At 70.4% G+C, this 57671-nt stretch carries 50 protein-coding genes, 2 tRNA genes and 1 pseudogene (2 of these 53 cut by a window edge); 20 read left to right on the top strand and 33 right to left on the bottom strand.

Features of this window, described 5'->3' with window-relative positions:
• From mrdA to QMK24_RS00930, 8 genes are all read right to left on the bottom strand, one after another.
• A protein-coding gene (gene mrdA / locus QMK24_RS00965) for a penicillin-binding protein 2 (protein WP_283463071.1) crosses the window boundary here: on the bottom strand, positions 1-745 show its 5' portion. Its footprint begins 1469 nt before the window's first position; 745 of the gene's 2214 nt are visible here — the first part of the coding sequence; its start codon is at positions 743-745; its stop codon lies beyond the left edge, outside the window.
• Between the two features lie 51 nt (positions 746-796).
• Positions 797-1426 carry a rod shape-determining protein MreD gene (mreD, locus tag QMK24_RS00960; protein WP_283463070.1) on the bottom strand — a complete coding sequence of 210 codons (630 nt, stop codon included), beginning with the start codon at positions 1424-1426 and terminating at the stop codon, positions 797-799.
• A 2-nt stretch (positions 1427-1428) separates the two neighbouring features.
• Positions 1429-2379: a rod shape-determining protein MreC gene (gene mreC, locus QMK24_RS00955; RefSeq protein WP_283463069.1), complete on the bottom strand. Its 951-nt coding sequence runs from the start codon at positions 2377-2379 to the stop codon at positions 1429-1431.
• Between the two features lie 130 nt (positions 2380-2509).
• Positions 2510-3535, bottom strand: a complete 1026-nt coding sequence (locus QMK24_RS00950) for a rod shape-determining protein (RefSeq protein ID WP_138357776.1) — start codon at positions 3533-3535, stop codon at positions 2510-2512.
• 340 nt (positions 3536-3875) lie between these two features.
• Positions 3876-4289 (bottom strand): nucleoside-diphosphate kinase, encoded by a 414-nt coding sequence (gene ndk, locus QMK24_RS00945; RefSeq protein ID WP_283463068.1) that lies wholly within the window; start codon positions 4287-4289, stop codon positions 3876-3878.
• A gap of 50 nt (positions 4290-4339) precedes the next feature.
• A complete protein-coding gene (locus QMK24_RS00940) occupies positions 4340-4675 on the bottom strand; it encodes a DUF4233 domain-containing protein (protein WP_283463067.1) in 336 nt (111 codons plus the stop codon).
• Between the two features lie 9 nt (positions 4676-4684).
• Complete coding sequence (gene folC / locus QMK24_RS00935; RefSeq protein ID WP_502962464.1) at positions 4685-6208, bottom strand: bifunctional tetrahydrofolate synthase/dihydrofolate synthase; 1524 nt, start codon at positions 6206-6208, stop codon at positions 4685-4687.
• A 94-nt stretch (positions 6209-6302) separates the two neighbouring features.
• Positions 6303-8933 (bottom strand): valine--tRNA ligase, encoded by a 2631-nt coding sequence (locus QMK24_RS00930; RefSeq protein ID WP_283463066.1) that lies wholly within the window; start codon positions 8931-8933, stop codon positions 6303-6305.
• A 120-nt stretch (positions 8934-9053) separates the two neighbouring features.
• On the opposite strand from QMK24_RS00930, the gene QMK24_RS00925 reads away from it, so the two are divergent.
• A complete protein-coding gene (locus QMK24_RS00925; protein WP_283463065.1) occupies positions 9054-9962 on the top strand; it encodes a hypothetical protein in 909 nt (302 codons plus the stop codon).
• A 15-nt stretch (positions 9963-9977) separates the two neighbouring features.
• A complete protein-coding gene (locus tag QMK24_RS00920) occupies positions 9978-10763 on the top strand; it encodes a hypothetical protein (RefSeq protein WP_283463064.1) in 786 nt (261 codons plus the stop codon).
• Positions 10764-10853: 90 nt separating this feature from the next.
• On the opposite strand, the gene clpX is transcribed toward QMK24_RS00920, so the two are convergent.
• The 5 genes from clpX to QMK24_RS00895 all read right to left on the bottom strand — a co-directional run bounded on the left by clpX (position 10854) and on the right by QMK24_RS00895 (position 15657).
• Positions 10854-12137 carry an ATP-dependent Clp protease ATP-binding subunit ClpX gene (clpX, locus tag QMK24_RS00915; RefSeq protein WP_283463063.1) on the bottom strand — a complete coding sequence of 428 codons (1284 nt, stop codon included), beginning with the start codon at positions 12135-12137 and terminating at the stop codon, positions 10854-10856.
• Between the two features lie 175 nt (positions 12138-12312).
• The gene (locus QMK24_RS00910; RefSeq protein WP_283463130.1) at positions 12313-12972 is read right to left on the bottom strand and encodes an ATP-dependent Clp protease proteolytic subunit; all 660 of its coding nucleotides are present in this window, start codon (positions 12970-12972) and stop codon (positions 12313-12315) included.
• Between the two features lie 106 nt (positions 12973-13078).
• The gene (locus QMK24_RS00905) at positions 13079-13684 is read right to left on the bottom strand and encodes an ATP-dependent Clp protease proteolytic subunit (RefSeq protein WP_283463129.1); all 606 of its coding nucleotides are present in this window, start codon (positions 13682-13684) and stop codon (positions 13079-13081) included.
• 279 nt (positions 13685-13963) lie between these two features.
• Positions 13964-15391 (bottom strand): trigger factor, encoded by a 1428-nt coding sequence (gene tig / locus QMK24_RS00900; RefSeq protein ID WP_283463062.1) that lies wholly within the window; start codon positions 15389-15391, stop codon positions 13964-13966.
• A gap of 189 nt (positions 15392-15580) precedes the next feature.
• Positions 15581-15657 (bottom strand) — tRNA-Pro (locus QMK24_RS00895).
• Positions 15658-15791: 134 nt separating this feature from the next.
• Between QMK24_RS00895 and QMK24_RS00890 the strand changes: the two genes are divergently transcribed.
• Together QMK24_RS00890 and QMK24_RS00885 are read left to right on the top strand one after the other, a co-directional pair.
• Positions 15792-15862 (top strand) — tRNA-Gly (locus QMK24_RS00890).
• 71 nt (positions 15863-15933) lie between these two features.
• Positions 15934-16323 (top strand): ArsC/Spx/MgsR family protein, encoded by a 390-nt coding sequence (locus QMK24_RS00885; RefSeq protein ID WP_283463061.1) that lies wholly within the window; start codon positions 15934-15936, stop codon positions 16321-16323.
• Here the strand turns inward: QMK24_RS00885 and QMK24_RS00880 are convergent.
• Positions 16292-16744, bottom strand: a complete 453-nt coding sequence (locus tag QMK24_RS00880; protein ID WP_283463060.1) for an Lrp/AsnC family transcriptional regulator — start codon at positions 16742-16744, stop codon at positions 16292-16294. The genes QMK24_RS00885 and QMK24_RS00880 overlap by 32 nt on opposite strands.
• Positions 16745-16862: 118 nt before the next feature.
• Between QMK24_RS00880 and QMK24_RS00875 the strand changes: the two genes are divergently transcribed.
• Positions 16863-17876 carry an asparaginase gene (locus QMK24_RS00875; RefSeq protein ID WP_283463059.1) on the top strand — a complete coding sequence of 338 codons (1014 nt, stop codon included), beginning with the start codon at positions 16863-16865 and terminating at the stop codon, positions 17874-17876.
• Here QMK24_RS00875 and QMK24_RS00870 read toward each other — a convergent pair.
• Together QMK24_RS00870 and QMK24_RS00865 are read right to left on the bottom strand one after the other, a co-directional pair.
• A complete protein-coding gene (locus QMK24_RS00870) occupies positions 17841-18035 on the bottom strand; it encodes a hypothetical protein (RefSeq protein WP_283463058.1) in 195 nt (64 codons plus the stop codon). The genes QMK24_RS00875 and QMK24_RS00870 overlap by 36 nt on opposite strands.
• 205 nt (positions 18036-18240) lie before the next feature.
• Positions 18241-19383: a PP2C family protein-serine/threonine phosphatase gene (locus QMK24_RS00865; RefSeq protein WP_283463057.1), complete on the bottom strand. Its 1143-nt coding sequence runs from the start codon at positions 19381-19383 to the stop codon at positions 18241-18243.
• Positions 19384-19495: 112 nt separating this feature from the next.
• Here QMK24_RS00865 and QMK24_RS00860 point away from each other — a divergent pair, with 112 nt between their 5' ends.
• Complete coding sequence (locus QMK24_RS00860) at positions 19496-20725, top strand: GNAT family N-acetyltransferase (RefSeq protein WP_283463056.1); 1230 nt, start codon at positions 19496-19498, stop codon at positions 20723-20725.
• On the opposite strand, the gene QMK24_RS00855 is transcribed toward QMK24_RS00860, so the two are convergent.
• Together QMK24_RS00855 and QMK24_RS00850 are read right to left on the bottom strand one after the other, a co-directional pair.
• A complete protein-coding gene (locus QMK24_RS00855; RefSeq protein WP_283463055.1) occupies positions 20722-21531 on the bottom strand; it encodes an Fpg/Nei family DNA glycosylase in 810 nt (269 codons plus the stop codon). The genes QMK24_RS00860 and QMK24_RS00855 overlap by 4 nt on opposite strands.
• Before the next feature lie 7 nt (positions 21532-21538).
• A complete protein-coding gene (locus QMK24_RS00850) occupies positions 21539-22027 on the bottom strand; it encodes a ribose-5-phosphate isomerase (RefSeq protein ID WP_283463054.1) in 489 nt (162 codons plus the stop codon).
• Between the two features lie 136 nt (positions 22028-22163).
• On the opposite strand from QMK24_RS00850, the gene QMK24_RS00845 reads away from it, so the two are divergent.
• Entirely contained in the window at positions 22164-23606 is a 1443-nt protein-coding gene (locus QMK24_RS00845; protein ID WP_283463053.1) for an amino acid permease, read from the top strand.
• Positions 23607-23653: 47 nt separating this feature from the next.
• On the opposite strand, the gene QMK24_RS00840 is transcribed toward QMK24_RS00845, so the two are convergent.
• On the bottom strand, positions 23654-24256 hold the full coding sequence (locus QMK24_RS00840) for a biotin transporter BioY (RefSeq protein WP_283463052.1): 603 nt from the start codon (positions 24254-24256) through the stop codon (positions 23654-23656).
• A 470-nt stretch (positions 24257-24726) separates the two neighbouring features.
• Here QMK24_RS00840 and QMK24_RS00835 point away from each other — a divergent pair, with 470 nt between their 5' ends.
• A complete protein-coding gene (locus QMK24_RS00835) occupies positions 24727-25368 on the top strand; it encodes a superoxide dismutase (RefSeq protein ID WP_283463051.1) in 642 nt (213 codons plus the stop codon).
• Between the two features lie 106 nt (positions 25369-25474).
• On the opposite strand, the gene QMK24_RS00830 is transcribed toward QMK24_RS00835, so the two are convergent.
• Complete coding sequence (locus QMK24_RS00830; RefSeq protein WP_283463050.1) at positions 25475-25861, bottom strand: VOC family protein; 387 nt, start codon at positions 25859-25861, stop codon at positions 25475-25477.
• The gene (locus tag QMK24_RS00825) at positions 25861-26496 is read right to left on the bottom strand and encodes a DsbA family oxidoreductase (RefSeq protein WP_283463049.1); all 636 of its coding nucleotides are present in this window, start codon (positions 26494-26496) and stop codon (positions 25861-25863) included. Before QMK24_RS00825 ends, QMK24_RS00830 begins: the two co-directional genes overlap by 1 nt.
• Positions 26497-26669: 173 nt before the next feature.
• On the opposite strand from QMK24_RS00825, the gene pepN (QMK24_RS00820) reads away from it, so the two are divergent.
• From pepN (QMK24_RS00820) to QMK24_RS00800, 5 genes are all read left to right on the top strand, one after another.
• A complete protein-coding gene (gene pepN / locus QMK24_RS00820; RefSeq protein WP_283463048.1) occupies positions 26670-29246 on the top strand; it encodes an aminopeptidase N in 2577 nt (858 codons plus the stop codon).
• Positions 29247-29472: 226 nt separating this feature from the next.
• A complete protein-coding gene (locus QMK24_RS00815; RefSeq protein ID WP_283463047.1) occupies positions 29473-30471 on the top strand; it encodes a hypothetical protein in 999 nt (332 codons plus the stop codon).
• 155 nt (positions 30472-30626) lie between these two features.
• Positions 30627-33941 carry a S8 family serine peptidase gene (locus tag QMK24_RS00810; protein ID WP_283463046.1) on the top strand — a complete coding sequence of 1105 codons (3315 nt, stop codon included), beginning with the start codon at positions 30627-30629 and terminating at the stop codon, positions 33939-33941.
• A 474-nt stretch (positions 33942-34415) separates the two neighbouring features.
• Positions 34416-35138 carry a tRNA-dependent cyclodipeptide synthase gene (locus QMK24_RS00805; RefSeq protein WP_283463045.1) on the top strand — a complete coding sequence of 241 codons (723 nt, stop codon included), beginning with the start codon at positions 34416-34418 and terminating at the stop codon, positions 35136-35138.
• Positions 35135-36331, top strand: coding sequence for a cytochrome P450 (locus QMK24_RS00800; protein WP_283463044.1), 1197 nt, complete (start codon positions 35135-35137; stop codon positions 36329-36331). Before QMK24_RS00805 ends, QMK24_RS00800 begins: the two co-directional genes overlap by 4 nt.
• A gap of 91 nt (positions 36332-36422) precedes the next feature.
• Here QMK24_RS00800 and QMK24_RS00795 read toward each other — a convergent pair whose 3' ends face one another.
• Together QMK24_RS00795 and QMK24_RS00790 are read right to left on the bottom strand one after the other, a co-directional pair.
• Entirely contained in the window at positions 36423-39107 is a 2685-nt protein-coding gene (locus QMK24_RS00795) for an FtsX-like permease family protein (RefSeq protein WP_283463043.1), read from the bottom strand.
• Positions 39104-39961 carry an ABC transporter ATP-binding protein gene (locus QMK24_RS00790; protein ID WP_283463042.1) on the bottom strand — a complete coding sequence of 286 codons (858 nt, stop codon included), beginning with the start codon at positions 39959-39961 and terminating at the stop codon, positions 39104-39106. The genes QMK24_RS00795 and QMK24_RS00790 overlap by 4 nt, the downstream gene beginning before the upstream one ends.
• Before the next feature lie 184 nt (positions 39962-40145).
• Here QMK24_RS00790 and pepN (QMK24_RS00785) point away from each other — a divergent pair, with 184 nt between their 5' ends.
• Positions 40146-42716 (top strand): aminopeptidase N, encoded by a 2571-nt coding sequence (gene pepN / locus QMK24_RS00785; RefSeq protein ID WP_283463041.1) that lies wholly within the window; start codon positions 40146-40148, stop codon positions 42714-42716.
• Positions 42717-42866: 150 nt separating this feature from the next.
• On the top strand, positions 42867-44288 hold the full coding sequence (locus QMK24_RS00780) for an ATP-binding protein (RefSeq protein WP_283463128.1): 1422 nt from the start codon (positions 42867-42869) through the stop codon (positions 44286-44288).
• Here QMK24_RS00780 and QMK24_RS00775 read toward each other — a convergent pair.
• The 4 genes and pseudogenes from QMK24_RS00775 to QMK24_RS00760 form a co-directional block, all read right to left on the bottom strand.
• Positions 44272-45213: a DMT family transporter gene (locus QMK24_RS00775; protein WP_502962465.1), complete on the bottom strand. Its 942-nt coding sequence runs from the start codon at positions 45211-45213 to the stop codon at positions 44272-44274. The two genes, QMK24_RS00780 and QMK24_RS00775, sit on opposite strands and share 17 nt — an antisense overlap.
• A 259-nt stretch (positions 45214-45472) precedes the next feature.
• Positions 45473-45673: a DUF397 domain-containing protein gene (locus QMK24_RS00770; protein WP_283463040.1), complete on the bottom strand. Its 201-nt coding sequence runs from the start codon at positions 45671-45673 to the stop codon at positions 45473-45475.
• A gap of 11 nt (positions 45674-45684) precedes the next feature.
• Positions 45685-46149 (bottom strand): annotated as a pseudogene (locus QMK24_RS00765) (Scr1 family TA system antitoxin-like transcriptional regulator); the annotation flags it as partial.
• A 12-nt stretch (positions 46150-46161) separates the two neighbouring features.
• Positions 46162-46347: a hypothetical protein gene (locus tag QMK24_RS00760; protein ID WP_283463039.1), complete on the bottom strand. Its 186-nt coding sequence runs from the start codon at positions 46345-46347 to the stop codon at positions 46162-46164.
• A gap of 13 nt (positions 46348-46360) precedes the next feature.
• On the opposite strand from QMK24_RS00760, the gene QMK24_RS00755 reads away from it, so the two are divergent.
• The gene (locus QMK24_RS00755; protein WP_283463038.1) at positions 46361-47149 is read left to right on the top strand and encodes a hypothetical protein; all 789 of its coding nucleotides are present in this window, start codon (positions 46361-46363) and stop codon (positions 47147-47149) included.
• Between the two features lie 27 nt (positions 47150-47176).
• On the opposite strand, the gene QMK24_RS00750 is transcribed toward QMK24_RS00755, so the two are convergent.
• Positions 47177-48103, bottom strand: coding sequence for an EamA family transporter (locus tag QMK24_RS00750; RefSeq protein WP_283463037.1), 927 nt, complete (start codon positions 48101-48103; stop codon positions 47177-47179).
• Between the two features lie 87 nt (positions 48104-48190).
• Complete coding sequence (locus tag QMK24_RS00745) at positions 48191-49471, bottom strand: MFS transporter (RefSeq protein ID WP_283463036.1); 1281 nt, start codon at positions 49469-49471, stop codon at positions 48191-48193.
• Positions 49472-49586: 115 nt separating this feature from the next.
• Here QMK24_RS00745 and QMK24_RS00740 point away from each other — a divergent pair, with 115 nt between their 5' ends.
• Positions 49587-50108: a MarR family winged helix-turn-helix transcriptional regulator gene (locus tag QMK24_RS00740; protein WP_283463035.1), complete on the top strand. Its 522-nt coding sequence runs from the start codon at positions 49587-49589 to the stop codon at positions 50106-50108.
• Between the two features lie 39 nt (positions 50109-50147).
• On the opposite strand, the gene QMK24_RS00735 is transcribed toward QMK24_RS00740, so the two are convergent.
• The 4 genes from QMK24_RS00735 to QMK24_RS00720 form a co-directional block, all read right to left on the bottom strand.
• A complete protein-coding gene (locus QMK24_RS00735) occupies positions 50148-50327 on the bottom strand; it encodes a hypothetical protein (protein WP_502962470.1) in 180 nt (59 codons plus the stop codon).
• Positions 50328-50478: 151 nt separating this feature from the next.
• Positions 50479-52575 carry a 4-alpha-glucanotransferase gene (gene malQ, locus QMK24_RS00730; protein ID WP_283463033.1) on the bottom strand — a complete coding sequence of 699 codons (2097 nt, stop codon included), beginning with the start codon at positions 52573-52575 and terminating at the stop codon, positions 50479-50481.
• Between the two features lie 93 nt (positions 52576-52668).
• Complete coding sequence (locus tag QMK24_RS00725; protein ID WP_283463032.1) at positions 52669-54078, bottom strand: amidase; 1410 nt, start codon at positions 54076-54078, stop codon at positions 52669-52671.
• A 202-nt stretch (positions 54079-54280) separates the two neighbouring features.
• Positions 54281-54817, bottom strand: a complete 537-nt coding sequence (locus QMK24_RS00720; protein ID WP_283463031.1) for an HNH endonuclease — start codon at positions 54815-54817, stop codon at positions 54281-54283.
• A 232-nt stretch (positions 54818-55049) separates the two neighbouring features.
• On the opposite strand from QMK24_RS00720, the gene QMK24_RS00715 reads away from it, so the two are divergent.
• The 3 genes from QMK24_RS00715 to QMK24_RS00705 form a co-directional block, all read left to right on the top strand.
• On the top strand, positions 55050-56117 hold the full coding sequence (locus QMK24_RS00715) for a mechanosensitive ion channel family protein (RefSeq protein ID WP_283463030.1): 1068 nt from the start codon (positions 55050-55052) through the stop codon (positions 56115-56117).
• 212 nt (positions 56118-56329) lie between these two features.
• Positions 56330-57550, top strand: a complete 1221-nt coding sequence (locus QMK24_RS00710) for an ROK family transcriptional regulator (RefSeq protein WP_283463029.1) — start codon at positions 56330-56332, stop codon at positions 57548-57550.
• A 104-nt stretch (positions 57551-57654) separates the two neighbouring features.
• Positions 57655-57671, top strand: the start of a protein-coding gene (locus QMK24_RS00705; RefSeq protein ID WP_283463028.1) for an extracellular solute-binding protein. The gene runs 1312 nt beyond the window's last position; the window shows 17 of its 1329 coding nt (coding positions 1-17); the start codon lies at positions 57655-57657; the stop codon falls past the right edge of the window.

Raw genomic sequence — 57671 nt, 5'->3', positions numbered from 1 at the left:
CGCCGGCCTTGCCGATCACCCGGCCGAGGTTGTCCACCTCGTAACGGGTCACGCCCGCCTTGCCGCGCAGCGCCGCGTCGTACTGGCGCTCCAGGCCGGAGCGGCCGACCTGGTCGGAGCGCAGCAGCGGCGTGCCGTTCTTCTGCGAGGCGGTGATCTCGTCATCGGTGACGGGCGAGAGGTAGCCGAGCACCTGGGCGGCGTTGGCCTTGCTCGGCGCCGCGTAACGCCGGACGGCGGTCGGCTCGGCGGTCACGCCGGGGAAGTCCTCGCGGCGCTCCATGATCTGCAGCGCCTGCTGGGTGGTGGCCCCGGCGGTGATCGGGATCGGCTGGTAGGGCGATCCGTTCCAGCAGGGCTGGGGGGTCTTGGCATCGCAGAGCCGGACCTTGTCGGTGACGTCCTTGGGCTTCATGCCGAGCACCGCGGCGAGCCGGGAGAGGACGGCCTTGCCGCCGTTCTTCTGCTTGAGCAGCTCGGTGCGGCTGGCGGAGACGACCAGCCGGGTCTCGTTGTCGGCGATGGGGACACCGCGCGCGTCCAGGATCGAGCCGCGCACCGCGGGGGTGACGACCTGCTGGATGTGGTTGCTGGCGGCCTTCTGGGTGTACTCGTCACCGTTGCGGATCTGCAGGTACCACAGCCGTCCGCCGAGGGTGAGCAGCAGCGAGACGACCAGGATCTGGAGGATGACGAGGCGGATGGTGACGCGGGACGTACGGCCCGTCTCGGGAATGTTAGACATGGGCGCGCCGTGACTTCCTCGGAAGGGTGGTGATGGGAGACGGGCGGGGGCTCACAGCCGCCGTCCTCCCCTGGCGATGGAACCGGCCCGGCCGGCCCGGCCGACCCGGCTCAGCAGGCCACCGCGCTGGCTGCCGATCCGGCCGCCGTAGCCGCCCGTCGCGTCCTCGGCGAGCGGATCGTGGTCGAAGCGTCTGGCCAGCGCCATCACCAGCGGGACGATGAACGGCGCGAGCAGCAGGTCGTAGACGGCCGCGGTGAACAGCAGTTTGGCCAGTCCCACATGGGCCCCTGCGGTGTCGCCGACCAGGGAGCCGACGCCCGCGTAGAGCAGGGTGCCGCCGATCGCCGCGGCGACGACGACGAGCATCGGCATGGCGGCGGTGCGCAGTTGCCCGGTCTCGGGCTTGGCGAGGCCGGCGAGGTAGCCGATGACGCACAGCACGAGCGCGTACCGGCCCACGGCGTGGTCGGCGGGCGGGGCCAGGTCGGCGAGCATCCCGGCGCCGAAGCCGACCAGGGAGCCGCCGACGTGGCCGTAGGTCAGTGCGAGGCCGAGGACGGTGAGCAGCAGCAGGTCCGGCACCGCGCCGGGCAGGTGCAGCCGGGCCAGCACGCTGACCTGGACGACCATGGCGACGACGACCAGCACGGTGGAGAGCAGGATCCGGTTGAGTCGCATGGTCAGCTCCTGGTGGTACCGGGGGCACCGGAGGGGGTGTTGCCCGGCTTCACGGCCGGCGTGGTCGCCTTCGCCGCGGCGGGCGAGGGGGTGGGCTTGGGCGGCAGCACCCTGTCGCGCGGGTCCGTGCGCGGGCCCTCGACGACGATGCCGACGATGTCGAGCCGGGTGAAGCCGACGAACGGCTCGACCTCGATCGTACGGGTGAGGCTTCCGGCGGACGGGTCGATCGCGACGACCCTGCCGACCGGAACTCCGGGTACGAACGGCTTGCCGGCCTGGGATCCGAAGGTGACCAGCCGGTCGCCCTTGTTCACCTTGGCCTTGCCGTTGAGCAGTTGGACGCGCATCGGCCGGTCGCCCTGGCCGGTCGCGAAGCCCAGCTCCATGGAGCCCTCCATACGGGTCCCGACGGTGAAGTCCGGATCGTTGGCGAGCAGCACCGTGGAGGTGGAGGGGGCGACGGTGGTGACCCGTCCGACCAGGCCGTCGCCGTTGATGACGGTCTGGTCGCGCTGGATGCCGTCAGCGCTTCCGGCGTCGATGGTGACCGTCCAGGAGAATCCCTGGGCGGCTCCTATGGCGATGATCTGGGCGCCCTTGACCGCGTACTGGCCGGCTCCCGCGGTCTTCAGGAGCTGGTCCAGTTCATGGGCCTTGTTGCGGGTGATGTCCTTGCTGCCGAGCTGCTGTTTGAGCTCGGCGTTCTCGCGTTCCAGGCGGCTGATCGTGCTGTGCCGGCCCCCGGAGTCGCGCACCGCGGCGATGGCGTTGCCGACCGGGTCGACAGCGGACGCCACGCCCTTCTCGACAGGGCCGAAGGCGGAGGCCGCCGCCTGTCGGGGACCGTCCATCGGCGACTGTTCCCCGCCGCGGATGTCCACGGTGATCAGTGCGAACGCGATGGCGATCAACAGCACCAGCAGAAGCCGGCTCTCTCGTGTGTCCCTCACGGGCGCCAGTCCGTGCCTTCCTCGAACGGACCGGTCGGCTGCGGGCCCCGGCCGGTCGACGTGTGTGTGACGCAGTGAGAACGATCCTGCGCGCCGGCGGGCAGTCACCCACGCGCAGGACTTTGTGAACTCATCTGCGCGGCTGGGCGTCCAGAACCTGCTGCAACGCCTCGAACTCCTCGACGCACTTGCCGGCGCCGAGCGCCACGCAGTCCAGCGGGGATTCAGCGATGTGGATCGGCATTCCGGTCTCGTACCGCAGCCGCTCGTCCAGTCCGCGGAGCATCGCTCCGCCGCCGGCCAGCACGATGCCGCGGTCCATGATGTCGCCGGAGAGCTCGGGCGGGCACTTGTCGAGAGTCGTCTTGACCGCGTCGACGATCGCGTTGACCGGCTCCTCGATGGCCTTGCGGACCTCGGCGGCCGAGATCACCACCGTCTTCGGCAGGCCACTGACCAGGTCGCGGCCCCGGATCTCGGTGTGCTCGTCCTTCTCCAGCTTCGGGTCGAAGGCCGACCCGATGGTGAGTTTGATCTGCTCCGCGCTGCGTTCGCCGAGCAGGAGGCTGTACTCCTTCTTGATGTGCTGGATGATCGAGCTGTCCAGCTCGTCGCCCGCGACCCTGATGGACTGCGCGGTGACGATGCCGCCGAGTGAGATCACGGCGACCTCGGTGGTGCCGCCGCCGATGTCGACCACCATGTTGCCGGTGGCCTCGTGGACCGGGAGTCCGGCGCCGATCGCGGCGGCCATGGGCTCCTCGATGATGTGCACCTGGCGGGCGCCGGCCTGGGTGGTGGCCTCGATGACGGCGCGTCGCTCGACCCCGGTGATGCCGGAGGGCACACAGACGACGACCCGGGGACGGGCCAGGTAGCGGCGCTTGTGGATCTTGAGGATGAAGTAGCGCAGCATCCGCTCGGTGATCTCGAAGTCGGCGATCACGCCGTCCTTCAGCGGGCGGACCGCGACGATGTTTCCCGGGGTGCGGCCGATCATCTTCTTGGCCTCGGCGCCGACCGCCAGGATGCCGCCGGTGTTCGTGTTGATGGCGACGACCGAGGGCTCGTTGAGGACGATCCCGCGACCCCTGACGTACACCAGCGTGTTGGCAGTCCCGAGGTCGACAGCCATGTCACGGCCGATGAACGACATGTTGTTCGCCATGTGGATACGTCTGGCCTTCCCGAGCTTGAGCGGAGATTCCATCGTAGTCGCGCCCCACGGGGCACGGGGTCGGGGTTCCGACGTCATTGTCATCAGAACACACAGCGTCCGCTGGTAATTGTGACGCCGTGTCGGGGAGATTGGTTCCCGAAAATCGATTGCATATGCCAGAGGCGACCGGAATTGTCCGGCCGCCTCTGAGCTGATCGAGTGTCGGTCAGCTGACCATCACCGCAGGCCAGGCGGGGTTCCGCGGTCCGGAAGATACACCCGGACGCGCTAGGGCCTGTCCGGCCGTTCACGAACGGCCCCTTCCCCGGCTGCTGGTTCAGACCGTCCCGGGGAAGAAGAGCTTGATCTCCCGCTCGGCCGACTCCGGGGAGTCCGAGGCGTGAATGAGGTTCTCGCGCACGATGGTGCCGAAGTCACCGCGAATGGAACCGGGGGCGGCGGCGATCGGGTCGGTCGGGCCGGCCAGCGCCCGTACGCCCTCGACGACGCGCTCACCCTCGACGACCAGCACGACCGCGGGACCCGAGGCCATGAACTCCATCAGCGGCTCGTAGAACGGGCGGCCGATGTGCTCGGCGTAGTGCTGCTCAAGAGTGCCGGGATCGAGCGTGCGCAGTTCGAGGGCGCCGATCGTCCAGCCCGCCTTGCGCTCGATCCGGCCGATGATCTCGCCGATCAGGCCGCGGCGGACGGCGTCCGGCTTGAGAAGGACAAGGGTGCGCTGGCTCACGGTACTGCTCCTACTGACGGTGACGGGTATGACGACATTACAAGGCGTGGTCAGGCCACCTGCGCCGAGTGTCCCGCCCTCGCCGCGTCGATCTTCCGGCCGAAGTGGATGGAGGCCCACCACAGGGCCGCGAAGACCACACCCAGGAAGTACATCGTCCCGACCCAGTAGCCGCTGACGACCAGCACGATCTGCAGCGCCCAGCCGACCGCGAGCGCGCCGGGGCGGCCGAGCATGCCGCACAGCAGCACGCACAGCGCCATGCCGACGCCGCACACCACCCATACCGTGCCGGCCGTCAGGCCGTCCTGCTTCATCGCGACGAGACCGGCGAAGCCGATCACGAAGAACTCACCGATCAGAGTGCTCGCGCACAAGGTCCGCATCGTGCCGCCTCACTTCCGGCCCAGCAGCAGCCGGGCCTCTCCCACGGTGAACACCGATCCGGTGACCAGCACGCCCGCCCCGGAGTACGCGCCCTCTTCCTCGGCGAGGGTGATCGCGGCCTCGATGGCGTCGTCGAGCCGCGGCTCGACCTGGACGCGGTCGTCGCCGAACACCTCGACCGCCAGCGCGGCCAGCGCGTCGACGTCCATCGCCCGGCTGGTCGAGTTCCGCGTCACCACGATCTCGGAGAACACCGGCTCGAAGGCCTCCAGCAGCCCGCGTACGTCCTTCTCTGCGCTCGGGCCGACCACGCCCACCAGATGGGTGAAGTCGAAGACCTCACTGACCGCGGCAGCCGCTGCCTGGGCGCCCGCCGGGTTGTGCGCGGCGTCCAGGACGACGGTGGGGCTGCGGCGGATGACCTCCAGCCGACCCGGCGAGGTGACGGACGCGAAGGCGCCACGGATGGTGTCGATGTCCAGGGAGCCGACCTGAGTGGTGCCGATGCCGAAGAACGCCTCGACGGCTGCCAGCGCGACCACCGCGTTGCGCGCCTGGTGCTCGCCGTGCAGCGGCAGGAAGATCTGCTCGTAGTCGCCGCCGAGTCCGCGCAGGTTCAGCATCTGCCCGCCGACCGCAATCTCGCGCTGGGTGACACCGAACTCCATGCCCTCGCGGGCCACCGTCGCGTCGACCTCGACCGCGTGCTTGAGCAGCACCGTCGCCGCGTCGGCCGGCTGCTGGGACAGAACGACGGTCGCGTCCTTCTTGATGATCCCGGACTTCTCCACGGCGATCTCGCCGGGCGTCGCGCCGAGCCGGTCGGTGTGGTCGAGGGCGACCGGGGTGACGATGGCGACCGCGCCGTCGATCACATTCGTGGCGTCCCAGCTGCCGCCCATGCCGACCTCGACGACCGCGACATCGACCGGGGCATCGGCGAAGGCCGCGTAGGCCATCGCGGTGAGCACCTCGAAGAACGACAGCCGGTGCGGCTGCGAGCTGTCCGTCAGATCGACGTACGGCTGGATGTCACGGTAGGTCTCGATGAACTTCTCGGCGCTGATCGGCTGCCCGTCCAGGCTGATCCGCTCGGTCATCGCCTGCACATGCGGGCTGGTGTAGCGGCCGGTGCGCAGGTGGAAGCCGAGCAGCAGCTGCTCGACCATGCGGGCGGTGCTGGTCTTGCCGTTGGTCCCGGTGATGTGGATCGCCGGGTAGGTGCGCTGCGGCTCGCCCAGGATGTCCATGAGCGCCGTCATCCGGTCGAGTGACGGGTCCAGCTTCGTCTCCGGCCAGCGGCCGGTCAGCGCCTCCTCGATCTCCCGCAGCTCGCGGTCGGTCTCGGGGTTCTTGGGCCGGGCCGGCACGCCGTCGTCCGGCGTGAGCGGGACCGGCGTCCGCAGGGTACGGCTGCCTGCCTCGATCACCGCCATGTCGGCTTCCCGGACGGGCCCGCCGTCGGGGGCGTCGTCCGGGGTCTCGTCGAACAGGTCTGCTGCCGCGTCGTCGTTCTGGGGGTGCTCGCTCACGCCGCCCAGTCTACGGAGCCGACGGGGGTTCAAACGCTCGGGCGCCCGGCGGCCGGGCGAAAGCCGGCCACCGGGCTGCCCGCCGGGGTGCCGGTCAGGCCTGGGGCAGTGCGTCCAGCTGGGCGGTGATCCGGGCGATGTCCGCCTCGGCCGCCGCCAGCCGGACGCGGATCTTGTCCACGACGGGCTCGGGCGCCTTGGCGAGGAACGCCTCGTTGCCGAGCTTGCCCAGCGCCTGCGCCTGCTCCTTCTCGGCCAGCCCGATGTCCTTGGCCAGCCGCTTGCGTTCGGCCGCGACGTCGATCGTGCCGGACAGGTCCAGCGCGACGGTGCCGCCCGCGACCGGGAGGGTCGCCGTGGCCGCGAAGCCGTCCTCGGCGGGCAGCAGGCGCAGCAGCTGGCGGATGGCCGCCTCGTGCGCCGCCAGCGCGCCGTTCAGGGCGAGCTGCGCGGGAACCTTCTGGCCGGGCTGCAGACCCTGGTCGGCGCGGAACCTGCGGACCTCGGTGATCACCTGCTGGACGCCGGCGATCTCCTTCTCGGCCGCCGCGTCGCGGAAGCCGCTGTCCTTCGGCCATGCGGCGATGACGACCGACTCGGCACCGGTGAGCGTGGTCCACAGCGTCTCGGTGACGAACGGGACCACCGGGTGCAGCAGCCGCAGCAGGACGTCCAGCACCTCGCCGAGCACCCGGCCCGAGACCTCGGCGCCGCGGCCGCCCGCGAAGAACGTGGTCTTGGAGAGCTCGACGTACCAGTCGAAGACCTCGTCCCACGCGAAGTGGTAGAGCGCCTCGGAGAGCTTGGAGAACTGGTAGTCCTCGTAGAGGGCGTCCACATCCGCGACGATCGTGTTGAGCCGGGACAGCACCCACCGGTCGGTGGCCGACATCTCCTCGACGGGCGGGAGTTCGCCCTCGACGGTCGCGCCGTTCATGAGCGCGAAGCGCGTGGCGTTCCAGATCTTGTTGGTGAAGTTGCGGGACGCCTGGACCCAGTCCTCACCGATCGGCACGTCCACACCGGGGTTGGCGCCGCGGGCCAGGGTGAAGCGGACGGCGTCGGAGCCGTACTTGTCCATCCAGTCCAGCGGGTTGACGGCGTTGCCGAAGGACTTCGACATCTTCTTGCCGCGCTCGTCGCGGACCATGCCGTGCAGGGCGATGGTGTGGAACGGCGGAGTGCCGTCCATCGCGTAGAGGCCGAACATCATCATCCGGGCGACCCAGAAGAAGAGGATGTCGTAGCCGGTGACCAGCACCGAGTTCGGATAGAACCGCTCCAGCGACTCGGTCTGCTCCGGCCAGCCCAGCGTGGAGAACGGCCACAGGCCCGAGGAGAACCACGTGTCGAGCACATCGGTGTCCTGCGTCCAGCCCTCGCCGGCCGGCGGCTCCTCGTCGGGCCCGACGCAGACGACCTCGCCCGCCGGTCCGTACCAGACCGGGATGCGGTGGCCCCACCAGAGCTGGCGCGAGATGCACCAGTCGTGGAGGTTGTCGACCCAGCTGAAGTAGCGGGACTCCATCTCCTTGGGGTGGATCTTCACCCGGCCGTCGCGGACCGCGTCACCGGCCGCCTTGGCCAGCGGGCCGACCTTGACCCACCACTGGAGCGACAGCCGCGGCTCGATGGTCGTCTTGCAGCGCGAGCAGTGCCCGACGGAGTGGGTGTACGGGCGCTTCTCGGCGACGATCCGGCTGTCGGCGCGCAGTGCGGCGACGATGGCGCTCCGTGCTTCGAGGCGGTCCAGGCCCTCGAAGGGACCGGGGACGGTGATGATCGCCCGCTCATCCATGACGCTGAGGTTCGGCAGGTCGTGGCGGCGGCCGATCTCGAAGTCGTTCGGGTCGTGCGCCGGGGTCACCTTGACCGCGCCGGTGCCGAACTCCGGGTCCACGTGCTCGTCCGCGACGACCGGGATACGGCGGCCGGTGAGCGGCAGCTCGATCTCGGTGCCGACCAGGTGCGCATAGCGCTCGTCGTCCGGGTGAACGGCGACGGCGGTGTCGCCGAGCATCGTCTCGGCGCGGGTCGTGGCGACGACGATCGCGGTGTCGCCCTCGCCGTAACGGATCGAGACGAGCTCGCCCTCGTCCTCCTGGTACTCCACCTCGATGTCCGAGATGGCGGTCAGGCAGCGCGGGCACCAGTTGATGATGCGCTCGGCGCGGTAGATCAGCTCGTCGTCGTAGAGCTTCTTGAAGATGGTCTGGACGGCCTGCGACAGGCCCTCGTCCATGGTGAAGCGCTCACGCGACCAGTCGACGCCGTCGCCGAGACGGCGCATCTGGCCGGAGATCTGGCCGCCGGACTCTTCCTTCCACTGCCAGACCTTCTCGACGAACGCCTCACGGCCCAGGTCGTGGCGGGACTTGCCCTCCTTGGCCAGCTCGCGCTCGACGACGTTCTGCGTGGCGATGCCCGCGTGGTCCATGCCGGGCTGCCACAGCGTCTCGTACCCCTGCATCCGCTTGCGGCGGGTGAGGGAGTCGATGATCGTGTGCTCGAAGGCGTGGCCCAGGTGGAGGCTGCCCGTGACGTTCGGCGGCGGGATGACGATCGTGTACGGCGGCTTGGCGCTCTTGGCGTCGGCCTCGAAGTAACCGCGTTCTACCCAGCGCTCGTACAGTTTCCCCTCCACCTCGGCCGGCACGTACTGAGTCGGCAGTTCGGGGGTGCTGTTCGGCCCGCCATGGGGGCTGCGCTGAGAGTTGTCGGTCACGGAGTCATTCTACGGGCGCCCCGCACCCCTCGTTACGAAGCCGTTGCGGGCCCGGCGTAAGCGGCGGATAAGACATCCGGAAGGATAGGCGGACGGTCGTTTACGGAGGGGACGAGTCACATGAGCTACAACCAACCGCCGCCGGATCCCGGTTACGGCGGGCAGCCGAACCCTTACGGGCAGCAGCCCGGTGGGTACGGGCAGCCCCAGCCGCAGCCCGGCGGGTACGGCCAGCACCCTCCCCAGCAGGCCGGATACGGCCAGCAGCCCCCGCAGCAGCCGGGGTACGGCTACCCGGCGCAGCCCATGCAGCCCGGCTCCTACGGACAGCAGCCGCAGCCGGGCTACGGCTATCCGCCGCAGCCGCCGGCCGGCAAGAAGAACACCACGTGGATCGTCATCGCCGTGGTGGTCGTGGTCCTCGCGCTCGGCGGTGGCGCCTTCGCGCTCCTCGGGGGCGGCGGGAAGGGCAGTAGCAGTGGCAGCGACGACGGCAAGAAGTACAAGCTGACCACCCCGCAGACGGTCGCCGCTGACTTCCAGCTCAAGGACCAGCTCTCGGACAGCGACAAGAAGGACGTCAAGGACCTCCCCGGAGTCGCCAACCCGGAGGCAGCGGGCGGAAGTTACGAGACCAGCACCAAGAAGAAGATGTTGTTCAGGGGCGTATGGGGCACGGTGGCCGACCCCGAGAAGGAAGTGGACGCGCTCTTCGTCGCCGGTACGAAGGACATCACCAAGGGCGGCGACGCCGAACTCGTCGGAAGTCCGCAGAAGGCCACGCCCGACGGGCTGGACGGCGGAGCCGTCATGAAGTGCCAGATGGTCAAGTTCAAGGCGCCCGCCACGAGCACCTCCCCGATCAAGTCGGCGAACGTGCCGCTGTGCATCTGGGCCGACCACAGCACCGTGGCCATGGTCATGGTCGTGGACCCGGTCGCCGCGCTCACCGGCGGGGGCCCCAGCATCGACGACACCGCGGCCACCACCGCCAAGGTGCGCAAAGACGCCCGCGTAGAGATCAAGTAGAGGAACCGATCACGTATGAGTTACAACCAGCAGCCGCCGCAGCAGCCGGGTTACGGCGGCCAGCCGGGCTACGGCCAGCAGCCCCCGCAGCAGCCGGGCTACGGCCAGCAGCAGCCCGGCTACGGCTTCCCGCAGCAACAGGCGCCGCAGCAGGGCGTTCCGTACGGCCAGCCGCAGCAGCCCGGCTTCACCGGCTACCCGCCGCCGCCCCCGAAGAAGAACACCGGAAAGATCATCGGCATCGTGGTCGGTGTCCTGGCGGTGCTCGTCGTCGGCGGCGTTGTGCTCGCCGCGGTGAACAAGCCGGGCAGCGGTGCCGCGTACAAGCTGACGACGCCGCAGACCATTCTGAGCGGCAGCTACACCCGGGACGACAGCCAGAAGCCCGAGGGCGGTGACAAGACCGGTAACGACAAGGGCATCAAGAATGCCAAGTCCGTCTCCGCCGCCTACAAGAACGCGCAGAAGCAGTCGCTGACGCTCTTCGGTGTGTACGGCACGATCACCGACCCGAACGCGGCGGTCGACAATCTGCTCAACGAGTTCAACAAGGGCGCCAAGGGCCAGGGGGGAACGGCGACCGAGCAGCACCCCGCCGGGTTCGACGGCACGGTCATGAAGTGCGCGACCCTGGGCGCGGGCACCGTCACCATCCCGTACTGCTCATGGGGCGACGACAGCACCGTCGCCGTGCTGATGTTCTCGCCGTCCCTCGAGAGCGGCGACACCAAGTCCCCCTCGGTGACCGAGTTCGCGGAGACGACCGCCAAGGTCCGCAACGAGGTCCGCGTCAAGAACTGACGCGGCGCACCGACGCGAAGGGGCCCGCACCGGTCATCCGGTGCGGGCCCCTCGCGTTGTCCACTCGCGCGCCAGGCGCGCTTCCGCTCGCTATGCGCTCTTCTGCTCGCCCTTGGCGATGATGCGCGGCTCGCGCGGCACCAGGGTCGGGTTGACGTTGGAGTGCACGACCTCGGCGGTGATGACCACGCGCGCGACGTCCTTGCGGGACGGCACCTCGTACATCACGGACATCAGCACCTCCTCCATGATGGCGCGCAGCCCGCGCGCACCGGTCTGGCGGAGGATCGCCTGGTCGGCGATGGCTTCCAGTGCGCTGTGCTCGAACTCCAGCTCCACACCGTCGAGTTCGAAGAGCTTCTGGTACTGCTTCACCAGCGCGTTGCGCGGCTCGACGAGAATCTGCAGCAGTGCCTCGCGGTCCAGATTGTGGACGGAGGTGATGACGGGCAGTCGGCCGATGAACTCCGGGATCATCCCGAACTTCACCAGGTCCTCCGGCATGATCTCCTGGAACTGGTTCGCGGCCTGGATCTCCCGCTTGGAGCGGATCGTGGCCCCGAAGCCGATGCCCTTGGCGCCGGCCCGCGACTCGATGATCTTCTCCAGGCCCGCGAAGGCCCCACCGACGATGAAGAGCACATTCGTCGTGTCGATCTGGATGAACTCCTGGTGCGGGTGCTTGCGCCCGCCCTGCGGCGGCACCGAGGCCGTCGTGCCTTCCAGGATCTTCAGCAGCGCCTGCTGGACGCCCTCGCCGGACACATCCCGGGTGATCGAAGGATTCTCACTCTTGCGAGCGACCTTGTCGATCTCGTCGATGTAGATGATCCCGGTCTCGGCCTTCTTGACGTCGTAGTCGGCCGCCTGGATCAGCTTGAGCAGGATGTTCTCGACGTCCTCGCCGACATAACCGGCCTCGGTCAGCGCGGTGGCGTCGGCGATGGCGAAGGGCACATTCAGCATCCGGGCGAGCGTCTGCGCGAGCAGGGTCTTGCCGGAGCCGGTGGGACCGAGGAGCAGGATGTTGGACTTGGCGAGCTCGATGGCGTCGTCGTGGCCCCGGCCGTTGTTCTCGCCGGCCTGCACCCGCTTGTAATGGTTGTAGACCGCGACCGAGAGAGCCTTTTTCGCCGGTTCCTGGCCGACGACGTAGCTCTCCAGGAACTCATAGATCTCTCGCGGCTTGGGCAGGTCCTCCCACCGCACTTCGGAGGACTCCGCCAGCTCCTCCTCGATGATCTCGTTGCAGAGATCGATGCACTCATCGCAGATGTACACACCAGGACCTGCGATGAGCTTCTTCACCTGCTTCTGGCTCTTGCCGCAGAACGAGCACTTGAGCAGGTCGCCGCCGTCACCGATGCGTGCCACGAGGTGTTTCCCCTTCGCCTGGGATCCGCCTAGTCCAACGGAACCTGGTGCTTCTCTCATCGACGGTACCTTGCCGCGCCCCCCGTGCGGGCCCCCCTTGGACCTACTCAGTCCAAGGAGGGCGGTAACGCTGCCGCGCCGCGGGACCCCCGCAGGGCCCCCGCGGGTACCTCCGTCAGACCTTCTCGGCGGCCGTGGACGTCTTACGGGTCGAGACGATCTGGTCGACCAGACCGTACGCGAGGGCTTCCTCGGCGGTCAGGATCTTGTCCCGCTCGATGTCCTCGCGGATCTGCTCGATCGGGGTGGTGGAGTGCTTGGACAGCATCTCCTCCAGCTGCGCCCGCATCCGGATGATCTCGTTGGCCGCGATCTCCAGGTCTGAGACCTGACCCCGGCCGGTCTCGCTGTACGGCTGGTGGATCAGGATCCGGGCGTTCGGCAGCGCCATCCGCTTGCCGGGGCTACCGGCCGCGAGCAGCACGGCCGCGGCGGAGGCCGCCTGGCCCATGCAGACCGTCTGGATGTCCGGCTTCACGAACTGCATGGTGTCGTAGATGGCCGTGAGGGCCGTGAACGAGCCACCGGGCGAGTTGATGTAGACGGAGATGTCGCGGTCCGGGTCCATCGACTCCAGGCACAGAAGCTGCGCCATGACGTCGTTGGCCGAAGCGTCGTCGATCTGCACCCCGAGGAAGATCACGCGCTCCTCGAAGAGCTTCGCGTACGGGTCGTACTCGCGGACGCCCTGCGATGTGCGCTCGACGAAGCGCGGAATGATGTAACGGGCCTCGGCGCCGAGCACACCGGCCACCGGGCTGGGGCGCTCGGCCATGGTGCGCTCGTAGAGGCCGCTACCGGGGAAATTCAGGGAGTTCACTTTCACCGTCCTGGTGATGAGCAGTGGGCTGGGCGGGTTCGGCTGAAGGGGCCTGAGGTGCTCAGGCAGCCCCGGTGCCGCCGCCGCCCGGAACGCCGGAGGCGGTGAGCATGACCTCGTCCAGCAGGCCGTACGCGGTGGCCTCCTCGGCCGAGAACCAGCGGTCGCGGTCGGAGTCCTTGGTGATCTGCTCGACGCTCTGACCGCTGTGCTGCGCGATGAGCTCGGCCATCCGCCGCTTGGTGTGCAGCAGCTGCTCGGCCTGGATCTTGATGTCCGTGGCGGAACCGCCGAGGCCCGCGGAGGGCTGGTGCATCAGGATGCGGGTGTTCGGCAGCGCGAAGCGCTTGCCGGGCGTGCCCGCGGTGAGCAGGAACTGGCCCATGGAGGCGGCGAGGCCCATGGCGATCGTCACGACGTCGTTGTTGATGTACTGCATCGTGTCGTAGATCGCCATGCCGGCCGTCACGGAGCCGCCGGGCGAGTTGATGTAGAGGAAGATGTCCTTTTCCGGGTCAGCGGCGAGGAGGAGCAGCTGCGCGGTGATCTTGTTGGCGATATCGTCGTCGACCGCCTGGCCGAGGAAGATGATCCGCTCGTTGAGCAGTCGGTTGTAGACCTGGTCGCCGAGTCCGCCGATGGTCGGCTCGCCGGCGGCGGAAGGCATCGGAGTCGTCACGTATCCACCTGCTCGTTGTCGGACGGCCCGTGGCCGTCTCAGCGTCTTCGCGTCTTCGCGTGTTCGCGTCTTCTCGGATGGGGGCTCGGGTGTCGGTCCCCAGCCTTCTTACTTGGACCCTAACGCGCAGGTGGGGCCCAGCAATCCCCTACGCGAAACTGTTCGCTGTGAGCGCAGGCTCGGCACCCGGGTAAGCCAAAACGGGCCCGGACGCGACTTCGCGTCCGGGCCCGTCGGGCGAACTGGTCAGACCTTCGTGCGAACTGGTCAGACCTTGTCGGACGTCGCCTCGGCAGCGTCCTCGACGGACGTGGCGGCCTCGTCGGTCGCCGCGGGCTCCTCGTCGGAACCGGCCTCGACCGTCACGGCGCTCTCGTCCTCGACCTCGTCGTCCAGGTCGACCGTCTCACCGTTGGTGTCGGTGACCTTGGCGGCCTCGACGACCACCGCGAGCGCCTTGCCGCGGGCGACCTCTCCGACGAGCATCGGCACCTGGCCGCCCTCGACGACGGCCTGGGCGAACTGGTCCGGACTCATGCCCGAGGAGGCGGCGCGGCGCATGAGGTGCTCGGTGAGCTCCTCCTGGTTGACCGACAGCTGCTCCTTGGAGACCAGTTCATCGAGGATGAACTGGGTCTTGATGCCCTTGGTGGCCTGCGCGCCGAGCTCCGCGTCGTGCTCCTCGGCGGTCTTGCCCTCACGCTCCAGGAAGGTGTCCCAGTCCAGGCCCATGGCCGGGAACTGGTGGTGCTCCAGGTTGTGCTTGCGGGTCTGGATCTCGTCCGCCAGCAGCTTCTCCGGCATCGGGACCTCGACCAGCTCCAGGAGGGCGTCGAGCACCTTCTCCTGCGCCTGGGTGGCCTGGTCGTAGCGCTTCATGTTCTCGAGGCGCTTGACGCTGTCCGCGCGCAGCTCCTCGAGGGTGTCGAACTCGCTCGCCAGCTGGGCGAAGTCGTCGTCCAGCTCGGGCAGCTCACGGGCCTGGACGGACGTCACGTCCACCTTGACCGACGAGGTCTTGCCGGCGGCGGAGCCGCCCTTGAGCTCGGAGTCGAAGGTGGCGGTGCCACCGGCCTCGAGGCCGGTGACGGCCTCGTCGATGCCTTCGAGGAGCTGGCCGGAGCCGATGGTGTAGCTGATGCCCTTGGCCACGCCGTCCTCGAGGACCTCGCCCCCGACGGACGCCTCGAGGTCCAGGACCACGACATCGCCTTCGGCGGCGGCGCGCTCGACCGTGGAGGTCGAGGCGAAGCGCTCACGGAGCTGCTCCAGCGACTTGTCGATGTCCTCGTCCGACACCTCGAGGGCGTCGACGGTGACCTCGATGCCGGAGTAGTCCGGGATCACGATCTCCGGACGGATGTCGACCTCGGCGGTGAACTTGAGGTCCTGCCCGTCGTTGAACTCGGTGATGTCGACGTCGGGCTGGCCGAGAACGTTCAGCTCACCCTCGCTGACCGCTTCCGTGTAGAACTTCGGCAGGGCGTCGTTGATCGCCTCTTCGAGGACCGAGCCACGGCCGAACCGCTGGTCGATGACGCGCGCAGGGATCTTGCCCTTGCGGAAGCCCGGCACCGTGACCTGCTGGTTGATCTTCTTGTACGCCGCGTCGAGGCTGGGCTTGAGCTCCTCGAAGGGCACCTCGACAGTGAGTCGAACCCGAGTCGGGTTCAGAGTCTCGACGGCGCTCTTCACGGTTGGGTCTCCTTGGGCTGACATCAGGGGCTTTGAAACGCGCCAACAGCCGGTTCCCACAAAGTGAGCGGCACCGGCGGCCGACGAGACGTACTACTCGGGGACTGCGCCCCTACGTCGCCCCGTATACGGGCGCCATTGCATAGTACCGGTACGACGGGCACGACTCTCCCGCTCGGACTTTTCCTGTGGTCGGGGTGGCCGGATTCGAACCGACGGCCTTCCGCTCCCAAAGCGGACGCGCTACCAAGCTGCGCCACACCCCGCTGGTGCGACACGTAGAGTACATGCCCTGGTACGCGCGGGCAGCCAATATTCCACGCCGACCCGCACGGGTTTACCGGTGTGCGACGAGGGCGCGTGAGCCGCTACGATGCGGTGTGCCAGAATCTGTGGCGCTGCGGGCGTAGCTCAATGGTAGAGCCCTAGTCTTCCAAACTAGCTACGCGGGTTCGATTCCCGTCGCCCGCTCTGTACGGCTCCGGCCGGTGACCGAGGACTCGTCCCCGGTCACCGGCCGGACTCGTTCTAGGCTTCCTACCATGGAGATCTGGATCAATCCGGCCTGCTCGAAGTGCCGCTCGGCCATCAGCGCGCTGGACGCCGAGGGCGCCGAGTACACCGTCCGCCGCTATCTGGACGACCCGCCGGATCAGGACGAGTTGCGCGCGGTTCTGGACCGGCTGGGGCTGGAGCCCTGGGACATCACCCGCACCCAGGAACCCGCCGCCGCCGAGCTGGGCCTGACGGGCTGGGGCCGCGAGGCCGCGGACCGGGGCCGCTGGATCGAGGCGCTCGCCGCCCGTCCCGAGCTCATCCAGCGCCCGATCATCACCTCGGACGACGGCACCGCCCAGGTCGCCCGCAGCGAGGACGCGGTCAAGGACGCGCTGTCGCGGGTCAGTCGACGGGGACACCCTGGGGGGCCTTGATGCGCTTCATGATCATCTGGGAGTTGACGTCGCTCACGCCCGGGAGGGCGATCAGTTTCTCGGTCCAGAAGCGCTCGTAGGCCTCGCTGTCGGCGACGGCGATGCGCAGGAGGCAGCCGGGGGCGCCGTAGAGGCGGTAGGCCTCCACCACGTCGGGGGTGGACTGGAGCTGGGCCTCGAAGGCGGCGACGGCGTCGCGGTCGCGGCGGACCTCGACGGAGGCGAAGACCTCGAAGCCGCGCCCGACGGCGGCCGGCTCGACGACGGCGCGGTAGCTGCGGATCACTCCGTCGTCCTCGAGCTGGCGCACCCGGCGCAGGCACGGGGAGGGGGTGAGGCCGACGCGCTGGGCCAGTTCCTGATTGGTCAGCCGGCCATCGGCCTGCAGCTCGCGCAAGATTCGTCTGTCGATAGCGTCCATGGTGACATTTTCTAGCACTGTCTCCGCAGTTTCGCGCCTCAATCAGCAATCAAATGCCGCCTATCTCCGCATATCCTTGCGGTGGACTTATCCGACAACACGAGGAAGCAGGGGCACTGTGCGGCACATCGTCGTCATCAGCACCGGGGGCACGATAGCCAGCAGGTGGCAGGGGTCCGGCTACGCGGCGGAGGCCGCGGGCCTGGAGGTGCTGGCCGCGGGGGCGATCCCCGAGGACGTCGAGGTGCGGGTCGTGGACCTCTTCACGGTCAACAGCTCCCGGCTGACCACCGCCCACCAGCTGGAACTGCTCCGAACGGTGCACGAGGTGCTCGCCGACCCGGCCGTCGACGGCGTGGTCGTCACCCATGGCACGGACACCCTGGAGGAGTCCGCCTTCCTGCTGGACCTGCACCACGGCGACCGCAGGCCGGTCGTGCTCACCGGTGCACAGAAGCCGCTCGACGCGACCGACGGGGACGCCGCGGGCAATCTCTACGACGCGCTGCTGACGGCCGCCACGGGCCGGGACATCGGCGCGGTCATCACCTTCGGCGGGCTGGTGCACGCGGCCCGGGGAACGGTGAAGAGGCACACCGTGGACGTCCAGGCGTTCGCCGACCCGACGGGGCTGCCGCTGGGCCGGGTGCAGTTCGGACGGGTGATCTGGGGGCGGCACCGGCCGCGGCCCGAACCGCTGCCGCTCCCCGCCGCGGGCGTGCGGCCACCGCGGGTGGACATCGTGATGCACCACAGCGACGCCGATCCGGTGCTGTTCGACGCCGCGCTGGCCGCCGGCGCCGAGGGCATCGTGCTGGTCGGCACCGGCGCGGGCAACGCCACTCCGGACTTCGCGGCGGCGGTCGGCCGGGCGGTGGCGCAAGGAGTCCTCGTCGCGGTCAGCACCCGGGTCGCGGCCGGCTCGGTGGCGCCGATCTACACCGGCGGCGGAGCGGTGGACCTCGCGGAGGCCGGCGCGGTGCTGGCCGGCTCGCTGCGCGCGGGGCAGGCCCGTATCGCGGTGCTGGCCGCGCTGCTGTCCACGCCGGAACGCCCGGAACGCCCCGCCGCGCTGCGCCGGATCGTGGAGACGACCTCAGAGCTTTATCTGGTTGATGGTGTCGGCAAGTGAGGTCAGGAATCGGTTGACCGAGGGCGCCATGTTGGTCGACGCGATGAAGAAGCCGAACAGAGCGGCCACTATCGCGGGACCGAGCTTGATCGACTTCCCCCTGATCATGACCACCAGGATGACGCCCAACAAGAGCACTACGGATAGGGAGATGGCCACAGCGGATCACTTCCTCATTCGGTACGCCGCAACAGTCCGGGGAGTCGCCGCGCCCCCGCCACGTCCATCGTGCCACCAAGCACCGACACCTTGGACCCGGGAAACACATCGTTCCACGACATCCCGCACCCACGACAGGCCGTCTTCGGAGCGATGGGGCGAACCGGCGTGCGATGCGCGGGTGTTGGAGCGCGGTGCTGTGACGTCAGTCGCGGCAGACGATGAGCAGCGCGCGGTCGTCGTTGACGTCCTTGGCGACCGCCTCGATCAACCGCCAGGCGGCGCCGCGAAAGCCGGTGGCCACGAACCGGTCGGCCTCGCCGATGAGCCGGTCGATGCCCTCGGTGATGTCCCGGTCCGCGGCCTCGACCAGGCCGTCGGTGAACAGCAGCAGCACGTCGCCTGAGCGCAACGTGCCCTTGACGCCGTGGAATTCGGCGCCGTCGTACACGCCGAGCAGCGGGCCCTCGGCCGCCTTCTCCTCCCAGCGCCCCGAGCCCGCGCTGAGCTGGACGCCGGGCAGGTGGCCCGCCGAGAGCAGCTCGTAGTCGCCGGTCTCCAGGTCGAGGACCAGATGGATGGAGGTCGCGAAACCCTCGTCCCAGTTCTGGCGCAGCAGATAGCCGTTGGCGGCCGTGAGGAAGGCGTGCGGCGGCAGCGAGCCGAGCAGTCCGCCGAAGGCGCCGGACAGCAGCAGCGAACGGGACGCGGCGTCCATGCCCTTGCCGGACACGTCGGTCAGCACGGCCTCCAGCACCCGGCCGCCCAGCGTGCGGGTGGCGACGACGAAGTCGCCGGAGAAGGACTGGCCGCCGGCCGGCCGCAGCGCCATCTCGGCGTGCCAGCCGGCCGGGAGTCTCGGCAGCCGGCTCTGGACCCGGATCCGTTCCCGCAGGTCGAAGAGCATGGTGTGGCCGCGGCGCCACGGCACGCCGACCCGGCTGCGGAACTGGGCGATCAGCAGCCCGGCGAAGGCGACCGCGGAGACCACCAGGACGGTGCCAGGAGTCACCCCGGCCGGGCCGTCGCGGTACGGGCCGAGGACGGCGGACTCGACGACCAGGGCGACCGCGGAGGCCGTGTAGAGCAGCAGGAGGCTGGAGGGCCGCAGCAGCAGGCCGCCGGTGAGGATCGGCAGGACGAGGGCGCTGGGCGGGCACCAGACGGGCATGGAGACGGTGGTGTAGGCGAGGGCCGGGACCGTGAGCACGAGCACGGCCAGCGCCAGCCAGTCGGAGGCGTCCCCGCGGAAGTAGTCGACGGCGGACTTGCGCAGGCCGAGGCGGACCCTGTGCAGCGACCTGCGCCACCGGGTTCCGAGACTGTCTCGTGCCGCGTCCTTACCCATGTTCCGGCGACCCTACCCACCCTTTCGGCGGCACGTCGATTCCCCGGGCGGTGGGTCGTCGTCCCCCGGAAATACGGTCGCATCCCGGCAAGAGGGCTGGTAGGCAGGGTGTATGACGATGGAATTGCGGGTGCTCGACGCCGGTCAGTGGGACGGCTGGTACGGAAAGTTCGAGCGCGCCTTCGGAGGTGTGGAAGATGCCTCCGAGGAACGGGCGCTGTGGCGGGAGCTCACCGAGTGCGAACGGTCGCTCGCCGCGATGGACGCGGACGACATCGTCGGGACCGCGGGCGCGTTCTCGTTCCGGCTGTCCCTGCCGGGTGGCGCGCTGGTACCGGCGGCCGGGGTGACGATGGTCAGCGTGCAGCCGACCCACCGGCGGCGTGGGGTGCTGACCGCGATGATGCGCAGACAGCTGGACGATGTGCGGGCCCTGGGCGAGCCGTTGGCGGTGCTGACCGCCTCCGAACCGGCGATCTACGGCCGGTTCGGGTACGGGAACGCGACGGAGCAGATGCGTCTGGAGATCGACACCACGCGGGTACGGCTGCGGCTGCCCGCCGGCACCGAACGCGTGCGGCTGCGGATCGTGCCGCCCGAGGCGGGACGGGAGGCCTGCGAGGCGGTGTACGCCCAACGGGTCGCGGGACGGCCGGGGATGATCGCCCGGCAGCCCGGCTGGGACCGGCAGCCGCTCCTCGACCCGGAGTCGCAGCGACACGGCGCCGGCCCGCTGCTGTGCGTGCTGGCCGAGGTGGACGGGGAGGTGCGCGGCTACGCGCGGTACGCGGTCACGGCGCGGTGGAGCCCGGCCGGGCCCGATGGCTCGGTGGCGCTGCGCGACGTCGAGGCGCTCGACCCGGTGACGTACGCGGCGCTGTGGAGCTACCTGTTCGACCTCGACCTGACGTCCAGGCTGACGACCTACAACCGGCCGGCCGACGACCCGTTGCTGCATCTGGTGTCGGACGTACGGCGCTGCGGCATCGGGATGCGGGACTCGCTGCACGTGCGGCTGGTGGAACTCGGCGCCGCCCTTGAGGCGCGCACCTATGCGACACCGGTGGATGTGGTGTTCGACGTCGAGGACGCCTTCTGCCCCTGGAACGAGGGCCGCTGGCGACTGACCGGGGACCACAAGGGCGCGTCCTGTGTGCGGACCGGGGACGCGGCGGATCTGGCGCTCTCGGTGCGGGAGCTGGGCTCGGTGTACCTGGGCGGCTTCTCGCTGAGCGCGCTGGCCGGGGCCGGCCGGGTCACAGAACTGCGCCCGGGCGCACTGGCGGAGGCATCACCGGCCTTCGGATCCGACGTCAAACCGTGGCTGCCGCACGGCTTCTAGGGCCGCTGGCAGACCGGGCACCAGAAGAGGTTGCGGGTGGCGAGGCCGGCGGTGCGGACCTCGCCTCCGCAGACCAGGCAGGACTGCCCGGTGCGGCGGTAGACGTAGACCTCGCCGCCGTGGTCGTCCTGGCGGGGCGGGCGGCCCATCGCCTCGGGGGTGTGCTCCGGGCGCACGGTGTCGATGCGGTTGTTGCGCACGCCCTCGCGCATCAGGGCGCCCAGGTCGGTCCAGACGGCGTCCCATTCAGCGCGGGTCAGGTCGCGGCCGGCGCGGTAGGGGTCGATGCCGTGCCGGAAGAGGACCTCGGCCCGGTAGACGTTGCCGACGCCCGCGATCACCTTCTGGTCCATCAGAAGCGCCGCGATGGTCGTGCGGCTGCGGGAGATCCGGTGCCACGCCCTGCCCGGGTCGTCAGCGGAGCGCAGCGGGTCGGGGCCGAGGCGGTGGTGTATCGCCTGTTTCTCGCCGTCGGCGATCAGCGCGCAGGTGGTGGGGCCGCGCAGGTCGGCGTACGAGCCGGGGTTGGCGAGCCGCAGCCGGACGGTGTCGGTGGGGGGTGGGGCCTTGCCGTCGCCGAAGCCGAGTCTGCCGAACAGGCCCAGGTGGATGTGGACCCAGCCCGTCGCGCCGAAGCCGAGGAACAGATGCTTGCCGTGGGCGTCGACGCGGTCGAGGACCACGCCGTCCAGCAGCGCCGCGCTGTCGGAGAACTTGCCCTGCGGGCTGCTCGCCCGCACAGGACGGCCGCCGAACCTCTCGAAGTGGTCGGCGGCCAGCCGGTGGATCGTGTGCCCTTCGGGCATCGTGCGGTCAGCCCTGCTGCGGGTGATGGGCCGGGATCGGGGGGAGCTCGCCGGTGGTCTCGTAGGCGGTGAGCATGTCGATGCGGCGGGTGTGCCGCTCCTCACCGGAGTACGGGGTGGCGAGGAAGATCTCGACGAACTTGGTCGCCTCGTCCTCGGTGTGCATCCGGCCGCCGATGCTGATGACGTTGGCGTCGTTGTGCTCACGGCCGAGCGCGGCGGTCTGCTCGCTCCAGGCCAGTGCGGCGCGGACGCCCTTGACCTTGTTGGCGGCGATCTGCTCGCCGTTGCCGGAGCCGCCGATGACGATGCCGAGGCTGCCGGGATCGGCGGCGGTCCGCTCCGCCGCCCGCAGGCAGAACGGCGGGTAGTCGTCCTGGGCGTCATAGATGTGCGGGCCGCAGTCGACGACCTCATGGCTATTGGCCTTGAGCCATTCGACGAGGTGGTTCTTGAGTTCGAAGCCGGCATGGTCGGAGCCGAGATACACGCGCATGGGAACGAGTGTGGCACGGCCGGACCCGGGAATACCCCGGGGGGCACCGGACGCGCTTGAGGGTTATTTGAGGTTAAAGCAACGAATTGGCCTCAGCTGTTCCGTAACTCGCCGGTCTGGGATTGGATGCGACCCCATGAGCTCACATCCCCCCTCAGTTGTGACCGAGTCCCGCCCCCAGGACAACCAGGCTCCACAGGAGTCGTCCGGTCTTCAGGCCGGGCTGAAAAACCGCCACCTGTCGATGATCGCCATCGGCGGCGTCATCGGCGCCGGCCTGTTCGTCGGCTCCGGCTCCGGCATCGCGGCAGCGGGCCCCGGCATCCTGCTCTCGTACGCCCTCGTCGGCACGATGGTCGTCTTCGTCATGCGGATGCTCGGCGAGATGGCGGTCGCCAACCCGACATCGGGTTCCTTCTCCGCCTACGCGGACCGCGCCCTCGGCCGCTGGGCCGGATTCTCCATCGGCTGGCTGTACTGGTTCTTCTGGGTCGTGGTGCTGGCGGTCGAGGCGACGGCCGGGGCCACGATCCTGCACGGATGGGTGTCGGCCGTCCCGCAGTGGGCCTGGGCGCTCATCGTGATGGCCGTGCTGACCGCGACCAACCTGGTCTCCGTCGGCTCGTACGGCGAATTCGAGTTCTGGTTCGCCGGGATCAAGGTCGTCGCGATCGCCGCCTTCATCGTCCTCGGCGGCCTCGCCGCCTTCGGCATCCTGCCCGGCTCCGACCACAAGGCGGTCGGCATGGCCAATCTCACCGGGCACGGCGGGTTCCTGCCGAACGGGCCCGGCGCGATCCTCACCGGTGTGCTGATGGTCGTCTTCTCCTTCATGGGCAGCGAGATCGTCACCCTCGCGGCGGGCGAGTCCCAGAACCCGCGCAAGGCCATCACCAAGGCCACCAACAGCGTGATCTGGCGGGTCGGCGTCTTCTACCTCGGCTCGATCCTCATCGTGGTGTCCCTGCTGAAGTGGGACGACCCGGCGATCGCCAAGAAGGGCTCGTACGTCGCGGCGCTGGACTCGATAGGCATCGCGCACGCCGGGGAGATCATGAATGTGATCGTCCTGACCGCCGTTCTGTCCTGTCTCAACTCCGGCCTGTACACCGCCTCCCGGATGGCGTTCTCGCTCGGGCAGCGCGGCGACGCGCCGAAGGGGTTCGCGCTCACCAGCCGGAACGGGGTGCCGCGGAACGCGATCCTGGGCTCGGTCGCCTTCGGCTTCATCGCCGTCTTCTTCAACTACGAGTGGCCGGACACCGTCTTCAAGTTCCTGCTGAACTCGTCCGGTGCCGTCGCGCTGTTCGTCTGGCTGGTCATCTGCTTCTCGCAGCTGCGTATGCGCAGGATCATCGAGCGCGAGTCGCCGGAGAAGCTGATCGTCAAGATGTGGCTCTTCCCGTACCTGACGTGGGCGACCATCGCGATGATCTCGTTCGTGCTCGTCTACATGCTCACCGACAAGGACGGCCGGCCCCAGGTGCTGCTGTCACTGCTGGTGGCCGCGCTGGTGGTCACGGTCTCGCTGGTCCGCGAGCGGTTTCAGAGCGGCAAGAAGGACGCTGTGACCCGGTAGCCGGGGGCTGACATTCAGCCCGCGCGGCTGACCGGGGGCGGCTCCGGTCAGCCGCGGCGCCCGATGAACTGCCAGGCGGCGGGCAGGGCGCCCATCGCGAGGGCGGCCTTGAGGGCGTCACCGAGGAGGTACGGAGTCAGGCCGAGCGAGACGGCCTTGCCGAAGGAGAGGTGGGCGGCCAGCGCCAGGTACGGCACGCCGATCGCGTAGATGATCACGCTGCCGAGCACCATGGCACCGGCCGTCCGCAGCACGGTGCGGTCCGCCCCGCGGCGGGCCAGCGCACCCACGACCGTCGAGGCGAGCAGCATCCCGAGGATGTAGCCGAAGCTGGGCATGGACGAGCCGGAGGAACCGTCGGCGAACCACGGCATGCCGGCGACGCCCGCCACCGCGTACAAGGCCAGCGCCGCGAAGCCGCGGCGGGCGCCGAGCGCCGTGCCGACGAGCAGTGCGGCGAAGGTCTGACCGGTGACCGGCACCGGGGAGCCGGGGACGGGGACCGAGAGCTGCGCGGCCAGGCCGGTGAGCGCGGCGCCGCCGAGCACCAGGGCCACGTCGCGCACCCGGGCGCGGGCGGCGGAGGAGGCGGGGAGCAGATCGGCGAGGACCGTGCCGGTCCGGGTGGCAGAGACAGCAGCGGTGCTCATCGGTACTCCGGGGTGAGAGATCGGCTGGGCTGGTTCGTACAGGTGACGCCGTGACGCTAGCGCAGTGGGCAACCCATGATCACCGTCGATTGACGACAACGGCATGCCCGGCGTCTTGGAGAGTTCACTGCACGGCCCAGCCTCCGCCGCGGCGCTTGCGTTTCGCTTGTTTCAGCAGGTCACGTGATGCTCGTCACGGCCGCCGCGCGGCGCCGCACGATTCGGTGACGCGTTGTGCGGAGTGCGGCCGGCCGCGGGGACACTGTGGGATCCCCCCAAAGCCCTCCCTTGCCCCGACCCCTCCCCGACCCGGTGAGAGTACGAGCGCCATGCACGATGTACCGCCCCCGACGAGCCGTTATCGGCCGGGCTGAAGCAGCGCGGGACCGTAGACCGGGCGGAAACCCTTCTGCTGCTAGCGTGCACTTGCATAAGACTTGCAATAAGCTAGCGGCCGGAGGAACTCGCGCATGCCCACCTACACGCTTCCTGAACTGCCCTACGACTACGCCTCGCTGGAGCCCGTGATCAGCGGCGAGATCATCGAGCTGCACCACGACAAGCACCACGCGGCGTATGTGAAGGGCGCGAACGACACCCTCGACCAGCTCGCCGAGGCTCGTGACAAGGAGCAGTGGGGCGGCATCAACGGGCTGGAGAAGAGCCTCGCCTTCCACCTCTCCGGGCACATCCTGCACAGCATCTACTGGTCGAACATGTCCGGCGACGGTGGCGGCGAGCCCCTGGACAAGGACGGCACCGGGCAGCTCGCGGACGCCCTCGCCGAGAACTTCGGCGGCTTCGACCGCTTCAAGGCCCAGCTCTCCAAGGCCGCGGCCACCACACAGGGCTCCGGCTGGGGCGTATTGGCGTACGAGCCGCTGAGCGAGCGGCTGATCGTCGAGCAGATCTACGACCACCAGGGGAATGTCGGCCAGGGCAGCGTTCCGCTGCTTGTCTTCGACGCCTGGGAGCACGCCTTCTATCTGCAGTACCGCAACCAGAAGGTCGACTTCGTCGAGGCGATGTGGCGCGTCGTCAACTGGCAGGACGTCCAGGCCAGGTTCGCTGCCGCGAAGGAGCGGACGAGCGGGCTGCTGCTGGTGCCGTAGGCGCCCCCACAGGCCGAAGGCCCCCGCGCGGTGGTGTCGTGCGGGGGCCTTCTTCCCGTTGTGCGGCCGTTCCTCCGCCACAGACCAAGGGGACGTCGGCGGAACCTCAGCCGGGCTCGATGAGGTCCCAGCGGTTCCCGTACAGGTCCTGGAAGACCACGACCGAGCCGTAGGGCTCGTGCCGGGGCTCCTCCTCGAAGGTGACGCCGGCCGCGACCATGCGCTTGTAATCGCGGTCGAAGTCGTCGGTGTTGAGGAACAGCCCGACGCGGCCGCCCGTCTGGCCGCCGATCCGCGACTCCTGCTCGGGGGTCGAGGCACGCGCCAGCAGCAGTCCCGTTTCCCGGGACCCCTGCGGCGCGACGACGACCCACCGGCTGCCGTCATCGCGCGCGGTGTCCTCGCGCAGCTCGAAACCGAGGGCGCCGGTGTAGAAGGCGATGGCCTCGTCGTAGTCGCGTACGACGAGGGCCACCAGTCCGAGGTGCGGCATCAGTCGAAGATCGGCCCGGCGGTCCGGGTGCGCTTGATCTCGTAGAAGCCGGGGGTGGAGGCCACCAGCAGCGTGCCGTCCCAGAGCCGGGCCGCGGCCTCGCCCTTGGGTGCGGGGGTGACGACCGGGCCGAAGAACGCGACCTGCTCGCCGTCGGCGCCGGGAACGGCGATGACCGGGGTGCCGACGTCCTGGCCGACCTTGTCGATGCCTTCCTGGTGGGAGGCGCGCAGCGCGGTGTCGTAGTCCTTGCTGTCGGCGGCGTCCGCCAGCTCGGCCGGCAGGCCGGCCTCCTCCAGGGCGGCGACGATCGTCGCGCGGTCCTTGGGCAGGCTCCGGTTGTGGAAGCGGGTGCCCAGTGCGGTGTAGAGCGCGCCCAGCACCTCGCTGCCGTACTTCTGCTCGGCGGCGATGGCGACCCGGACCGGGCCCCATGCCTCCGTCATCAGCGCACGGTAGTTCTCCGGCATCTCATCGAGGCGGTCCTCGTTGAGCACGGCCAGGCTCATCACATGCCAGCGGACGTTCACCGGGCGGACTTTCTCGACCTCCAGCATCCAGCGGGAGGTCATCCACGCCCAGGGGCACAACGGGTCGAACCAGAAGTCGACGGGAGTCTTGTCGGATACGGTCACTGCTTCTTCTCCTCGGGCACGGAACGGGGCACGGAACGTCGTGCGGCGCGACACGGCACGGCGCTGCTCGTACCTCGGAAACCTCCGGATCGCGGGCCGCATTCCCGCCTGTCGCCCCTCTGTGCGGCGTGGCAGTATGCGAATGATCGAAGATGCTGACAAAGGAGTCACCAGTGCCCGGCGAGAACCTGTCCCGTGAAGAGGCCCGCGAACGCGCTCGGATCCTGTCGGTCGACGGGTACGAGATCGCGCTCGACCTGAGGTCGGCCACCCGGCCCGACGAGGACACCTTCCGCTCGGTGACCACCATCCGCTTCCGGTCCGCGCAGCCGGGCACGGCCACCTTCGTGGACCTGCTCGCGCGCTCCGTCGAGTCCGTGGTGCTCAACGGAGTCGAGCTGGACCCGGCGTCCGTCTTCGACGGGACGCGGATCGCGATCGACGGCCTCGCCGCCGAGAACGTTCTCACCGTGGACGCGCGCTGCGTGTACAGCCGGACGGGCGAGGGGATGCACCGGTTCGCCGACCCGGAGGACGGCGAGACGTACCTCTATACGCAGTACGAGCCGGCCGACGCCCGGCGGGTCTTCGCGAACTTCGAGCAGCCCGACCTCAAGGCGCCCTTCACCTTCACGGTGACAGCGCCCGCGCACTGGACCGTACTGAGCAACGAAGACCGGGCCGGCGAGCCGCAGAAGGCCGACCCCGCCTCCGCCACCTGGCACTTCGCGCCCACCAAGCCGATCTCGACGTACATCACGGCTGTCGTCGCCGGGCCGTACCACCTGGCGCACGACCACTACTCGCGCTCCTTCGACGACGGCACCGTGCTGGAGATCCCGCTCGGCGCGCTGTGCCGGGCCTCGCTCGCGCCGCACTTCGACGCGGACGACATCTTCACCGTCACCAAGCAGGGCCTGGACTTCTTCCACGACACCTTCGACTACCCGTACCCCTTCGGGAAGTACGACCAGGCGTTCGTGCCCGAGTACAACATCGGCGCGATGGAGAACCCGGGCTGTGTCACGTTCCGCGAGGAGTTCGTGTTCCGCGGCAAGGTGACGCAGGCGGCCTACGAGGGCCGGGCCAACGTCATCCTGCACGAGATGGCGCACATGTGGTTCGGCGACCTGGTCACCATGCAGTGGTGGGACGACCTGTGGCTCAAGGAGTCGTTCGCCGACTTCATGGGCGCGTACGCGCAGGTGGAGGCCACCCGCTTCACGGACGGCTGGATCACCTTCGCCAACCGCCGCAAGGCGTGGGCTTACCGGGCCGACCAGCTGCCCTCCACCCACCCGGTCACCGCGGACATCCACGACCTGCAGGACGCCAAGCTCAACTTCGACGGCATCACGTACGCCAAGGGCGCGTCCGTGCTGAAGCAGCTCGTCGCCTACGTCGGCCCGGACGCCTTCCTGGAGGCGGCCAGGCGCTACTTCAAGCGCCACGCGTACGGGAACACCACGCTGGCGGACCTGCTGGCGGTGCTGGAGGAGACCTCGGGCCGGGACATGGCGCAGTGGTCCCGCGCCTGGCTGCAGACCGCGGGCGTCAACGCGCTGACCCCGGACGCCGTGTACGACACCGCGGACCGGATCACCGAGCTGGCCGTCCTGCAGACCGCCGCCGAGTCGCACCCGGAGCTGCGGCCGCACCGCGTCGCCGTCGGCCTGTACCGGCGGGCGGCGGGCGGCGCCCTGGAGCGCTACGCCCGCGCCGAGACCGACGTGACGGGTCCGCGCACGGTCGTGGCGGAGCTGGCCGGGGCCGAGCGGCCCGAGCTGATCCTCGTCAACGACGAGGACCTCACCTACTGCAAGATCCGCTTCGACCCGCGCTCGCTCGACACCCTGCGCAAGCACCTGGGCGACCTGTCCGACCCGCTGGCGCGGGCGCTGTCCTGGTCGGCGGTGTGGAATCTGACCCGGGACGCGGCAATGCCGGCCCGCGAGTACATCGGCCTCGTACTGCGCTTCGCCGGGCAGGAGTCCGACATCGGCGTGCTGCAGTCCCTGCACCAGCAGGCGCGGACCGCGCTGCACCACTACGCCGCGCCGCAGTGGCGCGCCGAGGGCGCCAGGGCGCTGGCCGACGGCGCGCTGAGCGAGCTGCGGAAGGCTGAGCCGGGCAGCGGCCACCAGCTCGCCTGGGCGCGCTTCTTCGCCTCGGTGGCCTCGTCCGCGGCCGATCTCCAACTCCTGGGCGGGCTGCTCGGGGGCAACGCCAAGATCGACGGCCTGGAGATCGACCAGGAGCTGCGCTGGTCCTTCCTGGAGCCGCTCGCCGCCGCGGGCGAGGCCGATGAGGCCGCGATCGCGGACGAACTGGCCCGCGACGACACGGCTTCCGGCCGGCGGCACCAGGTGCGCTGCCTGGCGGCGCGGCCGTCGGCCGAGGTCAAGGCGCAGGTGTGGGCGTCGGTCGTCGAGTCCGACATTCTCTCCAACGCGCTGGTCGAGGCGAGCATCGCCGGCTTCGACCAGCCGGGGCAGGAGGCGCTGCTCGCGCCCTACGCCGACCGGTACTTCGCCGTGATCGACCGGATCTGGTCGGAGCGCTCCATCGAGATCGGCATGGCGATCGTGCGGGGCCTCTTCCCGAGGTATCGGGCCGGCCAGGAGACCGTCGACGCGGCCGGTGCCTGGCTCGACGCGCACGCCGACGCGGCGCCCGCCCTGCGCCGGCTGGTCCTGGAGGCCCGCGACGACCTGTCCCGAGCCCTCCGCGCCCAGGCCCGCGACAGGTGACCTCCGGCCGGGTCACCCGATCGAACGGTGGCCCGGCGGGGTTGCCCCCCATAAACCGGGCGGCTTGAGGAGCAAGGCCGCCCGGCGCACGGCGACCCGTCACCCTAATAGGTGAAAATCGCCCATCGGCATCCGAACGCCTGAACTTTAGTGCAGAGTTGTCCCGTTTTGTCGACAGGTTCGTAACAGCGGTTAGTGGACCGTCCGGCGGCGGAACTGACTCGTCATGAATCACAACGCACCTCTCACCCCGCGCCCCCTGGACCACCTCGCCCGCACCCAGCAACGGATCTTGACGTTGCGTCAGCTGAAGGAGCACGGCGTGACCGCGAGCACCCTGGCGGAACGCTGCCGGCCCGGCGGGCCGTGGCAGCAGCTGCTGCCGCAGGTGTTCCTGCTGCACGCCGGTCCGCCCACCGGCGAGGAGCGGCTGCGGGCGGCGCTGCTGTACGCGGCACGCGAGCCCGGCGGAACCGGCGACGGGGAGGCGATGGTCACCGGGCTGGCGGCGCTGGCGCTGCACCGGTTCTCGTCGGTGCCGCCGCTGCTGGGGATCGGCCGGATCGACGTCCTGGTGCCGCGCCAGCGGCGGCTGCGCAACGCCGGGGACGTGTCGATCCGCCGGGCCCACTCCCTGCCCCGGCCCCAGCAGGTGACCGGACTGTCCTGCGCGCCGGTACCGCGCGCGCTCGCCGACGCGGTGGCGGAACTCGACGACGCCGAGACCGTACGGCGGCTGCTCACCGAGGCGGTGCGCGGCGGGCACTGCGAAGCCGCCGCCGTGGTACGCGAACTGAGCCGGGCCCGGCTGCTGTCGCGGCCGCACGTTGTGGACGCGGTGGACGCGCTGCTGGCGGAGGGACGGGCGATCGCCGAGGGCCGGCTGTACGAGATGGTGAACTGCTACGGCCTGCCGGACCCGGTGTGGCATGTCGACCTGCGGCTGCCCGGCGGACCGTCCCTGGGCGGCGTGGACGCGTACTGGCCGGAGCACGCGGTGGCCGTGGAGATCGACGCGCGGGCACCGCGGCAGGACGACGACGCCCTGTGGTCGCAGTACGCGCAGAAGCGTCAGCACCTCGAGGGGCTCGGCATCTCCGTCGTCCATCTGACCCCGAAGAAGCTGCGGGACGCGCTGGACCAGCAGGCGACCGTCGTCCGCACGGCGTTGATGGCCTCCTCGGACCGCACCCCGGCCGCTTACGTCGTCGTGACCCCGAGTTGACCGGCGCTTTACTCCTTTACGCGCGCTTTGCCTGGCATGGCGTATGGCGGAAACACGTCATGTCCACATCCTGCCTCGGACAACTCTCCACAAACACCGGTCGCTTACGTGACTCTTAGCGGTCAACCGGCACCGCTTTCCGAACAAGGATGCCCATGCCTCTCGATCACATACGCGCGAAGAGACGCGTGGCCCGCGTCGCACTCGCCGCGGGCCTGGTGGCCGCGCTGGCCGCGACCGGGTCCGCCACCGCGTTCGCAGACAACGCTCCCACCGGCGCCCCGACCGGCAAACCCGCCTCGGCCCCGGTCAAGGCCTCCACCGACAAACTCGGTTCCGCCGATGCGGAGCTCCTCGCCAAGGCCAAGGCCGACGGCGACAAGACCGTGACGATGATGATCGCCACCGCGCCCGGCGCCACCAAGCAGGTCGTCGACCAGCTCGGAGCCTCGGGTGCCTCGGTGGGCAGCACCTACGACAAGCTCGGCTATGTGCGCGCGACCGTCCCGACCGCCAAGGCGGACGCGGCGATCGCCAAGGCGCAGAAGCTGACCGCTGTCCACGGCATCGATCTCAAGCAGCAGATCGCGCTCGACGACCCGACCCCGGTGGCGGACACCGCCAAGGGCTCGAAGTCGAACGGCAAGGCCGCCAAGACCTTCTCCGGCCCGAGCGCGAGCACCCCGGCGAAGAACCCGTACCAGCCCGCCTTCGAGACCGGCGCGGTGGACTTCGTCAAGAACCACCCGAAGGCCGACGGCCGCGGCGTGACCATCGGCATCCTGGACTCGGGTGTCGACCTCGGTCACCCCGCGCTGCAGAAGACCACCACCGGCGAGCGCAAGATCGTCGACTGGGTCACCGCGACCGACCCGATAACCGACGGCGACGCCACCTGGCGCCGGATGACGGCCGATGTGGCGGGCCCCAGCTTCACCATCGCGGGCCGGACCTGGACCGCGCCGGCCGGCAAGTACAAGTTCAACCTGTTCTCCGAAGCCGCCACGATCGGCGGCGACATGGCGGGCGACCTCAACCGTGACGGCGACACCACCGATGTGTGGGGCGTGCTGTACGACGCCGCCGCCGGTACGGTGCGCGTCGATCTCAACAACAACGGTGACTTCAGCGACGACGAGGTCCTCAAGCCGTACAAGAACGGCTTCCAGGTCGCGCACTTCGGCACGGACGATCCGAACACCCCGATCTCCGAGTCGATCCCGTTCGTGGTCCAGATCCGCAAGGACGTCCCCACGGACCCGTACGGCGGCGACTGGGTAGGCAAGAAGGCCGACTTCGTCAACATCGGCCTCGTCCAGTCCGAGCACGGCACCCACGTCGCGGGCATCACCTCCGCGAACGGCCTGTTCGGCGGCAAGATGAACGGTGCGGCGCCCGGCGCCAAGATCGTCTCCTCGCGCGCCTGCAGCTGGAGCGGCGGCTGCACCAACGTCGCGCTCACCGAGGGCATGATCGACCTCGTCGTGAACCACGGCGTGGACATCGTCAACATGTCCATCGGCGGCCTGCCCGCGCTGAACGACGGCAACAACGCGCGCGCCGAGCTGTACACGCGCCTCATCGACACCTACGGCGTCCAGCTGGTCATCTCGGCCGGCAACAGCGGCCCGGGTGCCAACACCATCGGTGACCCCGGCCTGGCCGACAAGGTCCTGAGTGTCGGTGCCGCGATCTCCAAGGACACCTGGGCGGCCGACTACGGCTCCGGGGTGGACAAGGCCTACGCGATGATGCCGTTCTCCTCCCGTGGCCCGCGTGAGGACGGCGGGTTCACCCCGTCGATCTCCGCCCCCGGCGCCTCGATCAACACCATCCCGACCTGGGAGCCCGGCAGTCCGGTCGCCGAGGCCGGCTACAGCCTGCCGCCCGGCTACGCCATGCTGCAGGGCACCTCGATGGCCTCCCCGCAGGCCGCGGGCGCCAGCGCGCTGCTGATCTCCGCCGCGAAGGCGAAGAACATCGCGCTCAACCCGGCCGCGCTGCGGACGGCGCTGACCAGCTCCGCGAAGCACATCGCGGGCGCCCAGGCGTACGAAGAGGGCTCGGGCCTGATCGACATCAACGGTGCCTGGAGCCTGATCAAGGACGGTGTCTCGGCCAACGAGTACACCGTCAAGGCCCCGGTCAACACCACGCTGTCGGCGTTCCTGAAGACCCCGGGCTTCGGCACCGGCATCTACGACCGCGAAGGCGGTCTCAAGACCGGCGAGACCCGGACGTACGACGTCACCATCACCCGCACCACCGGCTCCGACGCCCCGGTCAGGCACACGGTGCAGCTGGCGAACAATGACGGCACCTTCAAGCTGGTCGGCGGCAGCGAGATCTCGCTCCCGCTGAACGTGCCGGTCACCGTCAAGGTCTCCGCCAAGGCGAAGACCGCCGGCCTGCACAGCGCGATCCTGAACGTGAACGACAAGCGCACCAAGGGCATCGACCAGCAGATCCTGGCGACCGTCGTGGTCTCCAAGCCGCTGGCCAAGCCCGCCTTCTCCGTCAAGGAGTCGGGCGTGGTGCAGCGCAACAGCACCACCTCGCACTTCGTGAACGTGCCGGCCGGCGCCAAGTCCCTGGAGATCGCCCTCGGCGGCATCCAGGCCACCAGCCAGACCCGGTTCATCGCGATCAACCCGTACGGTGTCCCGGTCGAGAACACCGGCACCCCGTTCTGCTACCTGAACTACGTCAACCCGGCCAACACCTGCCGCCCGGATCTGCGGTCGTACGCCGACCCGCTGCCGGGCGTCTGGGAGATCGAGGTCGAGGCGCGCCGCACCTCGCCACTGCTGAACAACCCGTACGCCGTCACGGCGTCCGTGCTCGGCGTGTCCTTCGACCCGGCCGTGCAGACCCTCGACGAGGCCAAGGTCGGTACCCCGGCCGCGGTCAACTGGAAGGTCACCAACGGCTTCGCCGCCCTTGACGGCAAGCTGAAGGGCGGCGCCCTCGGCTCCGCGCTGACCGCCCGCCCGACCATCGCGCAGGGCGAGACGAAGACGACCACCCTGGTCGTCGGCCCCGGCGCCTCGCGGCTCGACGTGGCGATCGGCTCGACCTCGGACACCCGGGCCGACCTCGACCTGGAGGTCTATCTCGGCAGCACCAAGGTCGGCTCGTCCGCGGGCGGCAGCTCGGAGGAGGCGGTAAGCCTCGCCAACCCGGCGGCCGGTACGTACACCGTCAAGGTGATCGGCTACTCGGTCCCGGCCGGCACCACGGAGTACAACTACAAGGACGTGTACTTCGCGGCCTCGCTCGGCCAGGTCAAGGTCGACGAGAACAAGACCGTGTCGCTGGCCAACGGTGCCTCGGCTACGGTCACCGCCGATGTCGTGGCCGCGTCCCCGGCCCCCGAAGGACGTCAGTTCTTCGGTGAGGTGCAACTGCTGAACTCCCGCGGCACCATCGCCGGAGTCGGCAGCGTCATCATCAAGAAGGTCGTCGGCTGACCAGCTGACCAGCGGTACGACCGCGGTACGGCGGGGCGGGTGCTCTCACGGGCACCCGCCCCGTCGCGTTGTGCCGCCTTCGCGTTGTGCCCCTTTCGCGTTGTGCTCCCTCCGCTTCACATCCCCGTCATCCCGCGTTGGCCGTGCGCCATCGAACAGGGCGTATTCCGGCTCGACACCGGGTGGATCACGCCAACCTCGCACCACGATCAGTCACTTCATGACGACACCCGGTAGTTTTAACCCGTTGCCGCCACACCAGGAGCACAGGGCTCCGTCGGGACATGCGGCACAAGGGGGATTCACTCGGCCCATCGGGCCTGAGAACTTCCATCACACTCTCCGTCGCGGCGGCCGTTCGGCCCTGGCCGTGATGTTCCCACGAGTGCCGTCACACGGCCCGCCGACCCCACTGCACGTCATACCCCTCCCTTTCACCCGGTGATTCTTTCCACGCGTCCGGGAGGCCGCAGCGTGAGTCAGTCCACAGCGATGAGCACCACCGCTGGATTCGAAGTCATCCCTTTCACCGATGAATGCCGCACCATTTGGGACCACGGAGAACATCTCCTCATCGGAGTGAGTCCGGGGAACAGCTATTTCACCCATCAGCGCATCCGGGAACTCGCGTCCTGGGCGGACCGCCGTTTCTCGGCGATCGACATCGTCTACGCCGATCTGCACATCGACGCGATGTTCGCCGCGTTCGGGTACACGGCCGAGCACGCGGGGAAGCGTGCGTCGAAGGAGCTCAAGGCCGTACGCCGCAGGATCCTGCGGGGTGTGGACGAGGCCGGCCCGCTGACCGCCCGGCTCCGGGTGCGCGGGCTGTCGGAGTTCACCGGCGACCCGCAGTACCGCCGGCTGCACGCGGAAGCCGAGGCCGCCCTGGAGCACGACGATGAATTCGGCGCCGCCTGCGAGGAAATGGTCCGCCAGTTCCTGGCACCCAAGATCGGCGAATCCGCCGAGATCACCGATGGCCAGCGGGGAGCCTGCCTGCGGTACATAGCCGCGGAACTCCCGTTCTTCGTGGACACCCCGGCCATCGTGAACGCCGAATCCTCGGTGTCCTCCTATCACGCCGAAATGCCGCTGACCAAAGTGCTGTTCGCCCGCGGCAGCGGATTCCGAGCGACCGCGAACCAGGCGTACGCCGTCATCCGCCCCCATCAGGAAGAGGAGAACCACCGATGACCACCGAGCAGGCAGAACTGGATTTCCCGCTGTCCCGGCGCGGCGACGAACTGCCCGCGGAATGCGCGTGGCTGCGCGAGAAGAAACCGGTGGCCCGGGTCAGGACGCTCACCGGCGACGACGCCTGGCTCGTCAGCAGTCATGAACTGGCCACGCGGGTTCTGGGGGACGACCGTTTCAGCCTCAAGGACACGGCGAACCCCGGGGTTCCGCGCCAGTACGCGCTGACGATCCCGCCCGAGGTCGTCAACACCATGGGGACCATCAACAGCGCCGGGCTGCGCACCGAGGTGATGCGCGCGCTGTCGCCGCGCGCCGGCGGCGGTCTGTCCGAGTGGCTGAGCAGGCAGGCCAACGCCCTCATCGACGATCTCGTCGCCGAGGGTCCGCCGGCCGACCTGCGGGCGGGTTTCGCCGATCCCTACTCGGCGGCGCTGCACTGCAAGGTCCTCGGGCTGCCCTTCGACGACTGGCGCCGTCTGATGGCCGGCATCGACATCGCCTTCATCACCGGCCCGCAGCCGTTCGCCGGGTCGGTCACCAACTGGAACAAGGACCACGCCTACTTGGTGCGGAAGCTCCGGGAGGCCGTCGGAGGGCCGGGGCTCCTGGGCCGGTTCGCCGAACTCCGCGCCACCGCCGACCCCGCGGAGGGGCTGACCGAGGACGCGCTGGCGAGCGTGGCGCTGTCGCTGTTCGGGGCCGGGGCGGTGAGCACTTCGGCCTTCCTGGTGCACGCGGTCCTGGCGCTCGTGCAACGGCCGGAGCTCATCGAGGAGCTCCGCGCCCACCCCGGGCGCATGGGCGGCGCCGTGGACGAACTGCTGCGCGTCAACCTGTCGATCGGCGACGGCCTGCCGCGCCTCGCGCTGGAGGACGTACAGGTCGGCGACGTCCTGGTGCGCGCCGGTGAGCTGGTGCTCGTCCTGGTCGAGGGCGCCAACTTCGACCCGGCCGTTTTCCCCGACCCCGAACGCGTCGACTTCTCCCGCGAGTCCAATCCGCATCTGTCCTTCGGCGCGGGCAACCGCTTCTGCCCGGCCACCTCGCTGGCCCGCGCCCATGCGGAGGCGGCGCTGACCGCGCTCGTCGGCCGGCTGCCGAACCTGCGGCTCGCCGTACCGGCCGACCAGCTGGTCTGGCGCACCGGATTCATCAAGCGGCTGCCGGAGCGGTTGCCCGTCGTCTGGTGACGACGGCCCCGACCGCCGGGCGGGCCGGTTCCTCCGGCCCGTCCGGCGGTTCGCCCCCGTCCGGCGGTTCGCCCCCGTCCAGCGGTTCGTGCTATTCGCGGGCGGCGCCCGCCTCCATGGGGCGGGTACGGAGCAGCGCGCGGGCCGGGAGGCCGGTGGCGGCCAGGCCCAGCAGCAGCACACCGGCGGCGATGGCCGCCGCGACGGTGGGCGGTACGTACGGGGCGCCGCCGGTCAGGCCGCGGGCGATCGGGGCGAGGGTCGCCCAGGCGATGGCCGATCCGATCACGATGCCCGCGGTGCCGACGAGCAGCGCTTCCCAGCGCATCATCCGAAGCACCTGGCGGCGGGTGGTGCCCGCCAGCCGCAGCAGAGCGACCTCGCGGCGCCGGTCGAGAACCGTCATGACGAGCGTGTTGGCCGCAGCGACGGCGGCGAATCCGCCGAGTACCGCGGCCATCACCTGGTTCGCCCAGGCGTTGAGTTCCACGTTCTTGTCGGCCTGCGCGGTGTACCCGGCCCGGTCGGTGACCGCGACGCCCGGGGCGTCGAGCCGCTGGAGCGCGCTCGCGACAGCGGCCCGGTCGGCGCCCGGCGCGTCATGGACGAGCACCTGGCTGTCGTACGCGGCCGACACATGGCCGGCGACCGCCGCGCGGGGCAGCAGCACTTGGCCCAGGCCCAGACCGCGCTCGTAAGTGGCGACGACCCGGGGGTGCACCGTGGCGCCGTCGCCGAGCCGCAGCTCGATGCGGTCGCCGACCGACACATGGGCGCTGCCGGCGAGCATCGCGTCCAGGGCGACCGTGTCATCCGACGCCGTCAGCCCGGCCAGCGCGCCCTCCTTGACCCCGAGGTCGAGCACCGTGGCCAGACCGGCCGGATCCCCGGAGAACCCCAGCGCGGCGGCGGTGTTGAACGAACCGGCCGACCGGTAGAGGACGCCGGTGCGCAGGACACCGACGGCCGCGTCCACGCCCTTGACCCGCGCGGCCGCGGCGGCGGTGGTGGCGGGCAGTCCGGCTCCGGTGCCGCTGACGATCTGGTCGGCGACGACGCCGTCCCGGATCTGCTCGGCCGAGGCGTGCTTCATCGTGCTCTGCATGAAGACCAACGTGCCGCAGAAGGCGATGACCAGCACGATCGGCGTGATCGCGGAGGCCAGCCTGCGGGCATTGGCCCGGGCGTTGGCGGCGGCGAGCACGGCCGGCGCCCCGCCCGCGCTCAGCGGGAATCCGAGCACGGCGGCGGCGCCCCAGGCGACGACCGGTCCGAGCAGGGCGACGGAGAGCATGAAGAGCATCACCACGCCCAGCGCGATGTTGGCCGCGTCGTCCCCGGTGGCCTGGTCGGCGAGTGCCGCCACGACGAAACCGCCGGCGAGCGCGACCGTACCGAGCACCGTACGGATGATCCCGGGCCGCCGCCGTTCCACCGCCGCCTCGCCGAACGCCTGGCTGGGCCGGGCCTTGGAGGGGCGGCGGGCGGCGAGGTAGCCGGCGACGAGCGAGGCGATCAGGCCCGCGCCGACTGCGGCGGTCATCGGGATCCAACCGGTGGACAACCGCAGCCCCGCCGGCAGCGCGCCGCGGTCGACGAGCTGGCCGAACCACCAGCGGGCGAGTGCCAGCCCCGGCAGGATGCCGGCCGCTCCGGCGAGCGGGGCGACGATCACCGCCTCGGTGGCCACGGTGCGGCGGATCTGCCGCGGGGTGGCACCGATCGCCCGCAGCAGCGCGATCTCCCGGCTGCGCTGGCCGATGGCGAGAGCCACGGTGCCCATGACGACGAGGACCGCGGTCATCGCGGCGATGCCGCCGAAGGACCCGCCGAGCGCCGTCAGCATCTCCTTCCCGCCCGCGAGTTCCGGGTGTTCGACCTCTCCTCTGCTGTCGCCGGTGCGCACCTGCGCCTGGCCGCCGACAGCGTGCCTGACCTGCTCGGCGAGCTGCTGCGTGCTGACGCCCTCGCGCGGCTGGACGGCGACGGCGTCCGCCTGGCCGGGGTGCCCGGCGATCCGGGCGGCCGTCGCGTCGCTGAACCAGGCGGTGGCGTTCCCCGCCCGCTCCCCCGCCAGGCCGGAGATCCGGTACGTGCCGGTGCGCGCGGGTGCGGTGAGGGTGACGGTGTCGCCGGTGACGAGCTTCGCGGCGCGGGCCGTCGCGGCGCCGAGGACGACCTCGCCCGCCGCCGGGGCGCGGCCCTCGGCGAGCGCACTCGTGGCGGAGGCGGATCCGGAGGCGGATCCGGACGCGGATCCGGACGCGGATCCGGACGCGGATCCGGACGCGGATCCGGACGCGGATCCGGACGCGGATCCGGGAGCGGATCCGGGAGCGGATCCGGGAGCGGATCCGGGAGCGGATCCGGGAGCCGCGGCGGGCGCGGTGATGGCGGTGGCCGACCAGTCGCGGCCGGTCAGCGGTGGCACCGTCCGGCCCTGCACGGGGAAGCCCAGATCGGGCACGGCGGAAGCGACGCCCGGTTCGCGGGTGATCCGGTCCGCGAGCCCGGCGTCGACGCGGGCCCGGTCGGGCAGCGCAACGGACTGGGTTTCGGCGTTCTCGCCGTGCCCTGTGGTCAGCCGGGCGTGCTGGTCGGCCGCGACGACCACCGGGGTACCGGCGTAGCGCTCGGGCTTGAAGTGCGCGGTGATCCCGGTCTGCAGCAGGGTGCCGCAGGCGGTGATGACGGCGGCGGCGAACATCAGCGCGATGAACGTCCCGGCGAAGGACGCGGGCCGGAAGCGCACGGAGGCGCGGGCGAGGCCGTTCACGCGGCGGCCCTCGCGATGCGCGCGGCGCGGTCGGTGCCGGCGGTGGTCAGGGCGACCATGTGGTCGGCGATCTCCGTCGGGTCCGGGCGCTCCAGGCGGCCGGCGAACGCGCCGTCGGCGAGGAAGAGCACCCGGTCCGCGAAGGAGGCGGCGACCGGGTCGTGGGTGACCATGACGACGGTGACACCGAGCCGGTCGACGGCGTGCCGCAGCAGGCCGAGCACCTCGCGGGCTGTGTTGGTGTCCAGAGCGCCGGTCGGCTCGTCGGCGAACACCACCTCGGGGGCGGTGACCAGGGCGCGGGCGATGGCCACGCGCTGCTGCTGGCCGCCGGACAGCTGCCCGGGACGGCGCCGCCCGTACCCTTCGAGGCCGACCTGCGCGAGCAGCCCGGCCGCGCGCCGCCGGTCCGGGCGGCCGCCGGCCAGCCGCTGCGGCAGCAGCACGTTCTGTTGCACGGTGAGGGACGGCAGCAGGTTGAAGGACTGGAAGATGAACCCGATCCGGCTGCGGCGCAGCTGGGTGAGCTTGTTCTCGCTGAGCCCGGTGATGTCGGTGCCGCCGAGCAGTACGGAGCCGGCCGTGGGCTTGTCGAGCCCGGCCGCGCACTGCAGGAAGGTGCTCTTGCCGGAGCCGGAGGGCCCCATCACAGCGGTGAAGCTGCCCCGTGGGAGCGCCAGATCGATGCCGCGCAGGGCATGCACGGTGGAGTCACCGCGGCCGTAGGTGCGGCGGACCGCGCGCAGCTCGACGGCGGCGTCCGCCGCCGCCGTACCCCCGCCGGTCCGCGGCGGGTACTGCGGCGCGGTGGGGGCCGTGCGGACGGTGCTGGCGGGCTTCGGCCGGAGTCGCATGATGTCCTCTGTTTCCGTTGCTGACGACCCCTCCGACGCTACGGATCATGAGGCGCCGCGGACCATGCCGGTTCCCGGTCTCTTGGGGGTAGGGGAAACCCGAGGCAGGAGGTGGTGGAGACCCTGATCCCCGCCTTCACCGCGTGCAAGGATGGCGGTCAGTCTCATTAAGGAGTGGCCTACCGTGCCTGGCACGAACCTCACCCGCGAGGAGGCGCAGCAGCGTGCTCGCCTTCTCACCGTGGACGCGTACGAGATCGACCTCGACCTGAGCGGTGCACAGGACGGGGGCACCTTCCGTTCGGTGACCACGGTGCGTTTCGACGCCGCGAAGGCGGGGTCGTCATTCATCGATCTGGTCGCCCCGACCGTGCACGAAGTGGTGCTCAACGGCACCGCGCTCGATCCCGCCGAGGTGTTCTCGGACTCGCGCATCGCCCTGCCGTCGCTAGTGGCCGGCCGCAATGAGCTGCGCGTCGTCGCGGACTGCGCGTACACCAACACCGGTGAGGGCCTGCACCGCTTCGTCGACCCGGTCGACAAGCAGGCGTACCTCTACACCCAGTTCGAGGTGCCGGACGCACGCCGCGTCTTCGCCAGCTTCGAGCAGCCGGACCTCAAGGGCACCTTCCAGTTCACGGTGAACGCGCCGGAGGGCTGGACGGTCATCTCCAACTCCCCGACGCCGGAGCCCGAGGGCCGCATCTGGCGGTTCGACCCCACGCCGCGCATCTCCTCCTACATCACCGCGCTGATCGCCGGCCCGTACACCGCCGTGCACAGCACCTGGGAGGGCGACGACCGCAGCGTCCCGCTGGCGATCTACTGCCGCCCGTCGCTGGCCGAGTTCCTCGACGCGGACGCGATCTTCGACGTCACCCGGCAGGGCTTCGACTGGTTCGAGGAGAAGTTCGACTTCCCGTACCCGTTCGCGAAGTACGACCAGCTCTTCGTGCCGGAGTTCAACGCGGGCGCGATGGAGAACGCGGGCGCGGTCACCATTCGTGACCAGTACGTCTTCCGCTCCAAGGTGACGGACGCGGCGTATGAGAAGCGGGCCGAGACCATCCTCCACGAGCTGGCCCACATGTGGTTCGGCGACCTGGTCACCATGGAGTGGTGGAACGACCTCTGGCTGAACGAGTCGTTCGCCACGTACACCTCGATCGCCTGCCAGGCGTACGCGCCGGGCAGCAAGTTCCCGCACTCGTGGACCACGTTCGCCAACTCCATGAAGACCTGGGCGTACCGGCAGGACCAGCTGCCGTCCACCCACCCGATCATGGCGGAGATCAACGACCTCGACGACGTCCTGGTCAACTTCGACGGCATCACGTACGCCAAGGGCGCCTCGGTGCTCAAACAGCTCGTGGCCTACGTCGGCATGGACGAGTTCTTCGCCGGTGTGCAGGCGTACTTCAAGCAGCACGCCTGGGGCAACACCCAGCTTTCCGACCTGCTCGGCGCGCTGGAGAAGACCTCGGGCCGCGACCTGAAGAGCTGGTCGAAGGCGTGGCTGGAGACCGCGGGCATCAACATCCTGCGCCCGGAGATCACGCTCGCCGAGGACGGCACCATCACCTCCTTCGCGGTCCGCCAGGAGGCCCCGGCCCTGCCGGCCGGCGCCAAGGGCGAGGCCGTGCTGCGGCCACACCGGATCGCCATCGGCTGGTACGACCTCCAGGACGGCAAGCTGGTCCGCACCAGCCGCGTCGAGCTGGATGTGGACGGCGAGCTGACCGAGGTGCCGTTCCCGCAGAACACGCCGCGCCCCGCGGTGATCCTGCTGAACGACGACGACCTGTCGTACGCCAAGGTCCGGCTCGACGATGAGTCCCTTGCCGTCGTCCGCAACCACCTCGGTGACTTCACCGAGTCCCTCCCCCGCGCCCTGATCTGGTCCGCGGCCTGGGACATGACGCGCGACGGCGAGCTCGCCACCCGCGACTACCTGGAACTGGTGCTCTCCGGCATCACCAAGGAGTCGGACATCGGCGTCGTCCAGTCGCTGCACCGCCAGGTCAAGCTCGCGCTCGACCTGTACGCGGACCCGGCCTGGCGCGAGACCGGCCTGGCCCGCTGGACGGAGGCCGCACTGGAGCAACTGCGCGCCGCCGCTCCCGGCAGCGACCACCAGCTCGCGTGGGCGCGCGCCTTCGCGGCGACCGCCCGCACCCCGAAGCAGCTCGATCTGCTCGCCGCGCTGCTGGACGGCTCGGAGAGCATCGACGGCCTGGCCGTCGACACCGAGCTGCGCTGGTCCCTGCTGCACCGGCTCGCCGCGACCGGCCACGCCGACGACGCGGTCATCGAGGCGGAACTCGCCCTCGACCCGACGTCGGCCGGCGAGCAGCACGCGGCCGGCGCCCGCGCCGCCCGTCCGACCGCCGACGCCAAGGCCGCCGTGTGGGCGGCCGTCGTCGAGGACGACAAGCTCGCGAACTCCCTCCAGGAAGCCGCCATCGGCGGTTTCGTCCAGACCGACCAGCGCGAGCTCCTCGCGCCCTACACCGCCAAGTACTTCGGCGCGGTCAAGGGCGTGTGGGACTCCCGCAGCCACGAGATCGGCCAGCAGATCATCGTCGGTCTCTACCCGTCGCTCCAGGTGACCCAGGACACCCTGGACGCCACCGACGCCTGGCTCGCCTCGGCCGACCCGGTCCCGGCGCTGCGCCGGCTCGTCATCGAGTCCCGGTCCGGCGTGGAGCGCGCCCTGAAGGCCCAGGCGGCAGACGCGGCCGCGGGCGCCGCGTAGGTACCTCGCGTAGGTATGTCGCGGCGGGAGGCCCCGGACCAGCTGGTCCGGGGCCTCCCGCGTACTCTATGTGACACACAACACATCCATTTCTGGTATGTTCAATTTTGGTTATACCAAATACGGGTCTATCAATCATGGGTGGCTGTGGTGGACAACTTCATCGGGCGGGAGCGGGAGCTCACTGCGCTGAACCGCATGTTGAAGAGAGTCGCGGACGGGGGGCGGACCGGGCGGCCAGGCAAAGCGATGCTGATCCGTGGCCGCCGCCGCGTCGGGAAGTCACGGCTGGTCGAGGAGTTCATCGAACGCTCCGGGCTGCCGAGCGTTTTCTTCACAGCCTCGGAGCAGTCCACCACAGAGGCGGATCTGCGGATGTTCGTCGAGGCCGCCGCGGCCTCCGACCTGCCAGGAGCCGCAGCATTCGACGGCCTGTCGCCCAGAAATTGGGACGCCGCCCTTCGCCTGCTGGTATCAGCCCTGCCCGACGACCAGCCGAGCGCCATCGTTCTCGACGAAATGCCGTATCTGATCAAGAACGACTCCGGCTTCGAGGGCACCCTCCAGAAACTCTTCGACCGCGAACTGTCCAGGAAGCCGGTGCTGCTGCTCTGCGTCGGCTCCGATCTCGGCATGATGGAGCGGCTCAACGACTACGACCGCCCGTTCCACCAGCGCGGCACCGAGATGGTGGTCCCCGCACTCAGCCCGACGGACGTGGCCGGCATGCTGCAGCTACCGCCCGCCGATGCCTTCGACGCCTTCCTCGTCTCCGGCGGGCTGCCGCTCGTGCTCGAGGAGTGGCCCCGTGGCGCGGGTGTCTTCGACTACCTCGCCGAGGTAGTGGAGGATCCGACATCCGCGCTGCTCGTGAGTGGGGAGCGATCACTGGCGGCCGAGTTCCCGGCCGATGCACAAGCGCGGCTGGTGCTGGGGGCCATCGGTTCGGGTGAACGGACGCGTACCCTGATCGGCCGGGCGGCCGGCGATCTCCCCCCCACCAGCATGAACCGCTCGCTTCAACTGCTCCGTACGAAGCGGGTGGTGGAAGCTGTCAGCCCGCTGTCGACCCGCCCCTCGAAGGAGACCCGCTACTACGTCGCCGATCCGCATCTGCGCTTCTGGCTCGCGCTGCTCGGACCGTATATGCCCGAAATCGAACGCGGGCGCGGCGACCTGACGCTGGCACGCATCCGCCAGTCGTGGACCTCCTGGCGCGGGCGGGCGATCGAACCCGTGGTGCGCGACGCCCTCTTCCGCATGCGGTCGGGCGGCGTACCCGACGACACTGGCGCGGTGGGCGGCTACTGGACGCGAAACAACGACCCCGAGATCGACATCGTCGCAGCCGACCGGGGGCCGATCGCCAAGCGCATCACCGCTGTCGGCTCCATCAAGTGGCTGGAGAACCGGCCTTTCGATTCGCACGACCTCGCGAAGCTGATCGTCCATCGCTCACAGCTACCGGGGGCGGATACGACGACGCCGCTGCTCGCGGTGGCGCGCAGCGGCGTGTCGGTGGACGGCGTCCAGGCCGTGGGACCCGAGGAGCTGATTACCGCCTGGCGGTAACGCGGCCGGAGGCGCCGAGGCCGACACCGGCCAGGATCAGGGCCATGCACAGGAGTTGCAGCGGGCCGGTGCGCTCGCCGAGGACGGCGAAGGAGAGCAGCGCGACACAGACGGACTGGAGGTAGTAGACGACTCCGGCGCGGGCGGGGCCGATGAGGGATATCGCCTTGTTCCAGGCGAAGAAGGCGACAGCCGAGGAGCACACTCCGACGTAGAGCAGCGGGCCGACCGTCCCGGCGGACGGGGTGAAGCCGCCCTGCACCGCCAGGCTGACGGCGTACGCGGGCACCAGCAGGAGTGTGCCGAGCGCGAAGGCGGCGAACAGGAAGGGCAGTTGACCGATCTCCACGGGCTTGCGGCGCAGCAGCGCGCTGTAGCCGGCGAAGGAGGCGGCGGCGGCGAGCATCCACAGGTCACCGATGGTGAAGTCGAGGTGGAGCAGCGCCGCCGGGGAGCCCTTGCCCAACAGGGTGAGGACACCCGCGAGGGCGATCAGCAGCCCCACGGCCCGCCGTCCGTCGACCCGCTGCCGGGCGAAGACGGCGATCAGCACCGGCGCCGCCGCCATGATCATGCCCATATTGCTCGCGGAGGTACTGACCCCTGCCTGGTTGACCAGCGTGTTGTAGACGGTGACGCCGAGCAGGGCCGCGAGCATGATGTAACCGAAGTGGCGTCTCAGCAGCGCCCGTTGCCGCCACGCCTGCCCCGCCGCGAAAGGCGCGACCGCGACCAGCGCGATCACCCACCGCCAGAACGCCGCCTGCACGGGCGGCACGCTGTCGTGCAACGCCCGGGCGGCCACAAAGCTCCCGGACCACACGACGGTGGCCACCACCGCGAGCACCAGCCCGCCTCCGGCTGGGGAACGGGCCGGGCGGCTGGTTGCAGTGGTGGCGGCGGGGGCGTGCTCCAGGACGGTCACGTGGCTCCTTCGATCGGCGGTGCCACCACTGTCACACCCGTCGACCGATCAGGTCCATCGAATGTTTCTGCCATATACGTTCAGTTAAACTGAACGATAGGTGCGGGGGGCGCGGGGGCCTGGGAGCGACCCGGTCCGCTGCGCTCCTCGGGCGGGGCCGGTGTCGGCCATGGCCGGTGGAGCGGCCCGGACCGCCCTCATTGGCAGGCGCGCAGCGCCGCAGGGGGCGTTCCGGAGTTTGAACCCTGGCCCTACCGCGTCACGCCAAGTTGTCGAGGGTCCCAGCCGCGACGTCGCGCAGGAACGCGCGGAGCGCGGCGGGGGTCGTAGTGACGACGACGCCGGGGTAGTCGCTCTCCCGGAGGAGGACCACCCCGGCCAAGGGGGCGAGTTCGACGCAGTTGTTGCCTTCATCGGGCCCGGAGAAGGACGACTTCCGCCAGACAGGTTGAGCGAGCATAGGGGTTCCTCTCACACGTCCTGTGCGATGGCATGGATAAGACGCCGCGATGGCTCCGGTTCGAGCGAGGCGCATTCCATGACGGCCAAGAGCGCTCGGCATTTGGCTAGTTGTGCCTCAGCGTCAAGCAATCCGCTCCCAGTCACCGCATCCACTTGAACGGTGTCCAGCGCGGCGATCGGGCCGCAGGCATAGAACATAGACTGCGCGGAACTGCTGAAGTCATCCGTGGCAAAGGGGACGACACGGATGGTCACGTTCGACCGCTCCGATGCGTCCACCAGGAAGAAGAGTTGCGACTGCATCACCTTGCGGCTGCCGCAGCGAATACGCAGAGCCGCTTCATGAATGATCAGCTCGAACTCCGTCGGTGTCGCGCGGTCGAGGACGCGGCGTCGTCGCATCCGAAAATCGACGCGGATGCCGATCTCGGAGGCGGGCAGCTTCGTAACGCCACCTTCGAACACGGCACGCGCGTAGTCCTCCGTTTACAACAGGCCGGGCATATGGAGCATTTGAACCGTCCGCATGCGCGTAGCGTGATGCTCCAGTTCGGCCAGGTCGAGGAAACTGGCGGCCAGTGAGCCCCGGTACTCCTCCCACCAGCCCCTGCCGCGCTCCTTCGCCATCGCCACCAGCGCATCGACCAGAACCGGGTCCGCGGCCGGCTTCATCGCCCCCACCACCGTGTTGACGAGCCTGCTCCTCTACTTCGGGTTCGCCTACACCGACGCGCTGTACGAGCACTTCGGCATCGACGCGGCGACGCTGGGCTTCTCGACCCAGGACTACATGCTGCGCAGCGCGGGGGCTCTCTACATGCCTTTGGGTACGACCCTGGGCGTCGGCCTCACCGGAGTGCTCGGCTACTACTGCGTTTCGAGCCTCGGCCGCTCCCGGCCGCGCCTCACGCCGTATCTGAGCTGGGGCTGCCTCGCGCTGACGGGGTGCGGGATCGCGCTGTTCACCCTCGGCATGCTCGGCGGGTTCCAGGTCTGGCCGGCCGGAGCACTGGACACGCCCCTGCTCCTGGGTGGCGGCCTGCTGCTGGTGGTGTACGGACAGATCCTTCACGTCAAGGCCAACGGCCGTGACTACCCCGTGGCACGCGAGGTGGCAGCGCTCGCCATCGTCGCGGCGCTGATCTCGCTGTCCTCCTTCTGGGCGGTGAACGCCTACGCCCAGGAACACGGCCGCAGTGACGCCCGGTACCTGGCCGACAACCTGTGGCTCAGGCCGGAGATCGTCGTCGACACCGCCGAGCGCCTGTACTTCCAGCACGCGGACGTGAAAGAGACGTCGTTGCCGGAAGGCGGCCCCGGGCAGCGCTTCCGATTCCGTTACCAGGGGCTGCGCCTGCTCGCTCAGTCCAACAACCGGATGTTCGTGATCCCCGAGGGCTGGAGGGCCGACCAGGGGAGCGTGCTGATCATCCCGACGGACGCGAATGTGCGCGTCGCCTTCCGCCCCGGCTGACGGAGGGGCGGAAGGCGGCAGAGAGTACTACCGGGTCGGCGAGGAGATCCTCGGGGTCGCCGGGAGGCCGACGGGGAGCGGCGTCGGCACGGGCGCGGCGGGCCGCCGGTAGTGCCACTGGCCCAGCAGGGTGCCGGCGAACGCGACCGACATGCCCAGCAGTTGGAGAGGGCTGAGCACCTGGCCGAGAACGGCCCAGCCGATGGCCGCGGCGGACAGCGGGCTGAGGAAGCCGAGGAGGGAGACGGAGGTGGCGGGGAGGCGGCCGATGCCGCGGAACCAGAGCCAGTAGGCGGCGGCGGTGTTGGCGACGGCCAGGTACGCGTAGCCCGTGACCGCGCGGGCGTCGAGGGCGGGCGGGAGGCCCTCGAAGAGGAGGGCGGCGGGGGCGATCAGCAGGCCGCCCGCGGTGAGCTGCCAGCCGGTGAAGGAGAGCGGACCGACGCCTTCGGGGCGTCCCCAGCGCTTGGTGAGAACCGTTCCGGCCGACATGCTCGCGGAGCCGGCGAGCCCGGCGAGCAGCCCGAGGGCGTCGAATCCGGCTCCGGCCCGCAGGACGACGAGGCTGACGCCGACGGCGCCGATGATCGCGGCCGTGAGCGTACGGACGCTGGGCCGCTCGCTCAGCAGCGCCGCCGCGAGACCCGCCACGAAGAGCGGCCCCACCGAACCGACGACGGAGGCGACGCCGCCGGGCAGCCGGTAGGCGGCGAGGAAGAGGAGCGGGAAGAAGGCGCCGATGTTGAGGGTGCCGAGCACCGCCGACTTCCACCACCAGGCGCCGCGCGGCAGCGCCCGGGTGGCGGCGAGCAGGACGAGCCCGGCGGGCAGCGCCCGCATCAGTCCGGCGAACAACGGGCGGTCGGGCGGCAGGAGTTGGGTGGTGACCGCGTAGGTGGAGCCCCAGGCGAGCGGAGCGAGGGCGGTGAGGGCGACGGTGGAGATGCGGGACATCTGAGGACTCCTCGAACGAGGTGCGGGCGGCGAGCTGCGGGCGCCGGGCCATGGCGGCGGCGGTGAGGCGGCGGCGGTGAGGCGGCGTCAGGCGGCGGGGACCAGGGACCGCTGCGGGGAGGCGGCGACGGCCCGCTGGGCTGCCGGGTGGACGGCGTCGGCCGCCAGGTACGGCTCCAGCCGCACCAGCAGGAGGGCGGCTCCGAGCGCCGTGCCGATGAGCATCAGCCACGGCAGCCGGCCGTCGACGGCCAGCAGGGCGGTGAACAGCGACGGGGCGATGGCCCGCACCAGCTGCCAGGAGAACTGGTACGCCGCCATGTAGCGGCCGCGCAGCGCTTCGGGGGCGGCGGCGATGGCCAGCGCACCGGCCGACGGGTTGTGCACCATCTCGCCGATCGTGTGCACGGTGATGATCACGGCGAGACCGGCGCCGATCGCCCAGCCGGCCTGCGGGCGCACCGTACCGAGCACGATCTGTCCGGCGAAGGCCGCCGCGAAGAGCACCGCGCCGAGCGCCGCGGACCGGTTGCGCCGGGCGCCGCGCCGCCGCACCCAGGCCGCGACCAGCACCCCGCCCGCCGCGCACAGCACGGTGTTGACGGTGAAGGCGGCACCGGTGAGGGACTCGGGTCCGTGCAGCCAAGTGGAGATGTAGAGCGGGTAGAGGACGGGCAGCGCGGTGTAGCCCAGAGCGATGAGGAAGTTGGCCGCGGTCAGGCCGAGGAAGGGGCGGTCGCGCAGCACCAGCCGGTAGCCGGCCTTCTGACGTGCGACGACGGCCGCGTCCCGTACCGCCGGAACCGGGCGCACCCGCCACATCAGCAGTGCCGAGACGCCGAAGCTCGCCGCGTTGAGCCAGGCCGCCGCCGTGAAGCCGGTGTCGCCGCCGAAGCCGACGACGAGCGAGGCGAGCAGCGCCCCCGCGCCCATGCCGCCGTTGCTCAGCGCCCGGGCGGCCGCCTGCAGCCGGTCCCGGTCGGAGCCGCGGGCGATCTCACCGAGGAAGGACTGCTGGACGGCGGGGAAGGCGCCGTCCCCGATGATCGTGACCAGGGCGACGACGGCGAAGGCGGGCACCGACTGCGCGAACGGGTAGAGCGCGAAGCCCAGCCCCCGCACCCCGTAGAGCACGAGCTGCACGCGACGCGCCCCGAACCGGTCGACGGCGGTGCCGGCCAGCGGCAGCGTGGTGAGCCCGATGAGCCCGGCGGCGGTGAGGACCGCGCCGACGGCCGCGAAGGACAGGCCCGTCACGTGGTGGAAGAAGATCAGAGTGAAGGGGAGGTACATCCCGGAGCCGACCGCGTTGACGGTCATCGCGGCGAGCATGGACCGCTCGCCGGGTATCCGTGGGGTGCTGGGCATGTCCGCTCCTGGGATCGCCGCCAGAGTAGCTCGATAGTCATTAGCTTACCGCTAAGCGACTTACCGTCAAGCTACTTTCTTGCCAGCGACCGTTTTGCCCCCGATACTGACGTACATGACCACCCCGGCCCCGGATGCCCCGGATCCCCTCGACAAGATCACCGCGCAATGGCACGAGGTACGCCCCGACCTCGACACCGTGCCGATGGCGATCTTCGGCCGCATCTACCGCATCGCCCGTGCGGTCGGCGACCGGATGGAGAAGGAGTACGGCCGCTTCGGCATCAGCCGCGGCGAGTTCGACGTACTGGCGACGCTGCGCAGGGCCGGCGAACCGCACACCCTGTCACCGCGTGAACTGTCCTCGGCGCTGCTGCTCACCACCGGCGGCATGACCGGCCGGCTGGACAAGCTGGAGCGCGCCGGGCTCGTGGAGCGCAGCCCGGACCCGAACGACCGGCGCGGCCTGCGGGTCACCCTCACCGAACGCGGCCTCGCGCTGCTGCACGAAGCGGTGGGTGCCGGGCTGGCGGTACAGAAGGCGGCGCTCGGCTCGATGGACGACGCGCAGGCCGCTCAGCTCTCCGGTCTGCTCCGGCAGCTGCTCAGCTCGTCGGAGGAGCACGGACAGCACTGAACCCCCTGCCGCGTACGGTCAGGGGGTGATCAGGCGGGGTCAGCCGCGCTGTTGCTTACGGGTCTTGTCGGTCGCGATCACCACGCCGGCGATGATCGCGAACAGCGCGATCGGCGCGAGCACGAAGAGGCCGAGCGTCTGTACGACACTCAGGCCCGAACCCGGGTCGTCGCCGTCATCGCGGGTGACCGCGAACGCGGGGGACGACATCAGCAGCATCAGCGTCGTACCGGCGGTGATGACCCCGGCGCGCACGGCCTTCTTGTTGAGCTTCTTGTCCACGCCCTCAATGTAGTGAACGCCCTCCGGGCCCGCACGCCCGGGGTGCCCTTATGGGGGTCCTTGCCCATGTCTTTACGCGCCCATGTCTTTACGTGCTCATGTGCTGGCCGGGGCCCGATGTGCCGATGTCCTGGCCGGGGCCCGCCAGCAGCGCGGCCCTGACCTCGTCCAGCAGCGCGTACAGCCGCGGCGAGGCGGCCAGCTGCTCCAGCGTCACCGGACGGCCCGCCGCATCGGCGACCGGCAGCCGCCAGTTCGGGTACTGGTCCCAGGTGCCGGGCAGGTTCTGCGGACGGCGGTCCCCCACGGCGTCCGGCAGCCAGATACCGACCATCGCCGCCGGAGTCCGCGCCAGGAACCGGTGAACTGCCTTGACGACGGCCTCCTCGTCCGCCGCGCCCTCCGGCAGCAGCCCCAGCCGGCCCAGCAGCGTGATCCACTCCGCGACCTCCGCCGCGTCCTCCGCCTGCTCCTGCGCCAGCGGCCGGGTCAGCAGTCCCAGCCGGTGGCGCAGCTCGACATGCTCACCCGTCAGCCGGGCCGCCGTGCTGGGCAGATCGTGGGTGGTGACGGTGGCCAGGCACGCCGGTCGCCACTCCCCGGGCGCCAGCGGCGTCCCGTCCCCCTCGTGGTGCCGCTCGAACCACAGCACCGAGGTGCCGAGGATGCCGCGGTCGGCCAACTCCTCCCTGACCCCCGCCTCCACCGTCCCCAGGTCCTCCCCGATGACCACCGCGCCCGCGCGGTGCGCCTCCAGGGCGAGCACCCCGAGCATCGCCTCCGCGTCGTACCGGACATAGGCGCCCTCGGTCGGTGGCCGGCCCTCGGGCACCCACCACAGCCGGAACAGCCCCATCACATGGTCGATCCGCAGCGCCCCCGCATGCCGCAGCAACCGGGCCAGCAGATCCCGGTACGGGGTGTAACCGGTGGCCGCCAGCGCGTCCGGCCGCCAGGGCGGCAGACCCCAGTCCTGGCCGCGTGAGTTGAACGCGTCCGGTGGCGCGCCCACCGACATGCCCCGCGCCAGCGCGTCCTGCATCGCCCACGCGTCAGAACCCGACGGATGCACCCCGACCGCCAGATCGTGCACGATCCCCACCGGCATCCCCGCCGAGCGGGCCGCCGACTGCGCCGCCCGCAGCTGATCGTCCGTCAGCCAGGTCAGCCAGCAGTAGAAGTCCACCCGGTCGAGCTGCTCGCTGCGGACCCGCGCGACCTGCGCGGACCGCGGATCGCGCAGCCCCGCCGGCCACGCGTGCCAGTCGGGCCCGTGCACCTCCGCGAGCGCGCACCAGGTGGCGTGATCGTCCAGCGCCTGCCCCTGTTCGGCCAGGAAGTCGACGTACTCGGCCCTGCGCCCCGGCTGCAGCTGCACCTTCCGCACGAGCCCCAGCGCCTCCAGCTTCAGCTCCCACACCGCGTCCCGGTCGATCAGCGCGTCCTTGTGCAGAACGCCCGCCCGCAGCGCCGCGGCCCGGCCGGTCAGCACCGCGGCCCGCGCCCGGTCGCCCGGCTCCAGATACGCGTACTCCGGGACGTCCTCGACCCGCAGATACACTGGATCCGGGAACCGTCGGGACGAGGGGCGGTACGGCGAAGGATCCGTCGGCTGCCCCGGCACGGCGATGTGCAACGGGTTGATCTGCAGGAATCCGGCCCCCAGCGCCCGGCCCGACCAAGCCGCCAGATCCGCGAGGTCACCCAGATCGCCCATGCCCCAGGACCGCTCCGACAGCGTCGAGTACAGCTGCGCCATGAAGCCGAAGGTGCGCCCTGGCGCCCCCGGGAGCCGCTCGGGGGCGATCACCAGGTCGGCACGTGCGGTCCGGCCGTCCGGCGCGGACGCCCGCACCACATGCCGGCCGAGCGGAATCCGCTCCCAGGCACCGTCGTCGAACACCTCACCCGACTCCGCCTCGATCCGTACTCGCGTCCCCGCCGGGAGCCCCAGCGGCAGCGGACGGCCGGTCCGCACCACCGTGCACGGCGCCAGCAGCCGCTGCCGGCGGCGGTGCTCGTACGCGGCCAGCGCGTCCAGCACCGCCTGCGGCGTCGAGGCGTCCACGCCCAGCGCGGCGAGCACGGCCACCACCGTCTCCTCCGGCACCCGGACCACCCGGTCGGGCGCGGGGCGGTACGTCGTGTCCACGCCGTGCAGCGCGGCCAGCCGCTCCCGGTCCATCGGGCCTCCAAGATCAGAACAACGGGTGGGGGGACACCCCAGCCTTACCCCGCCGCAAACCCGGTCAGACGCCCGCCACCCGCCCGGCCACCGCTACCAGACCGGCGGACGCCGGTCCCGCCACGGCGCCGCCGCCTCCACCTGCGCGGCCAGCGCGAGCAGCGGCCCCTCCGCGCCGTGCGCCGCGCCCAGCATCATGCCGACCGGCAGCCCGTCATCCGTCCACTCCACCGGCAGCGACACCGACGGCAGCCCCGCGATGTTCCACGCACCCGTGAACGGCGTGAACGCGTACTGCGCCGCGAAATCCGCCTCCGGATCCGCGTCGTCGCGCAGCGCTCCCACCGCGGGCGGCAACTGGGCCAGCGTCGGCGTCAGCACCGCGTCGAACGACGCCACCGCCGCCGCGAACTTCCGCCCCACCCCCTGCATCGCCGCCAGCGCCAGCGCGAACCGCTCCCCCGACGCCGCCCGGCCCCGCTCCCGCAGCCACCGCGTCAACGGCATCAGCTCCCCCTCCCGCCTCTCAGGAACCGGCGCCATCAGCGCCATCACCTCCCACACCGGATCGAACGCCCCGTGATCCCCCGGCCCCAGCGGCTGCTCCACCTCGACCACCTCATGACCCAACCCCGCCAACAGCGCCGAGGTCCGCTCGTACGCCGCCAGCACCACCGGGTCCACCCCCACGCCCGCCACATCCGGCCGCGCCCACCGCCCGATCCGCAACCGCCGCGGCTCCCGGTCGCACCACTCCAGGAACGGCGTCCCCGAAGCCGCCAGCGGCACCGGGTCCCCCGGCACCGGCCCCGCCATCACATCCAGTAGCGCCGCCACGTCCCGCACGTTCCGCGCGATCGGCCCGTGCACCGCCAGCCCCGTCACATCCCCGTTCGGCGCCGGGCTCACCCGCCCCCGGCTCGGCTTCAGCCCCACCACTCCGCAACAGCTCGCCGGAATGCGGATCGACCCCCCGCCGTCACTCCCGTGCGCGGCCGGCGCCAGCCCGGCGGCCACGGCGGCGGCCGATCCGCCGCTCGACCCGCCGGCGATCCGCCCCGTGTCGTACGGGCTCCTCGCCGGAGGGGCGACGCGGCCCTCGGTGTACGCCGGCAGCCCGAACTCGGGGGTGTTCGTCTTCCCCAGCAGCACCGTGCCGGCTGCTTGCAGCAGCTCCACCACATGCGTCCCCGACTCGGCGACCCGCTCCGCGAACACCGCGGACCCCGAGGTGAACCGCACCCCCGCCACCGGCGTCAGATCCTTCACCGGCACCGGCACCCCCAGCAGCGGCGGCAGCACCCCGCCCGCCGCCAGCCGCCGCTCGGCGCGCCGCGCGTCATCGAGCGCGCGCTCCGGCGTCACGGTCACGTACGCGCCGACCGTGTCGTTCAGCCGAGCGATCCTCTCCAGATAGTGCCGCGCCAACTCCACGGGCGACAGCTCCCCACCCCGGATCGCAGCCGCCTGCTCCAGCATCGTCAACTCATGCGGTTCGCCCATCCGGGCAGGTTACGGGGTGACGGTCCGTCACTCCGCGCGTTGCGGGGCCGGGCTCCAGCCCGTTCGTGGGGCCGGGGTCCGGCGGCTCCTGGAGAGGGGACAGGTCGGCACCCGCCGCCCCGGAGGGCCCGGCCCCCGCACCCCCCACAAACCCGCCGCAGGCAACACCCCAGCCGACGCCGCAGACACGAAAGCCCGGATATCAGGCAGAGATGCCGTCTATCCGGGCCAGGGCGTCGTCCGCGCCGAATGGTTGCAGGTACGGCATCCAGCGCGGGTCTCTGTGTCCGGTGCCGATGATCCGCCACGCCAGACCCGCCGGCGGTGCCGGCGCATGGCGCAGCCGCCACCCCAGTTCCGCCACGTGGCGGTCCGCTTTGACGTGGTTGCAGCGTCTGCACGCCGCCACGACGTTCTCCCAGGCGTGCTGACCGCCGCGGCTGCGCGGGATGACGTGGTCGACGCTGGTTGCGGCGGCTCCGCAGTACGCGCACTTGCCGCCGTCGCGGGCGAAGAGTGCCCTACGGGTCAGCGGGACAGTGCCTCGAAAGGGGACTCGCACGAATTTGGTGAGTTTGACGACACTCGGCGCCGGAAGAGCGCAGGACTCGCTGTGCAGATAGGCGCCGGTTTCCTCGAGGCACACGGCCTTCTTGTTCAGCACGAGGACAAGCGCACGGCGGAGCGGTACGACGCCGAGCGGCTCGTACGACGCGTTGAGGACCAGGACATGCGGCACGGGTGCCTCCTTATACGCCGGCGGCGCGTGGCTCGCGCCGGGACGATCTGCCCTCAGTCTCTCCGGAAGCCGGGTGGCGGCGCCACCATGACCAGGTAACGGACTCAGGGTGTTTTCGACCACACACCTTTACTTCCCCATCTTTCGGGCCGTTGGCCCTCGAACATGGCAACGAGGCATATCCATTAGCCCGTTAGTGTGGAGGGTCTGTCACACAACGGAGGTTTCCCCCGTGCCCACCCCCACACCGTCCCCCAGCAATCCCGCCGGCACACTCGTCGACGCCCAGAAGTCCGCGACCGAGGCCGCCGGCTGGGTTGAGGCCAACTGGGCGGGATGGCTCGGCGCGGGTCTGAGAATCCTGTTGATCATCGTGATCGCGCTGGTGCTGCGCGCCTTGGTGCGGCGCACGATCAGCAAGCTGATCGAGCGGATGAACCGAGGCGTGGAGGCCGCGCAGGGCACCACGCTGGGCGGGCTGCTGGTCGTCAACGCGGAGCGGCGCAAGCAGCGCAGCGAGGCGATCGGCTCGGTGCTGCGCAGCATCGCCTCGTTCACGATTCTGGGCACCGCGGCGCTGACCGTGCTCTCGGTGCTGCAGATCAATCTGGCGCCGCTGCTGGCGAGCGCCGGGGTCGCGGGCGTCGCGATCGGCTTCGGCGCGCGGAATCTGGTGACGGATTTCCTGTCCGGCGTCTTCATGATCCTGGAGGACCAGTACGGCGTAGGCGACGTCATCGACGCCGGTGTGGCCAGCGGCACGGTGATCGAGGTCGGGCTGCGGGTGACGAAGCTGCGGGGCGACAACGGTGAGATCTGGTACGTCCGCAACGGTGAGGTCAAGCGGATCGGCAACCTGAGCCAGGGCTGGGCGACGGCCGTGGTGGATGTACAGGTCGGATACAGCCAGGACCTCGACCGGGCACGCGCGGTGATCGAGGCAGCCGCCGAGGACATGGCGAAGACCGAACCGTGGGACGAGGCGCTGTGGGAGCCGGTGCAGGTGCTGGGCCTGGAGTCGGTGAGCGCGGACTCGGTGGTGATCCAGGCGCAGGCCAGGACGATGCCGGGCAAGGCCACCGCGGTCGCGCGCGAGCTGCGCTGGCGGATCAAGCGCGGTTTCGACGCGGCGGGCATCACGATCGTCGGCGGCACGCCGACCGCGTCCGTGGACGACACGGGCGCGCCCGCCGACCCGTTGGCGGCGGTGGCGGCGCCTTCCGCGCTGGCCAATCCGGACTCTCCGCAGGCGCTGGCGGCGCACCCGGTGCCCTCCCAGGGGGCGGACGGCGGCAAGTAGCCCGGGCGCCCCTTGGGGTCTCCTCCTTTCGGCGGTCTTGACAACTGCCCACAACTGCACCCTCCGGCCCCTGGCGCACTGCGCCAGGGGCCGCTTTCATGGAGGTAACGCTTTGGTTGACCTGTTACCGACACCCCTTGACGCTCCGCCGAAAGCGGGCCTACCTTTCGTTTCACCAATAGGAAAGTTTCCTAACAGTGAACTGAGGGAGGATGGCGCGCATGGCTGGCACCCCTGGAACCCCGCGCGTACTGCGCGCCATGAACGACCGCGCGGCGCTCGATCTCCTCCTGGAGCACGGACCGCTGTCGCGTACCCGCATCGGCAAACTCACCGGCCTCTCCAAGCCGACGGCCTCCCAGCTGCTCGCGCGGCTGGAAGGGGCCGGACTGGTGCTGGCCACCGGCACCACGGCCGGCCGCCCCGGCCCCAACGCTCAGCTGTACTCGGTGAACCCGGCCGCGGCGCATGTCGCCGGGCTGGACGTGACCCCGATCCGGATCCGGGCCGCGGTCGCGGACATCACCGGCCGTACCGTCGGCGAATTCGAACTGCCGACTCCGGGCCGCCGCGCGCAAGACACCGTCGAGCAGGTCGTACAGGCAGTGGACGGCGCCACCAAGGCCGCCGGGCTGAACCGCTCAGACCTGCACCGCGTCGTGATCGGCACCCCCGGCGCCTTCGACCCGAGCACCGGGCGGCTGCGCTACGCGAGCCACCTCCCCGGCTGGCACTCCACCACGCTGCTCGACGAGCTGGCCGCCGCGCTGGGCGTACCGCTGGAGTACGACAACGACGTGAACCTCGCCGCGGTGGCCGAGCAGCGGGTCGGCGCCGCCCGCGACCACGAGGACTTCGTCCTGCTGTGGAACGAGGAGGGCATCGGCGCGGCCATCGTCATCGGCGGCCGGCTGCACCGCGGCTGGACCGGCGGCGCCGGCGAGGTCGGTTTCCTGCCGGTGCCGGGCACGCCGCTCGTACGGCATGTGGCGAAGGCCAACAACGGCGGCTTCCAGGAGCTGGCCGGCTGCAACGCCGTCCTGCGTATGGCGCGCGAACTCGGACTCGCGCCCGTGACCGGCGCACCGCTCCAGGATCTGGCCGCCACGCTCCTCGCCGAGGCGGCGGAGCGCGCCGACGGGGGGGACACCGGCCCGCACGCGGAACTGCTGGCCAGGATCGCCACCGGGCTGGCCATCGGCCTCGCCTCGATGGTCGCCGTCCTCGACCCCGAACTCATCGTCCTCACCGGCAGCGTGATCGTCGCCGGCGGGGAGCCCCTCCGCTCCCTCATCCAGGCCGAACTGGCCGAGCTGGCCGTACCCAGGCCCCGGCTGGTGATCGGTGCGGTGCAGGAACACCCCGTCCTGTGCGGGGCGCTGCAGAGCGCCCTCGCCACCACCCGCGACGAGGTGTTCGACACCTCGCGCTGACCGCACCGCTTTCCTGACCCGCACCACTCGACCGGACAGGCCCCGATGGCCGGCCCGTTGGCTTCGCACACCCTTCAGCTCCCACATCCCCCGGAGGAAGCGCAGTGTCCCGTACCAAGAA

It is taken from the genome of Streptomyces sp. PH10-H1 (assembly GCF_030063355.1).
Classification (GTDB): domain Bacteria; phylum Actinomycetota; class Actinomycetes; order Streptomycetales; family Streptomycetaceae; genus Actinacidiphila.
The sequence above is the reverse complement of the archived record's forward strand: the minus strand, read 5'-3'. Positions and strand labels throughout refer to the sequence as shown.

Bases quoted from the DNA above. Each gene is read 5' to 3' on its own strand.
- QMK24_RS00885 (WP_283463061.1), top strand. From the start codon at position 15,934: ATGGAGATCTGGATCAATCCGGCCTGCTCGAAGTGCCGCTCGGCCATC.
- QMK24_RS00925 (WP_283463065.1), top strand. From the start codon at position 9,054: ATGAGCTACAACCAACCGCCGCCGGATCCCGGTTACGGCGGGCAGCCG.
- QMK24_RS00920 (WP_283463064.1), top strand. From the start codon at position 9,978: ATGAGTTACAACCAGCAGCCGCCGCAGCAGCCGGGTTACGGCGGCCAG.
- QMK24_RS00740 (WP_283463035.1), top strand. From the start codon at position 49,587: ATGACCACCCCGGCCCCGGATGCCCCGGATCCCCTCGACAAGATCACC.
- QMK24_RS00770 (WP_283463040.1), bottom strand. From the start codon at position 45,673: ATGCTCGCTCAACCTGTCTGGCGGAAGTCGTCCTTCTCCGGGCCCGAT.
- QMK24_RS00835 (WP_283463051.1), top strand. From the start codon at position 24,727: ATGCCCACCTACACGCTTCCTGAACTGCCCTACGACTACGCCTCGCTG.
- QMK24_RS00790 (WP_283463042.1), bottom strand. From the start codon at position 39,961: ATGCGACTCCGGCCGAAGCCCGCCAGCACCGTCCGCACGGCCCCCACC.
- QMK24_RS00940 (WP_283463067.1), bottom strand. From the start codon at position 4,675: ATGCGGACCTTGTGCGCGAGCACTCTGATCGGTGAGTTCTTCGTGATC.
- QMK24_RS00710 (WP_283463029.1), top strand. From the start codon at position 56,330: ATGGCGCGCATGGCTGGCACCCCTGGAACCCCGCGCGTACTGCGCGCC.
- QMK24_RS00800 (WP_283463044.1), top strand. From the start codon at position 35,135: ATGACCACCGAGCAGGCAGAACTGGATTTCCCGCTGTCCCGGCGCGGC.
- QMK24_RS00760 (WP_283463039.1), bottom strand. From the start codon at position 46,347: ATGAAGCCGGCCGCGGACCCGGTTCTGGTCGATGCGCTGGTGGCGATG.
- QMK24_RS00910 (WP_283463130.1), bottom strand. From the start codon at position 12,972: ATGGCCGAGCGCCCCAGCCCGGTGGCCGGTGTGCTCGGCGCCGAGGCC.
- QMK24_RS00865 (WP_283463057.1), bottom strand. From the start codon at position 19,383: ATGGGTAAGGACGCGGCACGAGACAGTCTCGGAACCCGGTGGCGCAGG.
- QMK24_RS00735 (WP_502962470.1), bottom strand. From the start codon at position 50,327: ATGCTGCTGATGTCGTCCCCCGCGTTCGCGGTCACCCGCGATGACGGC.
- QMK24_RS00845 (WP_283463053.1), top strand. From the start codon at position 22,164: ATGAGCTCACATCCCCCCTCAGTTGTGACCGAGTCCCGCCCCCAGGAC.
- malQ (WP_283463033.1), bottom strand. From the start codon at position 52,575: ATGGACCGGGAGCGGCTGGCCGCGCTGCACGGCGTGGACACGACGTAC.
- mreD (WP_283463070.1), bottom strand. From the start codon at position 1,426: ATGCGACTCAACCGGATCCTGCTCTCCACCGTGCTGGTCGTCGTCGCC.
- QMK24_RS00850 (WP_283463054.1), bottom strand. From the start codon at position 22,027: ATGCGCGTGTATCTCGGCTCCGACCATGCCGGCTTCGAACTCAAGAAC.
- QMK24_RS00860 (WP_283463056.1), top strand. From the start codon at position 19,496: ATGACGATGGAATTGCGGGTGCTCGACGCCGGTCAGTGGGACGGCTGG.
- QMK24_RS00725 (WP_283463032.1), bottom strand. From the start codon at position 54,078: ATGGGCGAACCGCATGAGTTGACGATGCTGGAGCAGGCGGCTGCGATC.
- QMK24_RS00840 (WP_283463052.1), bottom strand. From the start codon at position 24,256: ATGAGCACCGCTGCTGTCTCTGCCACCCGGACCGGCACGGTCCTCGCC.
- QMK24_RS00905 (WP_283463129.1), bottom strand. From the start codon at position 13,684: ATGCCTTCCGCCGCCGGCGAGCCGACCATCGGCGGACTCGGCGACCAG.
- QMK24_RS00745 (WP_283463036.1), bottom strand. From the start codon at position 49,471: ATGCCCAGCACCCCACGGATACCCGGCGAGCGGTCCATGCTCGCCGCG.
- QMK24_RS00950 (WP_138357776.1), bottom strand. From the start codon at position 3,535: ATGTCGTTCATCGGCCGTGACATGGCTGTCGACCTCGGGACTGCCAAC.
- QMK24_RS00855 (WP_283463055.1), bottom strand. From the start codon at position 21,531: ATGCCCGAAGGGCACACGATCCACCGGCTGGCCGCCGACCACTTCGAG.
- QMK24_RS00750 (WP_283463037.1), bottom strand. From the start codon at position 48,103: ATGTCCCGCATCTCCACCGTCGCCCTCACCGCCCTCGCTCCGCTCGCC.
- QMK24_RS00810 (WP_283463046.1), top strand. From the start codon at position 30,627: ATGCCTCTCGATCACATACGCGCGAAGAGACGCGTGGCCCGCGTCGCA.
- QMK24_RS00815 (WP_283463047.1), top strand. From the start codon at position 29,473: ATGAATCACAACGCACCTCTCACCCCGCGCCCCCTGGACCACCTCGCC.
- QMK24_RS00830 (WP_283463050.1), bottom strand. From the start codon at position 25,861: ATGCCGCACCTCGGACTGGTGGCCCTCGTCGTACGCGACTACGACGAG.
- QMK24_RS00880 (WP_283463060.1), bottom strand. From the start codon at position 16,744: ATGGACGCTATCGACAGACGAATCTTGCGCGAGCTGCAGGCCGATGGC.